The organism is Burkholderia sp. PU8-34, assembly GCF_053427725.1.
The window spans coordinates 791339-848709 of sequence record NZ_JBSAXC010000001.1 but is presented as its reverse complement, the minus strand read 5'-3'; the positions used below and the strand labels follow the sequence as shown (position 1 = coordinate 848709).

Below are 57371 nucleotides of genomic sequence, written 5' to 3'. Positions count from 1 at the left end.
GCGAGCGCGCCGGTGCTCGACGATCTGTCGACCGGCTTGCCGCTCGTGCCGCTGCTCGGCCATTACTGCGGCGTCGATGCGCACACGATCGCGCTCGGCGAGCCGTTCACGGTGCCGGCGGCGAGCGGGATCCGCTTCACCGCGATTCCCGTCGACAGCAAGGCGCCGCCTTATTCGCCGCGGCGCGCGTCGGCCGCGCCCGGCGACAACATCGCACTGTCGATCGAAGACGTCGCGAGCGGCCGGCGCGCGTTCTATGCGCCGGGGCTCGCGGCCGTCACCGACGACGTGCGCGCGGCGATGGACGGCGCGGATCTCGTGCTGGTGGACGGCACGTTCTGGACCGGCACCGAGATGATCGACCTCGGCCTGTCGAGCAAGCACGCGGCCGACATGGGGCATCTCGCGCAGTGCGCGGAACAGGGGCAGCCTGGCATGATCGACTGGCTCGACACGCTGCCCGCGCGCACGCGCAAGGTGCTCACGCACATCAACAATACGAACCCGATTCTCGACCCGCATTCCGCCGAGCACGCGCGCCTGCGCGCGCATGGCATCGACGTCGCGCACGACGGCATGCAATTCGAGGTATGACAATGAACGCACCGATTCCCGCTACGGCGTTGCACACGACGCCATGGACTCCTACCGAATTCGAGGCGCGCTTGCGCGCGCTCGAATCGCGCTATCACATCCATCACCCGTTCAACCGGCGGCTCAACAGCGGCGTATGTTCGCCCGAGCAGATTCGCGGCTGGGTCGCGAACCGCTTCTATTACCAGATCAACATCCCGCTCAAGGATGCGGCGATCCTGTCGAATTGCCCGGATCGCGACACGCGGCGGCTGTGGATCCAGCGGCTGATCGATCACGACGGGCAGGGCGACAACGAGGGCGGCATCGAGGCATGGGTGCGGCTCGGCGAGGCGGTCGGGATTGATCGCGTCGAGCTGTGGTCGCTCGAACACGTGCTGCCCGGCGTGCGCTTCGCCGTCGACGCGTACGTCAATTTCGCGCGGCGCGCGCCGTGGCAGGAAGCCGTGTGTTCGTCGCTGACGGAGATGTTCGCGCCGCAGATCCACCTCGACCGGCTCGCAGGCTGGCCGTCGCATTACCCGTGGATCGAGCCGGAGGGGCTGCATTACTTCCGCAGCCGCGTGCCGCTCGCGCAGCGCGACGTCGAGCACGGGCTCGCGGTGACGCTGCAGCATTTCACGACGCCGGATGCGCAGCAGCGCGCGCTCGGCATCCTGCAATTCAAGCTCGACATTCTGTGGTCGATGCTCGACGCCGTCGAAAAGGCCTACCCCGTATGAACGCGATCGATGCCGTCAGCGGCGTGCCGCTGCGCCCCTGTCTGAGGGGCATGTACCGCCTGCAGTGGGAGGCGGCCCAGGAAGCCTACGTGCTCCTCTATCCGGAAGGCATGGTCAAGCTCAACCCGAGCGCCGCCGAAATACTCGTGCGCTGCGACGGCACGCGCGAGCTAGACGACATCATCGGCGAACTCGAGTGTCTGTTCAGCACATCGGACCTTGCCTCCGACGTGTACCGTTTCCTCGATCATGCGCGACTGCGCGGCTGGCTCGACTGACATGGCACCCGACACTTCCCGACCGTCCGCGCCGCTGTGGCTGCTCGCGGAACTCACGTACCGCTGCCCGCTGCATTGCGCGTTCTGCTACAACCCCGTCGACTTCGCGACGCACGGCGCGGAGCTCGATACCGACGCGTGGCGCGCGGTCATCAGCGATGCGCGCGCGCTCGGCGCCGCGCAGATCGGCTTCTCGGGCGGCGAGCCGCTGCAGCGCGGCGACCTCGAGGTGCTCGTCGCGCATGCGCGCGGGCTCGGCTTCTACACGAACCTGATCACGTCGGGCATCGGGCTGAACGCGGCGCGCATCGAGCGGCTCAAGGCGGCCGGGCTCGACCACATCCAGCTGTCGCTGCAGGATTCGACGCGCGAGCTGAACGATTTCCTGACCAGCACGCGCACGTTCGAACTGAAGCGCAGCGTCGGGCGGCTCATCAAGGCACACGGCTACCCGATGGTGCTCAACTGCGTGCTGCATCGCTACAACCTGCCGCACGTGGGACAGATCATCGAGATGGCGCTCGATCTCGGCGCCGATTACCTGGAGCTGGCGAACACGCAGTACTACGGCTGGGCAATGCTGAACCGCGACCAGCTGATGCCGACCGTCGAGCAGGTGCGCGAGGCCGAGGAAACGGTCAACCGCTATCGCAAGCTGGTCGGCGAGCGCTGCCAGATCCTGTTCGTCGTGCCCGACTATTTCGAGCAGCGCCCGAAGGCGTGCATGAACGGCTGGGGCTCGGTGTTTCTCGGCGTCGCGCCGGACGGCACCGCGCTGCCGTGCCATGCCGCGCGTTCGCTGCCGGGGCTCGCGCTGCCGAACGTGCGCGACCGGTCGCTGAAGGAGATCTGGTACGACAGCGACGCGTTCAACGCGTTTCGCGGCGACGGCTGGATGCGCGAGCCGTGCCGCACGTGCGACGAGCGGCATGCGGATCACGGCGGCTGCCGGTGCCAGGCGTACCTGCTGGCTGGCGACCCGAAGGAAGCCGATCCGGTGTGTGCGAAGTCCGCGCATCACGGCCAGGTCGAACAGGCGGTGCAGTTCGCGCGGCGACCAGCGCCACGCGACGAACAGCCGCTGATCTTTCGCAGCAAGGAGAACTCGCTCGCGCAATGCGGGACGGCGTGCGACTGATGACGACAGACGGCGACGACGACGGCGGGAGCGAACGAGGCGAAGCGATGAACACCGGGACAATCGATACGCAGTCCTCGTCATGGTGGCGATGTTGTGCACGGGCGAGCGGGCTGGCGAACGCGGGGCGGGACGGGTGATGAGCACAGCTGCCTTCGATGCGCGTGAGGCGGCCGGAGCGAACGGTGTCGTCCGCGATCGCGCGGGTCATCGCGGCGTGTGCGTCGCGTCGATTGTCGCTGGTGTGTGCGTGCTGCATGTGGGTGTGTTTGTGCTGCTTGCACGCGAACAGATTGTGCGTAGCGTGCCCGTGCCTCGGCAGGTGATGGTGGCGACGCTGATTGCGCCGACGCCGACGCCGACGCCGACACCGACGCAGTCGCAGTCGCAGTCGGCTGCGGCTTCGACGGTGACGACGACGGCGGCGACGGAGTCGAAAGCCGCGTCGCACGCTGTGCATCGGGCGACGACCATGCCCCGACCGTCGGCGAGCAGCGAGACGTCAACGACAAAGGCTATCGCGCCGGTTCGAGCCCGGCCGCTGGTGCATGACGCGCCGGTGCCTTCGCCGTCGCAGCCCGTTCCTGCTGCCGCGACAGACGAGCGACACATTGCGCCGCGAAGCGATGTGACGTCGAATGCCGAGCAGACGCAGACGCAGACGCAGACGCAGACGCAGACGCAGACGCAGACGCAGACGCAAGCGAACCTCGCCCCCGCGACGCCACGTTTCGTCGCACATCCCGAATGCGCACTGGTCAAACCCGACTACCCGCCCCAGTCGCTGCGCATGGGCGAGCACGGCACCGTGCTCGTCGAACTGGAAACGGATACAGGCGGCAGCGTCGTAGCCGCGCGCGTGGTGACCGGCAGCGGTTACTCGCGCCTCGACGCGGCGGCGCGCGAAGCGGTGCTTGCGAGCCGTTGCGCGCCGCATCGGGAGAACGGTGTGCCGGTTCCGACACGAGCGCGCGCACCGATCACGTTCAATCTCGACGAGTAACAGGACACTTCATCATGACGGACTACGGAATTGGCCACTTGTGGGCGCAAGGCGACCCGATGACGCGCGCGGTCGCGCTAATACTCGTCGCGATGTCGGTCGCGTCATGGACGGTGATTGCGATCAAGGCGATCGAGCTCGGCGGCATCCGGCGCCGCGCGGCGCGCGCGGAAGCGCGGTTCTGGGATGCCGACGGCATCGGCAGCGGAATGCGCGCATTCGGCGGGCCGGGCATGCCGTTCTTCGACCTCGCGCGCGCCGGACAGGTGGCGATGGCCCATCACGAGGCGAGCCGGCACCGGCTCCACGACCGGATCGACCCGAGCGACTGGCTGTCGCGCAGCCTGAAGACGTCGGTCGACGAATCGGCCGCGCGGCTGCAGCGCGGGCTTGGCCTGCTCGCGTCGATCGGCAGTACCGCGCCGTTCGTCGGGCTGCTGGGCACCGTCTGGGGGATCTATCATGCGCTGCTGTCGCTCGGCGCGGTGGGCGATGCGAGCCTCGACCACGTGGCCGGGCCGGTCGGCGAGGCGCTCGTGATGACGGCGTTCGGGCTGTGCGTCGCGATACCCGCCGTGCTCGGCTACAACACGCTGGCGCGGCTGTCGCGCGATATCGTCGCGCGCCTGAACCGTTTCGCGCACGGCCTGCATCTGCTGTTGCTGACGGGCAGCGGTCCCGCGACGGCCGGGCGGCCGGACCGGATGAGCGATGCGTCGACCGATACGTCAACCGCCATGTCGACCGAAGCGCAGCCGGCCGTCGCAGGAGCGCGCGCATGAACGCCGCACCTGACGACCGCGACGACGGATTGGCGCTCGCGGCCGACATCAACATGACGCCGCTGATCGACGTGATGCTCGTGCTGCTGGTGGTGTTCATGGTGACGTTGCCGGTGCTGCATCACGCCGCGCGCATTGCATTGCCGCACGCGGCGAGCCAGCCGGAGGACTTGCGCGTGCCGCACGTGGACGTCGCGATCGACGCGAGCGGCGGCGTGAGCTGGGACGCGCATCCGGTATCCGATACCGAACTGCTGACGCGCCTTGCCGCCGCGGCCCGCGCCACGCCCCAACCGGAAGTGCGCCTGTCGGCCGATCGCGCGGCGCGCTACGACGGCGTCGCGAAGCTGCTGTCGGCCGCACAAGCCGCCGGTCTTGCGAAGATCGGTTTCGTCACGGATCCCGCATCCGCCCGGCAACCCGCTCGCCAGTAATCGGGCAATTCCCTCAGGGCCTGTTCACGCTGATAACGGGCTTGCGAATGTGCGTTGCCGGTCGTCCCCAAGAGGACTTCCTTCGGGCGCGTGCAAGGCGCAAGGAGCGCCGTTTAGCCGAGCCAAACATGTGACCGGGCGCTGACGCCGGCCGCCGCGCGCTCCCCGACGACGAACGCGCATTTCCCCCTCCCGATGCAACGCGGGCGGTGACGACATCGATCGTCACCGCCCGCGTGCCGTCGTTCTGCGCCTGCTTCCCGCCTGGCCAACTTCCCGCCGCCGGGCAAAGCAAGCCGACCCGCGAGATCAACCGTCGTCGGCCTTGCCTTGCAGATCCTTCAAACCCTGGATCACGACCAGCAGCGCGCGCCCGTGCTCGTCCGAGCCGTCCCACGCGTCGACGATCGCGTCACGCAGCAATTCGTTATAGCGGCGGCGCGACGGATGCATGTCGACGCCGTAGAAAGTGCATAGCTTATTGAATGGCGCGCTGCGTCGCAGACGGCGCCCGTTCGACTGCCGAAGACGCGACACGGTTGGCTGGCTGACCCCGGAAAGTCGCGCAATTTCGCTGGACGAGCGGGTATCCGCCGCCAATCTGCGCAACAGGTCTTCAACGGGAAAATCTTGGTCTGGGGCTTCCATGTCATGCATTATACCTATACAGTTACGGCTATTGAATGACTTGCTGAAGCTGGCAAGCTGCTGCGCCCCTGGAAAGTTGATGACGCTGAAACACCTCCCTCGCACGTTTTGCTGGACCAAGATCGGCACCGAGTCCGGCGAAGAGCTCGCCACCGTGGTGCTCCGCAAGGAATGGGAGCGCCGGCTGGGGGGCGGGCGGTTTCTGTGGGGGATCAACCAGCCGCTCGGCAGCAGCGCGCAGGTCGCCGCGCATCGCACGGGCTCGCTGCTCGCGCTGTTCTCGCCGGTCGCGGCCCGCGCGCGCATGGTCGGGCGCGGCAACGTGCTGCTGTGGAATGCATGGATCGACGCGGGCGGCCAGGTGCGGCAACTGCCGCCGCATACGTTCATCACGAGCCGCGCGAAACTGCCGTCCGGCCGTCCGCGCGAGCAGCACTACGCGCTGGTGTGCGCGTCATCCACCGCGCTGACGATCGGCACGCGTCTGCGCGTGCATCCGGAGCAATTGCGCAGCGTGAGCACGGGCAAGCGCCTCGGCGCCGCGCAAGGCGCGGTGGTGGTCGATTGCGCGGACCGGGCCGGCGCGCGCGGCGCGGAGCAGGCCGGCAAGAGCTATCCGCTCGCGCTGTCGGTCGAGCTCGAGGCGCCGTATTTCGTGCGGCTCGCGCAGCCGAGCGTGCTGAAGGCGCGCGATCTCGCGGACGTGAACAAGGCAACCCGCGACGGCGATTTCGACCGCTTCGTCGAACTGGTCGCGCGTCTGCGTGGCCGCTTGTCGACGGAAGACGTGCGCGGGTTCACGCGCGATCTGTTCGATGTTCCGCCGATCGAAACCGCGGCGGCGTACGTCGCGCCGTCGCATGCGACGCGCCTGCGCAACCGTCCCGCGGCCGAGCACGTGCGCAGCTTCACGCAGGATCTGTTCGACCTGTCGCCGGGCGAGCCGGAGACGTTCGGCGGCGTGACGCATCCGCACGTCGGCCGCGCATGACGGACATTGCGTGCGTGCTCAACGGCTGAAGGAAAGGGAAACAGGAAAAGCGGGGGGAGGGGAAGCGCGGATGACACGCGCATGCGCGACAGTCATTCCGGTCCGCGCAAGACATTGTTGCAATCTCGTCGTGGCGGATCGACGAGCGCAGAGAGACAATCGGCACGAAGCGCGCTCGCGCGGCGGCCGATAGGTCGACAGGCAGTTGGCAGTTGGTCATGCCGTCGCCATGCGCACCACGCACACTGAGCGTCGGCTTGCTTCACACAGCAACCTGAGGGAGAAGTGTCGATGTCGACCCACATCCGTTCGCGAGAAGCCTGGGCCGCACAACGCTTCGTCGAGGCGACGCGCAACGTCGATCAGGCGTTTCGCGCGGTGCGCGGCGAGGCCGACGATGAAACATCGTCGGTCGAGTATGCGATGGCGATGTCCCGGCTCGATCGTGCGCTCGACGAACTCGCGCGCGCGCAGGAGTTCTTCGATCGCGTGGTGAGCGCGGACGCGCAGCGGCGCAACTGATTCCCGTTCCACTTCCGCATCGCTTGCGAGCCACCTCGGCGACGATCGATGCGTCGATGTCATCGTGCCGGTCGAATCGGACCGGCCTCTTCACACGATCGACACGGTATGGCGACGTGACGTGTGACGCATTCGTTGCCGCAGCATGACGCGTCAGCCTGCGTGCGGCGTATCGGCGGCGTGGCTCGCGACGTCGGCGTGATGGCGGAACGCGTAACCGCTGCGCTCGAACGACGTCGCGAAGAACCGCACCTGATAGCGGATCGCGTTCGCCCAGTAATCCCACGTATGGCCGCCGGCCCGCTCTGCATAGTCGTGCGGCACGCCGAGCGCGATGAGCCGCTCGTGCAGCGTGCGGTTCGAGCCGACGAACGAATCGTCGCGGCCGCAATCGATCGTCAGGTCGATATGCGCGTGCATGAACGTGCGGGCGCTTTCGATGATCGCATTGCGATTCCAGAACGACGGGTGCCGGCCTGGATCGCCGAACACGTGGTCGATGTGCGGCTCGTCCTCGCAATTGCGCGGATCGACCGCGCCGCTGATGCTGCCGACCGCGCCGAACGTATCGGGCTCGTCGAGCGCGATGCGCAGCGCGCCGAAGCCGCCCATGCTGAGCCCCGTGATCGCCCGCGCATGTTTCGTCGCAATCGTGCGGAAATGCGCGTCGACGTACGACACGACTTCCTTGCCGACGAAGGTTTCATAGCGGCTGCCCGAATCGAACGGGCTGTCGATGTACCAGCTCTCGTGGCCGCCGTCGGGCATCACGAGGATCACGTGATAGCGGTCGGCCAGCTCGCCGATCCGCGTGTTCGATGTCCAGTCGGTATGGTCGCCGCCCGAGCCATGCAGCGCGTAGACGACCGGGAAGTGCTCGGTGTGGCTGCCGTGCACGTAGGCATCGGGCAACACGACCGTCGCCGCGAACGTTTCGCGCATCGTGTCGCTGGGAATCGCCACGACCCGCGACTGGAAGGCGCACGCGGGGCCCGCAACGGCAAGCAGCAGGATCAGCCAAAGGGCGCGCGCTATGGTCGTCGATCGTCGCATTCGTGTCCGCCTGACGGGCAGGCCTCCTCGGAAACCCCATGCGTACCGACTCTAGCAAGGGCGCCTTTCAGCCAAATTTCTGCGGACCCTACGGGTTGTCAGGCGGCGCGCGCGCCGAGAAAGCCGGCATCGCCCGTCCGTCCGCCCGTCCGTGCGAGTCGAGGTTCCCGGTGCCCCGCGGGGTGTCGGCGACGGCTGAACTGGCATCACCCGTCGGCTGACGATTCATCCTTTGTCGCACGGGAGATTCGCAGGTCAAATCCCCGCGTCGCGCCTCGGGAATCCCGACCGCGTGACAAAAGACATCAGATAAAAGGAGACATCGTGGAAGGAAGTGCCGGGTTGTTGTTCGTGTTGTTCGCGGCGATCGCGACGATCGTCGTGCTGATCGTCAAGGTTCGGGTGCATGCGTTTCTGGCGCTGCTGGCGGCGTGTTTCGTGGTCGGGATCGGTTCCGGCATGCCGCTGTCCGGCATCGTTGCGTCGTTCGACAAAGGGGTGGGCGGCACATTGGGCTTCCTCGCCGCGATCATCGGGCTCGGAAGCATACTCGGCAAGATGCTGGAAGAATCCGGCGGCGCCGAGCGGGTCGCGCAAACGCTGCTTGCAACTCTGGGCCAGCGACGCGCCGCATGGGTCATGATGCTGGTCGGATTCATCGCAGGCATCCCGGTGTTTTTTGAAGTGGGCTTCGTGCTACTTATTCCGCTGGTTTATGTCGTCGCGAGGGAAACGCGAATCAACCTCCTCTACCTGGGCGTGCCTCTGGCGATCTCGCTGATGACCGTGCATTGCATGTTGCCGCCGCACCCGGCCGCCATGGCGATCACCGGCATGCTTGGCGCGGATGTCGGGAAGGTCATTCTGTACGGGTTGATCGTTGGCGTGCCGACCGCGGTCATTGCCGGACCCGTATGGATCACGCTGGCGTGCAAGCGCGAAGCGCCGGCCGGGCAAACCACCTTTCTCGAAGAACGCGGCGAATCGCGCGGCCATTCCGATGCGCTTCCGGGCTTCGGCATCACGCTGTTCACGATCGCGCTGCCGTTGTTGCTGATGGTCGCGAAGACGCTGTCGGCCGGCTTGCCCGGCGCGTCCGCGGCGGCCAGGGCGATCGCGTTCGTCGGCAACCCGCTCACGGCGCTCGTGATTGCGGTCGCATTCGCGTACTGGTCGCTGGGCCTGCGCCGCGGCGCAACGATGACGGACCTGCTGCACCGCACGCAGCGGGGTTTTCCGCCGCTGGCCAGCATCCTGCTGATCATCGGCGCCGGCGGCGCATTCAACGGCATGCTGATCGACAGCGGCATCGGCAAGGTGCTGGCGTCGCAACTCGCGCAGTCCGACCTCAATCCGGTCGTGCTTGCGTGGCTGGTTGCCGGATTGATGCACTTTGCCGTCGGCTCGGCCACGGTCGCGATGATGAGCGCTGCCGGCATGGTGACGCCGCTGCTGGCCAGCCACCCCACGCTGCGGCCGGAAATCATGGTCATCGCGGTGGGCGCCGGTGCGATCGGCTGGACTCACGTGACGGATTCTGCCTTCTGGGTGGTGAAGGAATATCTCGGCGTTCCGTTGTCGGAGGCGCTCAAGCGGTTTACCGGCGGAACGACCCTGGCGTCCGTGATCGCGCTGGGCCTGACGCTGCTGTTGTCGAGCCTCGTGCACTGACGGGCCGTACGCATCGAAACAAGGAAACAGAAACATGATTTCAGGAAAATCCGTCGCACAGTGGCTGGAAAGCCATCCGCTCATTCAGGACCTCGTTGCGCTCGAGGAAACGACCTGGTTCAACCCGGCCGTGCTGCCGGCCGCCGAAGCGCTGCCCGACGTCGGCCTGACGAAGCGCGATGTGGACGACGCGAGCGCGAGGCTTGCGCGGTTCGCGCCTTGCATTGCCCGCGTCTTTCCTCAGACCGCAGCCGCGCAGGGCATCATCGAGTCGCCGATCCGCGCGGTACCGCGTCTGCAAGCGGCGCTCGCGAACCGGTACGACATCGCGTTGCCGGGCCGGCTGTGGCTCAAGCTCGACAGCGAATTGCCGATTTCCGGCTCGATCAAGGCGCGCGGCGGCATCTACGAGGTGCTCAAGCATGCGGAGGATCTCGCGCTGGCGAACGGGCTGCTGAACGACGGCGACGACTATTCGAAGCTCGACAGCGACACGTCGCGCGCCTTTTTCCGGAACTACCGGATCGCCGTCGGATCGACCGGCAACCTCGGACTCTCGATCGGCATCATGGGCGCGACGCTCGGCTTCCAGGTGACGGTTCACATGTCGTCGGACGCGCGCCGCTGGAAGAAGGACATGCTGCGCGCGCACGGCGTGACGGTGGTCGAGCATGCGTCGGACTACAGCGCGGCGGTAACCGAGGGCCGCAGGGAAGCGGAACAGGATCCGGCGTGTCATTTCATCGACGATGAAAACTCGACGAACCTGTTCCTCGGGTACGCGGTGGCCGCCGAGCGGCTCAAGCTGCAACTGGCCGCCGCCGGAGTGGTCGTGGATGGCCGGCATCCGTTGTTCGTCTACCTGCCGTGCGGTGTCGGCGGTGGTCCCGGCGGCGTGGCGTTCGGCCTGAAGCTCGCGTTCGGGGACGCAGTACACTGCCTGTTTGCCGAGCCGACGCATTCGCCGTGCATGCTGCTGGGCGTCTATACGGGGCTGCACGACGCCGTCTCGGTGCAGGATTTCGGCATCGACAACGTGACCGCGGCGGACGGGCTCGCCGTCGGGCGGCCGTCCGGATTTGTCGGCAAGGCGATGCAACGGCTCGTCGACGGGTACCTGACCGTCGGCGACGATGAGCTGTTCGCGTTGCTCGCGCTGCTCGAGCGCGAGGAAGGGATCCGGCTCGAGCCTTCGGCGCTGGCCGGCGTACCGGGTATCGCACGAGTTCTTGCGCGGGGCCGGGAAGCTTGCCATCCTCCGCATGCGCAAATGCCGCCGGACGTTCTGGCCAATGCGACGCACCTTGCGTGGGCCACCGGGGGCAGCATGGTGCCGGAAGCGGAAATGGCCGCGTACCTGTCCAAGGGGCGGGAGGCTTTGCAGGGCGGCTGACCGGCAAGGCCGCGGGCCGGCTGCTGCCGGCGTCGTTCCGCAGCCGTTCCCGCACCGCTCGTGCGCGGGCGATGCGGGAACGGCGTGACCAAAACGACAAAGGGGAGTGGGCTTCATGTACAACCTGCCGCCACGGCTTGCTCATCGGCTCGACAGCAGTCAGTTCGCGAACCTGCATACGTTTCTGGCCGTTGCGCGCTACATGAGCTTTCTGCGTGCGGCGGACGAGCTGTGCCTGACCGCGAGCGCGGTCAGCCATCGCATCCGGCGCCTCGAGCGCGCGCTCGACATGCGGCTGTTCGAACGATTGACGCGGAAGATTGCCCTGACGCCGGAAGGCGAGCGCCTGTTCCGGATCCTGCAGCGAACGATGAACGAACTCGCCGACGCGCTCGAGCCGACCGCTGACGAAAACGTCGAGGGGCGCCTTACCGTCTACGCGCGCCCGTCGGTCGCGCAGTGCTGGCTGGTGCCGCAGCTCGCCGAATTCGCGGCGAAGTACCCGGGCTTGTCGGTCGATCTGCGGGTGGGTAACGACAACATCGATTTCCGTACGCAGAACATCGACGTCGCGATCGACTACGCGAACGGCGAGTTTCCCGGCCTGGTCAGCCACAAGCTGATGGACGAGCGCATGGCCCCCGTCTGCAGCCCGGCGTACGCCGACCGCCACGCACTCTGGGATCACCCGGAAAACATCGTCGGCTGCACGCTGCTGCACGATTCGCTTGCGTGGAATCATGCGTCGCACGATGCGGAGTGGGCGCTCTGGGCCAGCCACAACCTGCCGGACATCGGATTGCCGGAGCGCAGCTTTACGTTCGACCAGTCGGACCTGTGCGTCAGTGCCGCCCTGAACCATGTCGGTATCGCCATCGGGCGGCAACGGCTGGTACAGCAGCGGATCGATCGCGGCGAGCTGGTTCTGCCGTTCGGCGCCTTTTCCCAGCGTAGCCCGTACAGCTACTACGTGGTTTGCCCCCCGATGCCGGCCATGCCGCTGCGCACATCCGTATTCGTCGCATGGTTGAACGACAAGCGAGGCGCGGCCGCCTGAAGCGGCGGGCCGGCCGGGCGGGGGATGGCCAGCTCCGGCGAATGACCGTTTCAGGGGTTCGTCCCAAGTTTACGAAGCCGGCCAGCGCCGCTCACAATGCATCAACGGCGGTACAGGCCGGATCGGCCGCGTGCGTGCGGGATCTATACCGGGCGCAACGGGCGGATCGGGCGAACCGGGTGAACCGGGTGAATCTGGAACAACGAGCGACGCCGGTCGGGGCAACGCACAGCCAGGGAGAAGCCATGTCTGCGCACGCTCACGTCGTTCTCGTTGCTGCGATCGGGTGGCTCGCCGGCGCCCCGGGCCCGGTGCTGGCCGGGGACAGCATCATGCGCTTCGAAGCCCATGTCGAGGCGCCGCAGAACACGCTGTCGGATCGTCCGATGGAAACGGACGAGCCGCAGCGCACGCTCGTCATTCACGGCCGCAAGGATCCGAAGGTCGAGCTGTGGCTCGGCATCGACTACGCGTCCACCAATCCGGCGTGCCGGTCGCAGACCTTGCTCGGCCGCATGATGGGCGCGCCGGAGACCACGCAGGTCATCGCGGACAATGTCCGGCTGCCGGCCGGTCAGGACCGCTTCGACATCCGCGTCATGCTCGATCGTTACGAGCCGGGCCGATGCGGATGGCAGCCGGTGCTGGTGCGCCATGCGGAGTTCGTTCCTGGCGTTGCCGATGGCCCCGCAGGATGGAGTGCGCTCGTCGGGTTCAGCGAGACGGGCAGAAGCGAGGCGACCATCGGCTGGTCGTGCCGGCTCGGCATGGACGCGGCGTCGCCGACCTTCCTCGGCTGCTTCGCGACGAGCCGCGGGGATGTCACGCGGATCTCCAGTCAAGGCGGGACGGTCAACGTGAGCTTCGCGCTCGTGCAGCAGTTGCCGCAGCCGTCGGCGCCAGGGCTGCAGGCGACGGTCGCCGCGAAGGCGAGCGGCGGGTGAGTGGCGGGTGAGTTGCGGGTGAGTTGCGGGTGAGTTGCGGGTGAGCGCGGGCGCGGCGAGCGGGTTTCGCGCCACGCGGCCATGGCGCGCCGCTGCCACATCGCGCCGCCGCGATCATTGCTCCGCGGTCATGGCTTCTTCTGCGCGGCCTCGATGTCGGCGCGCAGTCGCGCTTCCTGCTCCTGCAGCTCCGGCGTGAATTCCGCGCCGAAGTCTTCCGGGCTGAACACCTGCCGGATCTCGATCTCGGATTCGCTTTTCATCGGATTCGGACAGCGCTTCACCCATTCGACGGCTTCGTCCATCGATTTCACCTGCCACAACCAGAAGCCGGCGATCAGCTCCTTGGTCTCGGCGAACGGGCCGTCGATCACGGTCCGGCCCGGCCCCGAAAAGCGCACGCGCTTGCCGCGCGAACTCGGGTGCAGCCCTTCGCCCGCGAGCATCACGCCTGCTTTCACGAGTTCCTCGTTGTACTGGCCCATCGCGGCCAGCAGCTCGGTGTCCGGCATCTGGCCGGCTTCGGATTCCTTCGTCGCCTTGACGATCACCATCACGCGCATTGTCAACTCTCCTTGAACGGGGGAAAAGATCGAGCGTCCGCCGCGTGCATGTGCATGTGGCGGACGCTTCCGACACTACGACGAACCGCGACGGCGGAAATCGACATCGTGCCGGGAAGAAATTTCAGTACTTGCATCGGCGGACGGCCGTCACGTATCCGCAAGCCGTTGCGCAGACGGGCGCGACCGGCGCTCGCCGCCTGCTGCGCCCGGTGCGGGCGGACCGTTCAGCATGAAGCGGCGCTTGCCTGCGCAGGCCGCGCGGCGGCTTCGTCGCAATGACGGATCGCGCCTTCGAGCACGCGCGGGATGTCGCGCGTGATGGCCGGGCCGTGCATCGGCAGGATGATGTCGAGATCGAGCGACTGGATCCTGCGCAGCGAAGCCGCCAGATGCGCGAGCGACGGCAGGTAATCCGATTGCGAGATCGAGTCGAGAATCGCGGGCAGCGGGTCGTCCACGTCGTCGTCGCCGAAACGCATCAGGATATCCGACGACAGCAACGCCTTGTAGGCCGGCAGATAGACGACGAGCGAATCCCATTGGTGCACGTGCTTCGTGAAGATCGGCACGATGTCGACGCCGGAGAGGACGATCGGCTCGCCGTCCTTCAGCGGCACCGACCGTACGCCGAAGACGTCGGCCAGCCCGTACGTGCACATCGGGTGACCGTATGCGACGAGCGCGGGATTGGCCGCGAGGAATTCGGGGAGCGCGCCCATCTCGTCCGCTTCGAAATGCGGGACGACGATGCTCGTCACCATCGATGGCGTGATGCCGACCGTCGCGAGGCTCGCGCGCAATTGCTGAAAATTGGAACGGGTGCCGGTTTCGATGCACACGATGTCGCCGCCCGGCGACCGGACGAAGAACTGGCTGAATCCGAGCTTCAACGGCTCGACGTAGGTCGTCGCGCGGAACAGGCCGTCGCGGATCGCTTCGATTCGGGAGGAGCTCATCGGTGGGGGCCTCGCGCTGGTAGAGAGGGCAGTTGCCGCGCCGGCGTTGCCGTGTGTCGTGGCACTACGCGGCGCCCGCCGCTTCCGCGACAACCCGGGGTGACCGCAGGGCCGGGGGAAACCGGCCCCTCAGTCTAGCAGCGCCGACGCCGGCCCGTGCATCCGCTTCGCGAGCAGGCCCGCCTGGGACGAGCACCCGCCCGGCATGCAGGCGGGCCAGGGACGAGCACCTGCCCGGCTTGCAGGCCCGCCAAGGACGAGCACCCTCCCGGCACGCAGGCCCGCCGCTGTGTCACGACACCTTGTCCGCCGCCGCCGCATACCGCCCGCCGTCGCCCGCATCGTCCGCCGACGCCAGCGCTTCGAGCGCGATCCCCTTCGTCTCGATCCCGAGCGTCCATACCGCGACCGCGGCCGCCACGAACGACAGCGCGCCGAGCGTGAACACGCCGCCCTGCCCGAACAGCGGCAGCACGACGCCGACCACGTACGGTCCGATCAGCGACCCGACGCGCCCGATCGCCGAGGCGAAGCCGGACCCGGTCGCGCGCGCGCCGGTGCCGTACAGCTCCGGCGTGTACGTATACAGCGCGGCCCACATCCCGAACAGGAAGAACTGCATCGCGAGGCCCGTGCAGATCAGCAGCGTCGTGCTGCCGCCGTACAGCGCGCTCTGTCCGTACGCAAATGCCATCGCGCCGCCGCCGAGCAGCGACGCGATGCAGGTCGGCTTGCGCCCCCAGCGCTCGACGAGCCACGCGGCGCACAGGAAGCCGGGCACGCCGCCGAGCGAGATCAGCACCGTGTAGAACACCGATTTCGTGACTTCGAAGCCGGCCTGCTGCAGCAGCGCGCCGAGCCACGACGTGAGCCCGTAGAAGCCGAGCAGCGCGAAGAACCACAGCAGCCACACCATCGTCGTGCGGCGGCGGTACGCGCCGCTCCAGATCTCGCGCAGCGCGCTGCGGCCGCGCGGCGCGGGCGCCTCCATCATACGTGCGGGCGGCGGCAGCGTCGCGACGCCGGCCGAGCGCATCACTTTGGTCTCGATGTCGCGCATCACCGAATCGGCCTCGCCGAACCGGCCCGCGTGCTCGAGCCAGCGCGGCGATTCGGGCACGACGCGGCGCACGATCAGCACGAACACGGCCGGAATCGCGAGCAGCGCGAACACGGTGCGCCAGCCGAACTGCGGCAGCACGAAGTACGACACGATGCCCGCGGTGATGAAGCCGAGCGGCCAGAAACCGTCCATCAGCGCGATCAGGCGGCCGCGGTTCGCGGTCGGCACGAACTCGGACAACAGCGTCTGCGCGACCGGAAACTCCATGCCCATGCCGATCCCGAGCAGCACGCGATAGACGATCAGCGCGTCGACGCTCTGCGCGGTCGAGCACAGGTACGACGCGGTGCCCCACAGCACCATGCTCCACTGGAACACGGGCCGGCGGCCGAAGCGGTCGGCGAGCAGGCCCGCGACCGCGGCGCCGATCACCATCCCGAAGAAGCTCGCGCTCGCGACGAGGCCGGTCGTCGCGGTCGACAGCCCGAACTCCTTCTTGATCGAGCCGAGCACGAACGTCATCGTGCCGAGGTCGACCGAATCGAAGAAGAACGCGATCGCGATGATGAAGAAGATCAGCTTGTGATACCCGGAAAACGGCAGGCGTTCGAGCCGGGCGGCGGCGCTGGCGCGCGCGATGGAGGCGGGTGCGGTGGCGGCGGGCATGGCGTCCTCTGAAATGAACAGGGGCCTCGAAGCGATTCGTGCTTCAAGGCCCCGAAGTTTCAGTAGACGCGACCACAAAAGGCCACATCAGAGGAAAAGCGCCACGCGCTTGAACAAATGCGTCATCGCGCGCGCCGGACCGCCGTTGTTGCGTCAGTTCTTCAGCCGGTAGCCGGTCCGGAAGATCCACGCAACGATCGCGAGCAGGATCGCGAGGAACAGCGCGGTTGCGCCGAGGCTGATTCCGACATGCACGTCCGCGAGCCCGTAGAACGACCAGCGGAAGCCGCTGATCAGGTAGACGATCGGGTTGAACAGCGTGACGATGCGCCACGCGGGCGGCAGCATGTCGACCGAATAGAAGCTGCCGCCGAGGAACGTGAGCGGCGTGATGATCAGGAGCGGCACGAGCTGCAGCTTCTCGAAGCTGTCGGCCCAGATGCCGATCACGAAGCCGAACAGGCTGAACGTGATCGACGTCAGCACGAGAAACAGCACCATCCAGAACGGATGCAGGATGTGCAGCGGCACGAACAGCCCCGCGGTCGCGAGGATGATGAGCCCGAGCAGCATCGATTTCGACGCGGCCGCGCCGACGTACGCGACGACGATCTCCCAGTACGACACGGGCGCCGACAGGATCTCGTAGATCGTGCCGGTGAAGCGCGGGAAGTAGATGCCGAACGACGCGTTCGAGATGCTCTGCGACAGCAGCGACAGCATCACGAGGCCCGGCACGATGAACGACCCGTAGCCGATCCCGTTCACGTCGCTGATCCGCGAGCCGATCGCGGAGCCGAACACGACGAAGTAGAGCGACGTCGAGATCACTGGCGCGATGATGCTCTGCATCAGCGTGCGCCGCGTGCGGGCCATTTCTGCGCGGTAGATCGCGCGGATCGCCTGGAAATTCATATGCGTTACGCCTCTCGTACGCCGTTGCGCCGGTTGTCGATCAGACTGACGAAGATGTCCTCGAGCGAGCTCTGCGTCGTGTGCAGGTCGCGAAAGCCGATGTCGGCCGCGCCGAGCGCGTTGATCAGCGTCGCGATGCTCGAGTCGTCGCGCTGCGAGTCGTACGTATAGACGAGCGCGCAGCCGGCGTCGGCGAGTTCGAGGCCGAACGGCGCGAGCGCGGGCGGCACCGCCGCGAGCGACTGGTCGAGCTGCACGGTGAGCTGCTTCTTGCCGAGCTTGCGCATCAGTTCGTGCTTCTCCTCGACGAGCACCAGCTCGCCGCCGAGGATGATGCCGATCCGGTCGGCCATTTCCTCGGCTTCCTCGATGTAGTGCGTGGTCAGCACGATCGTCACGCCGCTTTCGCGCAGCTTGTCGACGAGCTGCCACATGTCGCGGCGCAGCTCGACGTCGACGCCGGCGGTCGGCTCGTCGAGGAACAGGATGCGCGGCTCGTGCGACAGTGCCTTCGCGATCATCACGCGGCGCTTCATGCCGCCCGACAGCGTCATCAGCTTGTTGTCGCGTTTGTCCCACAGCGACAGCGCCTTCAGCGTCTTCTCGATGTGCGCGGGATTCGGCGCCTTGCCGAACAGGCCGCGGCTGAACGACACGGTCGCCCACACGGTCTCGAACGCGTCGGTCGTCAGCTCCTGCGGCACGAGGCCGATCATCTCGCGAGCCGCGCGGTAGTCGTCGCGGATGTCGTGGCCGCCGACCGTCACGCGGCCTTCGGTCGGCGTGACGATCCCGCAGATCGAGCCGATCAGCGTCGTCTTGCCGGCGCCGTTCGGGCCGAGCAGCGCGAACAGCTCGCCGGGGCGGATGTCGAGGTTGACGTGTTTCAGCGCCTGGAAGCCGGACGCGTAAGTCTTGGACAGGTTGGAGACGGACAGGATCGGTTGCATGCTCGCGGGTGGCGCAAAAACGGCGGAATCGCGGGACCGCCATATTAGCAACCGTCAGATCGAAATGCATTTTGCTGGAGTGGTGGCGCGGTTAGTGTGCGCGATTTGGTGCGAATGTGAGTGGATTGACGCGATTTGCGGAGATTTGTTTTACCTGGGAGAACAATCCGCATGGTTTTCGGCGAAATGGCCGGCGCCGACGATCCCGCGCAACTGTGCTGCCGGAACGGCGCTTCGCCGTATCGGTACGGCACCCGCGCCGCTCGGGATAATGCGTGCTCTTTCATGGAGTGACACACGTGCCTCTGATCGATTTCAAATCGACCGCAGCGGATCTGCCCGCTGCATGGCGTTCCCGGATCGTCGGCGAAGTCGGCTCGACCCGGATCAAGGTGCTGCGCATGGACGCGCAGCCCTATGCGGAAGAAACGCACGACTACAACGAAGGGCTGCTGGTGCTCGACGGGAAGCTGATGCTGGACGTGGAAGGGGAAGCCGTCGTCGTCGAAGCCGGGCAGATGTACCTCGCGCTCGCCGGCACGCGTCACGCGGTACGGCCCGGCAGCCACGGCACGCTGGCGATCATCGACGTTTGAAACGCCGCGCTTGAGCGGCTGCGCGATGCGATGAGCTTCACGTCGCGCCGCGACCCGATCGTGCGCGCGAAGCGCGTGCAGCCTCGGGGCCCGATGCCTGCGCGGTTCGGCGGGGCGGAGACAAAGACGGGATGACGCGCGGCTGGGCGCGAGGACATTGACGCGCGCGTCATCCGTTCGAATCGCGATGGCCTTACCGGACCACAACCATCTTTCCGCCGGCTTCGTTGGCCTCCATGATCCGATGCGCGTCATGGATGTCGTCGAAGCCGAACACGCGAACGGGTTTCACGTCGAGCCGTCCGGCGGCGGCATCTGCCGCTATCGCCTGCAACGGCACATCCGACAGCGGAAAGCCCGGTGTCCCGAACACGAAACTGCCGAAGAGCGTCAGATAGACACCGCTTGCCATCTGCAGCAGCGGATTGAATTCCGGGATCGGGTCCAGGCCGCCGAGCCATCCGGCCAGGCATGCACGGCCGCCGCGGCGAAGCATCGCAAGCGAATCGAGCACAACCGAATTGCCGACGAGATCCAGCACCGCGTCGATGCGTTTCGCGTCGGCGAGATGCTTCGACAGGTCGCGCCGCTCGATTTCACAGCGCTCGGCGCCCAGCTTCTCCAACATGGCAAAGCGCTCGCGATTGCGGGTCGTCGCGATCACGCGTGCGCCTGCATTGACGGCCAGTTTCAACGCGGCCTGCCCAAGTGACGAGGTCGCCCCCCGGATGACGAGCAACTGACCTTTCCGGATCTCGAGATTGCGGAACAGGCAGGTCCACGCGGTGGCATACGTTTCGGGAATCGCTGCCAGATCGGCCCATCGCAGGTCCGATTCGATCAACGCAACGTTGGTGACCGGCGCGCGTGTGAATTCTGCATAGCTGCCGTTGATGGTGCGGCCCAGGCCACCCATCAGCGCGGCGACCGTCGCGCCCACCGGGAACTCGCCGCCCGGACACGACTTCACCACGCCCACGCATTCGATCCCGCTGACCGGCGCGGCTTCGGCCCATTCGCCCCGACGCATGTGCAACTCGGCGTGGTTGAGCCCGAACGCCTTGATCTCGATGACGACATGTCCGGGCTTCGGTTCAGGTTCGGGGATGTCCATGTAGACGAGGCTGTCGAGGCCGCCGAATTTCTCCAGGACGATTGCGCGCATGATGGTTTCTCCGTCATCAGATGAGGTCTCCCGCATCGGCGCGGGACGCTGTTTCCACCGAGTGTCGATCAGCGGGAAAGGAAATCCCGGATTACGTCGGCGATCTCCGCCGCGTGCGTTTCGAGCGCGAAATGCCCGGTGTCGAAGAAGCGCACCACGGCACCGGGCATGTCGCGTTTGAACGCTTCGGCTCCAGCCGGCAGGAAGAACGGGTCGTTCTTTCCCCACACGGCGAGAAACGGCGGTTGATGCACGCGGAAGTAGTTCTGGAACGCGGGATACAGCGCGACGTTGCTTCGATAGTCCCGGAACAGGTCGAGCTGGACTTCGTCCGCGCCTTGGCGGCCGAGGTAGAAATTGTCGAGCGAGTAACCGTCCGGCGACACGGATGCCGTGTCGGACACACCGTGCGTGTATTGCCAGACGGTGGTCTCGGGCGCCAGCAACGCACGCAGTGCGTCGCGATTGGCGGGCGACGCGTCCTGCCAGTAGCTGCGGATCGGGCTCCAGCTGTCGCTCAGCCCTTCGTCGTAGGCGTTTCCGTTCTGCGAAATGATCGAGGTGATCCGCTCGGGATGCTTCAATGCAAGCCGGAAACCGGTCGGTGCGCCGTAGTCGAACACGTAGACGGCGAAGCGGTCGAAGCCGACGATCTCCGTAAAGCGGTCGATGACGTTCGCGATGTTGTCGAACGTATAGGCAAAGTGTTCACGCGCAGGCATGTCAGACTGACCGAACCCCGGCAGATCGGGCGCGACGATATGGAAGCGGTCGGCCAGCTTCGGTATCAGATCGCGGAACATGTGGCTCGAACTCGGGAAACCGTGCAGCAGCAGCAGTTTCGGTGCGCGCTCATCGCCGGCTTCGCGATAGAACACCTTGAAACCGTCGACGTCGGCGTGATGATGGGTAACGGCGGTCATGATTGCTCTCCATGCGGAAGAAGGGGAAGGTCGTGCCGGCAAGCCAAGTGCATGCGCGGCATCGCGAATGCCCGGGCACGCTCGCTCGATCAGCCTGCAGGAACGGACCGGATCGCATCGACGAGGACCTCGGTCACGATGTCGGGCGCCGTGATGCTCGGCGTGTGGTCGACATCCGACAGCCGTATGTGCGCGTTCATCCGCTTTGCCATGAAGTGTTGCGTGTCGGGGGCGATCATCCGGTCCTGCCCGGCAACCAGGAACCAGCTCGGACGGTCTTTCCACAGCGGACGCGCGACCGCCGTGCCGATGCATGGCACCGCGATCGGCCGCTGGACCGCCGCGAGCACCGCCAACTCCTGCACCGTTGCGTGTTGCGCAAACGCGGCGGCAAACGCGTGCTGCGGGAGCCAGATCACGCCATTTCGGTCTGGCGCAAGCTGCGGTGCGTGCGGATGAGGTTCACCGCGGTAAAACACGTCGGCCACCGTTTCGCCTTCGTCGGGCGCCAGCGCGGCGATATAGACGAGGCCGGCAACGTTTCCGGCGCGTGTTGCGCCGATCACCGCACCCGCATACGCGTGCCCGGCCAACACGACCCGGCCTTCGATCCGTTCAAGCGTTCGATCGAGCGCGGCCACGTCGTCGCTCAGCGATGTCAGCGGCAGCGGAGCCGCGACCGCGTGAATGCCCTGGACGTTCAGCCGGTCGATCACCTTGCTCCAGCTCGATCCGTCCGCCCATGCGCCGTGCACCAACACGGCAGTTGCGTTGCCAACAGACATGTCCTGCTCCTTTGACGAACCAACAGGTGCTGCTCGTAACGTACGGCGGCTGACACTTGGTCGTGTAACCGTATAAATCGTGTTAACAAGGTTACATAGCGGTATTGTAACTTGTCAAGAGGTGTTTTGATGGTTACGATTTGCTGTGCCAATCACCCATTCGTCATCAGAAATGGACTACCGACTGTTACCCGCGATATTCGTGGCCGATGCGCCGGGCCTTGATTTCCTGAACTCGATCGCGACGCCGGTCAATGAGCCGGTCGACTGGATCGGCGATGGCGCCGGATTGCTGTCCTGGCTGGAGCAGGCGGGAATGGTCGAGCCCGCGGCGCTCGTGGCGTTGCAGACGCGGTTTTCGCCGGCCGACTTCGATGCCGTGGCGGCCGACACGCGCATGTTGCGCGAGTGGTTCAGGCAATTCGTGCAGGACAGGAAGGGCCGGCCGCTGGCTGCAGCGGACCTGCGCGAACTTGAACCGTTGAACCGGTTGCTCGAGCGGGACGAGCGATACGGTGAAATCGTTGGCGCTGCCGATGAAGGTGCGGCGCCGTTCGAATGGCGCGTGAATCGACGGTGGAACTCGCCGGAATCGTTACTGATGCCGATTGCCGAAGCGCTGGCGAAGCTGGTGTGCGACGAGGACTTCACGCACGTCAAGGCTTGCGAAGGGCCGCTTTGTACGCTGCTGTTTGCCGATCACACGCGGGGCCACGCGCGCCGGTGGTGCAGCATGGCGATCTGCGGCAATCGGGCAAAGGTCGCCGCGCACCGCAAGCGCCTCAAGGAACGGGGGGAATGACTGACTCGGCTTCTGCACGGGCAACGTGTTATGCCAAACTGGCATGCCGAGAGCGGAAGGGTGGCAAATGGACAACCACCGGTGCCATCCGGTCGACACGCATCTGCCGACACCTCGACGCAGCCGCGCGAAATCGCCGCTACCGAATCCGCATTCCGATCACCTTCATCGAAACGGTCGACCCGATGTCAAAGCAAGGCAAGAAAATTCTCCTTCTGAGCGTCAGTGCGGGCGCAGGCCACACCCGAGCCGCTGAAGCGATCCGTGCATTCGCAGACAGTCATCCCGCAGGCATCGACGCCACGCACCTGGACGTGATGGATTTCGTTTCCGCCGGCTTCCGCAAGCTGTACACCGATCTCTACATCAAGCTCGTCAGCAGCCAGCCGGCGCTTTGGGGCTACCTGTACCAGAAGACCGACGAGGTACAACCGAGCGCGCCGTCGCAGAGGATCCGGCGCGCGATCGAGCGGCTCAATTGCCGGTCGCTGATGGCGGAGATCGAACGGCAGCGTCCTGACGCGATCATCTGCACGCACTTCCTGCCGGCCGAGCTGCTGTCGCGCGAGATTCGCAAGGGGCGCGTCGACGCGCCGGTGTGGGTGCAGGTGACCGACTTCGATCTGCACAGCATGTGGGTCGTGCCCAACATGCGCGGCTACTTCGCCGCCAACGACGAGATCGCGTGGCGCATGCGCGCGCGTGGCATGGCGCCGGACGCCGTGCACGTCAGCGGCATCCCGATCATGCCGGCCTTCGGCCAGCCGCTCGATCGCAATGCCTGCGCTGCCGAGTTCGGCCTGGATCCCGCGCGCCCGACATTTCTGATGATGTCCGGCGGCGCCGGTCTCGGTGGGCTGGATGTACTGGCGGCGCGTCTGCTGGAGATGGACGCCGACTTCCAGCTGATCGCGCTGGCAGGCAAGAACCAGGCGATGCTTGCGTCGTTGCAGGCGCTCGCTGCGCAACATCCGGGGCGACTCTTTCCGCAGGGCTTTACGCACCACGTCGAGCGCCTGATGGCATGCGCCGATCTCGTCATCACGAAGCCGGGCGGCCTGACGACCTCCGAATGCCTGGCGATGCAATTGCCGATGATCGTCAATTCGCCGATTCCGGGCCAGGAAGAGCGCAATGCGGATTTTCTGCTCGAGCAGGGCGTGGCGCTCAAGGCCATCGACGACGATGCGCTCGTCTATCGGATCCGCGCATTGCTGCAGGCGCCCGAGCGCCTCGCCGACATGCGCCGCCGTCTGGTGCCGCTCGGGCGGCCGCATGCCGGACGCTTCGTGCTCGACCGCGTGCTGGGCCTGGAGCCTGCCGCATGAGCGTTTCCGGTTTTCTGCCGACGCGCCGTACGCTGTTTGTCGTCGCGTGGGTCGTGTTGCTGGCCTACTTCTTCGCCAACGTCGAGATTCAGATAGAAGGGAGCGCGGGCTGGGCCGCGAGCCTGCCGACCTGGCGCATCCAGAAACACTGGCTGCTCGATATTTTCTGGGGCGGGCGGCCGATGACTGGGTACCACGCGTGGGTCTTCCCGTTCGTGGCGCTGTTCTTCCACCTGCCGCCCGTGTTCAACGGACAGTGGTCGTGGCGCATCGAAGCGCGGATCATCGCTTGCATCATGGTGTTCTGGCTGACCGAGGATTTTCTGTGGTTCGTGCTGAACCCGGCCTATGGCCTTGCCCGCTTCAACCCGGCCAATGTGCCGTGGCATATCCACTGGCTGGGCGTTGCACCGACCGACTACTGGACCATGAGCGCTGCTGCGCTCGTTCTCTTCTTCCTTTCCCGCACGCGGGAGAACACCTCGACGTGAACTGCCATGAAAATCGCCGCCATTGCCGTGACTGCCGTCGTGCTTGCGGGGCTCGTGCAGCAGGTCAACGAGTAAGCCGGCGTGAATGCCCGAGGGACGCGATCAGGGCCGGCATCGCATGTGCTGAGCTTTCTCGTCCGGTTCATCCCGTCGCAATGCAAGCGACAAGGCCGCGCCACAAACGCAAATGCCGCTGACAGCGATTGTCAGCGGCGTTCCTCAAGGCCAAGGCCAAGGCCAAGGCCAAGGCCGGGCAGCGTGCCCGCGCCGGTCAGACCGTCTCGGGCGCACGCGCCGCCTTCGCGACATCCCGCGCTGCCGCGCCGTTCGCGACGAAATACGGCACGTTCGCACGCGCAAGCGCCTGACGACCGCGGATCTTGTCGGCGATCTTCTCGGCGATCATGATCGTCGGCGCGTTCAGGTTGCCGGTCGTGATGATCGGCATGATCGACGCGTCGACCACGCGCAGGCCGTCGAGCCCGTGCACGCGGCCTTCGTTGTCGACCACGGCCATGTCGTCATAGCCCATCTTGCACGAGCACGACGGATGGAACGCGGTCTCCGCGCGGGCGCGCACGAACGCGTCGAGCTCCTTGTCGGTCTTGCAGTCGGCGCCCGGGTTCAGCTCGCGGCCGCGATAGCGGTCGAGTGCGGGCTGGCGCATGATCTCGCGGGTCGCGCGGATCGCGTCGCGGAACTCGCGCCAGTCGAGCGCTTCGGCCATGTAGTTGAACAGGATGCTCGGATGCTGGTTCGGGTCGCGCGAGCGCAGCTTCACGCGGCCACGGCTCGGCGAGCGCATCGAGCCGACGTGCGCCTGGAAGCCGTGCATCTCGATCGCATTCGAGCCGTTGTAGTTGATCGCGACCGGCAGGAAGTGATACTGGATGTTCGGCCACAGGTCGTCGTCGCGCGTGCGGATGAAGCCGCCCGCCTCGAAGTGGTTGGTCGCGCCGAGGCCCGTGCCGTTCAGCATCCATTCGAGGCCGATCTTCGGCTGGTTCCACCACTTGAGCGCCGGGTACAACGATACGGGCTCCTTGCATTCGTACTGGATGTACATCTCCAGGTGGTCCTGCAGGTTCTGGCCGACGCCCGGCAGGTCGAGCACGACGGGGATGTCGAGTTCCTTCAGCCACGCGCCGGGGCCGACGCCCGAACGCTGCAGCAGCTGCGGCGACGCGATCGCACCGCTGCACACGAGCACTTCGCGGCGCGCATGCGCGGTCGCACGCTCGTTACCGCGCAGATACGTGACGCCCGACGCGCGTTTGCCGTCGAACAGGATGCGGTCGGCCAGCGCGTGCGTGACGATCTCGAGGTTCGGCCGCGCGCGTGCCTGGTCGAGGTAGCCGCGCGCGGTGCTCGCGCGGCGGCCGCGCGGCGTGACGGTGCGGTCCATCGGACCGAAGCCTTCCTGCTGGTAGCCGTTCAGGTCGTCGGTGCGCGGGTAGCCGGCCTGCACGCCGGCATCGACCATCGCCTCGAACAGCGGGTTCACGCCCGGCTTGCTGGTCGTGACCGACACGGGGCCGTCGCCGCCGTGATAGTCGTTCGGGCCGACGTCGCGCGTCTCGGCCTTCCTGAAGTACGGCAGGCAGTCGAGGTACGTCCAGTTGTCGAGGCCCTTGTGCGTCGCCCAGTTGTCGTAGTCGAGCGCATTGCCGCGGATGTAGCACATCCCGTTGATCAGCGACGAGCCGCCGAGCCCCTTGCCGCGCCCGCATTCCATCCGGCGGTTGTCCATGTGCGGCTCGGGGTCGGTCTCGTACGCCCAGTTGTAGCGGCGGCCCTGCAGCGGGTAGGCGAGGGCTGCCGGCATCTGCGTGCGGAAGTCGAAGCGGTAGTCGGGGCCGCCCGCCTCGAGCAGCAGCACCGTGACGTCCGGGTCTTCCGTCAGGCGCGTCGCGAGCACGTTGCCCGCGGAGCCTGCGCCGCAGATGATGTAGTCGTATTCGCGTGTCGTCATGACGGTCAGTCTCCTTTAAAACACCGGGTTGTAGCGGCCGAGCTCGACCTGCACCGACTTGATTCGAGTGTAGTGCTCGAGCGTCGTGATGCCGTTCTCCCGTCCGACACCGGATTGCTTGTATCCGCCAACCGGCATCTCGGCCGGCGATTCGCCCCACGTGTTGATCCAGCAGATGCCTGCTTCGAGGCGATGGATCGTGCGGTGCGCGCGCGACAGGTTCTCGGTGACGACGCCAGCCGCGAGCCCGTAGTGCGTGTCGTTCGCGCGCGCGATCACTTCGTTCTCCGATTCGAATTCGAGGATGCTCATCACGGGCCCGAAGATTTCCTCGCGGACGATCTTCATGTCGTCGCGGCAATCGCCGAACACGGTCGGCGCGACGTACTGGCCGTTCGCGAAGTGGCCGTCGGTCAGGCGTGTGCCGCCCGCGAGCAGCTTCGCGCCTTCGGCCTTGCCGCTGTCGATGAAGCCGAGCACCTTGTCGAGCTGCGCGGCCGACACGAGCGGGCCGAAGTTCGTGTCCGCATCGGTCGGCTTGCCGACGCGGATGCGCTTCACGCGCTCGAGCACGCGCTGCGTGAACGCGTCCTTGACCGAGCGGTGCACGAACACGCGCGTGCCATTCGTGCAGACCTGACCCGAACTGAAGAAGTTGGCGGTCACCGCGATGTCGGCCGCGCGATCGAGGTCGGCGTCGTCGAACACGATCAGCGGCGACTTGCCGCCGAGCTCCATCGTCACTTCCTTCAGCGACGACGCGCCCGCGAGCGACATCACCTTCTTGCCCGTCTCGACGCCGCCGGTGAACGACACCTTCGCGATGTCCGGATGGCCGGTGAGCAGCGCGCCGACCGAGCCGTCGCCCTGCACGACGTTGAACACGCCGGCCGGCACGCCGGCTTCCGTATAGATCTCCGCGAGCTTCAGCGCCGTCAGCGGCGTCACTTCGCTCGGCTTGAACACCATTGCGTTGCCGGCCGCGAGCGCGGGGGCCGTCTTCCAGCACGCGATCTGGATCGGGTAGTTCCACGCGCCGATGCCCGCGCACACGCCGAGCGGCTCGCGGCGCGTGTAGACGAACGACTCGGCGCGCAGCGGCACCTGCAGCCCTTCGATCGCGGTCGCGAGGCCCGCGTAGTACTCGATCACGTCCGCGCCGGTGACGATGTCGACCGCGAGCGTCTCGGCGATCGGCTTGCCGGTGTCGCGCGTCTCGAGCGCGGCGAGTTCGTCGTTGCGCTCGCGCAGCAGCTCGACCGCGCGGCGCAGGATGCGCGAGCGCTGCATCGCGGTCATCGCCGCCCATTCGCGCTGGCCTTCGCGCGCGGACGCGACCGCGCGGTCCACGTCGGCGGCGCTCGCCTGCTGCACCTGCGCGAGCAGTTCGCCGGTGGCCGGATCGAACGTGTCGAAAGTCTTGCCGCTGGTGGCATCGACGTAGCCGCCGCCGATATAGAGGCGCTGCAAACCGTATACGGACATGAGGATCTCCTGGGTGGGGCGACCGTGTGCCGCGTCACGCCGACGCGAGCAGCAGATCGATGTAATCGTGGGCGAGCCGCAGCGCGGCCCGGGTGTCGAACGGCCCGCCGGCGAGCGCACCGCGCAGCCACAGGCCGTCGATCAGCGCGGCGAGGCCGCTCGCTGCTTCGCGCGCTTTTGCGCGCGGCAGCGCCTTCGCGAACTCGGCGCACAGGTTCGAATTGAGGCGCCGCGTGTTCACGTGCTGCAGGCGTTTCAGCGTCGGCTCGTGCATGCTCTGCGACCAGAACGCGAGCCACGTCTTCATCACGGGCGCGCTGATCTGCGAATCGTCGAAATTCGCGGCGACGATCGCGCGCAGCCGGGCGCGCGGATCCTTGCGCGCGGCGACGCGGCGGCGCGTGGTGGCCGTCCACAGATCGCGCAGCACGTGCCGCATCGTCGCTTCGAGCAGGCCGTCCTTGTCGCCGAAGTAGTGGCTGACGATGCCCGTCGAAATGTTCGCGCGCTGCGCAACCGACGCGAGCGTCGTGCCGGGCAACCCGGCCTCGTCGATCGAGCGCAGCGTCGCGTCGATCAGCTGCGCACGGCGGATTTCCCGCATTCCGACTTTCGGCATCGCGACTCCCTTCGCACGAACGGCTGATGGATGGAAGTCGAAAGCTTAGCGGTTTTTTATTGATCGTTCAATCAAGAAAAAAGTGGGGTCTGACGATTGGTGTCGAGATCGGACGGGTGGGAAAGGGGGCGGAAACGGGGAGTCGCCGGATCGCCGGGCCGTCGCCGAACGCGTGCGGATGACGTCATGTGCGAATGCGGAAACACGATCGCAAGAAGGTTAAATAAATTGAAGTTTGTTTAAAACGGATTCAGTGATGACTCGCATGATCAACGGGTGATTGATGATTTTCAATTTCTTTCCGGATGAAAGAATGCGAGGGTGTTTGATTTTCGCTGCGTTGCGGAAGAGGGTAGATTGTTTGAATCGCTGGAATGATGTGGGAAATGCTGACGGATGGCGCGATTTAAACAACATAAGATATTGATTTTTAATGGTGTTGGCACGGTTTCCATCACTGGATGAAACGCTGGAGGAAGGAATTTCTGCGGTGCCCTGTACGCATTTTCCTACCATAAAAAGAACTTAAAAAATTTGAATCAGGTGTATTTCTAACTCGAGTAGAGGGGCTCGTTGGACTGACTTGAGTAATTAATGTTTGTCGTATTAGTATTGCGCCGCACTACGAGGAACGAATCGACGCCGCTGAATGTAGGCGGAGCGTCGGCGGGGGGGCGCGACCGGCGGTTGCGCCGCCGGCCGGCGCGTTGCCGTTGCGCGCGCCACGCGCGATGGAGCAGCGCTGAATGTGCCGAATGCGCCGATGCCGAAACGCCGCATCCACCGGGAGAACGACATGCCGACCGAAAAACACGTGGTCCCGCTGCCGAATGGTCTGAAGGTTTACGTCGAACGGAACGTGTTCGACCCGGCGTTCGACACGGCCGTGCTCGTCAACGGCGCGCTCGCGACGACGGCGTCGTTCGGGCAGACCGTACAGTATCTCGGCGAACGCCTGAACACGATTTGCTTCGACCTGCCGTACGCGGGGCAGTCGCGCCAGCACAACCCGCGCTGCGCAGTCCTGACGAAGGACGACGAGGTGGCGATCCTGCAGCATGTCGTCGAGCGGTTCGCGCCCGAGTACCTCGTGTCGGTGTCATGGGGCGGCGTCGCGTCGCTGTTCGCGCTCGCGCGCGGCTGCCCGAGCGTGCGGCGCGCGGCGATCTGCTCGTTCTCGCCGTTCCTCAACGACGCGATGGTCGACTACGTGACCCGCGCGCGCGACCACATCGCGTCGGGCGAGAACCTGAAAGCCGCGCAGTTGCTGAACGACACGGTCGGTCGCTATCTGCCGCGCATCATGAAGCTGTACAACTACCGCTACCTGACGCGGCTGCCGCGCGACGAGCAGGACCAGGTCGCGTTCCACGTCGACCAGATCCTGTCGCTGCAGCCCGAGCGCTACCTGAGCGAGTTCTCGAACATCCGCTGCGATCTGAAGTTCATCAACGGCGCGCTCGACGAATACACGACGCCGGCCGACGTGCGCAAGCTCGCCGCGCACGTGCCGCGCGCGCAGTTCGCGACGATTCCCGCGGCCGGGCATTTCCTCGACATCGAAGGCCGCGCGCAGCGCGACTGCACGCGCGCGGAACTGCTCGGCTTCTTCTGCGATCCCGCACCGGTCGCCGGCGGCGCGCCACTCGGCATCGCGCCGGCATGCCTGTCTGCGCCGATTTCCGCGCCTATCCCCGCGCCGATCCCCGCGCTGTCGACGTGACGTCGCGCGGCCGCCGCGCCGCGCATCCGATTTCCACCCCACTCGAGGCAGGCCAGCCGTGAATATCGTTCAGAGCGTCGCCATCGTCGTTCCATGGGCCGCGTGGCTTGCATACTGGATCGCCACGTCGCATCGCGCGAAGGCGACCGTGCGCAAGGAGAAGTCGCTGTCGCGCACGCTGCAGTCGATTCCGCTGATCGTCGGCGGCGCGCTGATCATCCTGCCCGATCCGGCGTGGCAGGCGCTCACCCCCGCATGGCACGCGTTCGGCCTGCAGACGCAGTGCGGGCTCGCGGTGCTGGTCGCGGGCCTGCTGTTCTCGGTGTGGGCGCGCCTGCATCTCGGCACGAACTGGAGCGTGTCGGTCACGCTGAAGCAAGACCACGAACTCGTCCGCAGCGGGCCGTATGCGCTCGTGCGGCACCCGATCTACACGGGCTGCCTGCTCGCGCTCGTCGGCGCCGCGCTGATCGGCGGTGAATGGCGCGGCGTGGTCGGCGTGCTGCTGGTGTTCGCGTCGCTTGCGTACAAGGTGCGCGTCGAGGAGACCTGGCTGACCGGCTATTTCGGTCCGGCGTACACGCAGTACCGCCGCGAGGTCGCGGCGCTGATCCCCGGCTTCTATTGATCCCGCGAGGCGCGCGATGGCGAAGGTGATCGTGACCGCGATCGGCTCGACGGGCGACGTGCATCCGCTGCTCGGCGTCGCGCGCGCGCTCGCCGCGCGCGGCCATCACGTCGTGTTCTGCACGCATCCGCCGTTCGAGGCGGCCGTGCGCCGCTGCGGCTTCGCGTTTGTGCCGGTCGGCACAGCGGCCGAATACGACGCGGCGATGGCGGATCCCGCGCTGTGGCATCCGCGCACGTCGTTCCGCACGCTGTGGCAGGTGATCGCGCCCGTGCTGCGGCCGCATTACGACATGCTGCGCGCGCTGACCGACCGCGACACGGTGCTGGTCGGCACGCTTTGGGCGTTTTCCGCGCGCTTCATGCAGGAGCTGCACGGCACGCCGTACGTGTCGGTGCAGGTGTCGCCGTCGACGCTGCTGTCCGCGCATGCGCCGCCGACGCACAAGCGGCTGACGATCCCCGCGCGCTGGCCGCTGCCGGTCAAGTCGGCGGTGATGACGCTGATCGAACGCCACGTGCTCGACCGCGTGTGCGGGCCCGCGCTGAACGCGGTGCGCGCGGATCTCGGGCTGCCGCCCGCGCAGCGCGTGCTCGGCCGCTGGCTGCATTCGACCGGCGGCGTGCTGTGCCTGTTTCCGGACTGGTTCGCGGCGCCGCAGCCGGACTGGTCCGCGCAGCATCTGCAAAGCGGCTTTCCGCTGTTCAACGACGTTGGCGAACACGCGGACGACGCGGCGCTCGACGTGTTCCTCGCGACGGGCGAGCCGCCGGTCGTGTTCACGGCCGGCTCGACGCTCGTCGATCATGCCGCATATGCGCGCGCGGTTGCGCAAGCGCTGCGCGCGACCGGCGCGCGCGGCATCCTGCTGACGCCGGGTGACGTGCCGGCGGACCCTGGCCGCCTGCTCGTGCGCCGCTTCGTGCCGATGCGCACGCTGCTGCCGCGCTGCCGCGCGCTCGTGCATCACGGCGGCATCGGCACCGCGGCACTTGCGTGCGAGGCCGGCATCCCGCAAGTCGTGACGCCGTTCGCGCACGACCAGTTCGACAATGCGCAGCGCGTCGTCGCGAGCGGCTGCGGCGTGCGCATCGACAGTCCGGTGGACGGCCCGGTCGACGGTGCACGGCTCGGCGCGGCGCTGATGCGCGTGCTCGACGACCCGGCGTTCGCCGTGTTCGCGAAGCGCGCGCGGGCATTGATCGCCGCCGCGCCGGACGGCTGCGAACGCGCGGCGGATTTCATCGAGCGGTTCGTGCCGGCATCGGGGCGTACGGGACGTACGGCGCCGCCGGACGCGCGTGCCGCCGTCGCTGCGGCGAGCGCATGAGCACCGTCGCTCGGGCCCGCGCGGCACAGGGACAGGCACCGGCGCAGCCGCCCGCGGCCGAGGCGGCCGCACGGCCCGTGCGCGGTGCGCGGCTCGCGCTGTTGACGTTCGCGCTGTCGCTCGCGACCTTCATCGAGGTGCTCGACTCGACGGTGACGAACGTCGCGGTACCGGCGATCTCCGGCAGCCTCGGCGTATCGAACAGCCAGGGCACGTGGGTGATCAGCTCGTACTCGGTCGCGGCCGCGATCGCGGTGCCGCTGACCGGCTGGCTCGCGCGGCGCGTCGGCGAGCTGCGGTTGTTCGTCGGCGCGGTGCTGCTGTTCACGCTGACGTCGCTGCTATGCGGGCTCGCGCGCGACCTGCACGTGCTGGTCGTGTGCCGCGCGCTGCAGGGCCTGTTCTCGGGGCCGATGGTGCCGCTGTCGCAGACGATCCTGCTGCGCACGTTCCCGCAGGAGAAGCGCACGGTCGCGCTCGCGCTGTGGGCGATGACGGTGCTGCTCGCGCCGATCTTCGGGCCCGTGGTCGGCGGCTGGGTCATCGACAGCTTCTCGTGGCCGTGGATCTTCCTGATCAACCTGCCGATCGGAATCTTCTCGTTCGCGGTCTGCACCGCGATGCTGCGGCCCGACGCGCAGCGCGGCGCGGCCGGCCCGATCGACGTGCCGGGCATCGTGCTGCTCGTGATCGGCGTCGGCGCGCTGCAGGCGATGCTCGACCTCGGCCACGACGAAGGCTGGTTCGGCTCGCCGCTGATCGTCACGCTCGCGATCGTCGCGGGTCTCGCGATCGTGTCGCTGCTGATCTGGGAAGCGGGCGAAGCGCATCCGGTTGTCGAGCTGAGCCTGTTCCGAGACCGCACGTTTTCCTTCTGCGTCCTGATCATCTCGCTTGGCATGATGAGCTTCTCGGTGGTCGGCGTCGTGTTTCCGCTGTGGCTGCAGGCCGTGATGGGCTACAACGCGTTCCACGCGGGGCTCGCGACCGCGCCGCTCGGCATTCTCGCGCTCGTGTTCTCGATCCTCGTCGGGCTGCACGCGCACCGCTTCGATGCGCGCGTGCTCGCGACGTTCGGGTTTCTCGTGTTCGCCGGCGTGCTCGCATGGGACGCGCACTTCACGCTGAAGATGACGTTCGCGCAGATCGTGACGCCGGGGCTGATCCAGGGGATCGGGCTGCCGTGCTTCTTCATTCCGCTGACCGCGGCGACGCTGTCGCGCATTCCCGACGACAGGCTCGCCGCCGCATCGAGCCTGTCGAATTTCCTGCGCACGCTGTCGGCCGCGTTCGGTACCGCAATGAGCGTGACGCTGTGGGACAACCGCGCGACCTATCACTACGACGTCGTATCGCAAGCGGTCGCGCATGCGTCGGCGAACACGCAGCGTTTCGTGCACACGCTGAACGCGATGGGCATCGACGGCACGCGTGAACTGACGACGCTGCACCAGATCGTGATGCAGCAGGCGTACATGATGGCCACCGGCGACATGTTCTGGATGGCGAGCATCACGTGTCTGGTGCTCGCCGCGATGATGTGGCTCACGCGGCCGAAGCGGGGCGCTGCGGCGTCCTTCGGACATTAAGGTATGGCTCTCTGGATGGAGGCGGCATGGCGGCACTCGGCGCGCTCGTGATTCTCTACCACCCGACCGACGCGCAGCTCGCGGCGCTCGGCGCGTTGCGGCACGCATGCGACGTGTTGCTCGTCGTCGACAACACGCCGCAGCCGGATCTGCATGCGCGCGATGTGTGCGCGCGCGACGGCATCGCGCTGCTGCATCACGGCAATCGCGGCGGCATTGCCGGGGCATACAACGCGGGGCTCGAGGTGCTGTTTCGCGAGCGCATCGACGCGGTGGCGCTGTTCGACCAGGATTCGGCGGTGCCGGCCGCGTTCTTTCCGACGATGCGCGACGTCTGCGCGGGTCTCGCGCCGCGCGCGTTCCTCGCGGGCCCGCGCATTTTCGACGAGAACGCGCGCAGCTTCCTGCCGGAACTGTCGACCAACGGCATCACGCTGCGCCGGCTGACGATCGAGCCAGGCGCCGCGATGCAGCGCTGCGCGTTCCTGATCTCGTCGGGTTGCGTCGTGTCGCGCGACGCGTACGACGTGCTCGGCCCGTTCGACGAAACGCTGTTCATCGATCACGTGGACACCGAATACAGCTTCCGCGCGCTCGCGCGCAACGTGCCGCTCTATGTCGTGCCGTCGCTGGTGCTGGCGCACCGGATCGGCGTGAAGCAACGCCATGCGTTCGGCCCTTTCGAAATGACGTCGACGAATCATCCGTGGCAACGGCGCTATTACAGCGCGCGCAATGCGGTGCAGCTCGGGATCCGGTACGGGCTGCGCTTTCCGGTCGCGATCGTGCCGAACCTGCTGACGCTGTGGCAGATCGTGCAGATCGCGCTCGTCGAGCGGGACAAGCGCGCGAAGCTCGGCGGCATCCTGCTCGGCATCGCCGACGGGCTGTTCGGCCGGCTCGGCCCGCTCGAACGTGTGCGGCCACGGCTGGCCGCGCGGACGCAACGCGTGCGGCAAGGGTGAGGGCGGCGATGCGACGTTCGATGGTGAAGGCCTCAGTGTTGACGCATCTGATGTTGAAGGCGCGTTGGGTAATCGATCGGGTAATCGGTTGGGTAATCGGTCGGGTAATCGGTCGGGTAATTGGTCGGGTAATTGGTCGGGCAATTGGTCGGGTAATTGGTCGGGCAATTGGTCGGGCAATTGATCAGGTAATCAATCGGGCAATCGGTCGGGCAATCGATCGGGTAATTGTCCGGGCAATCGGCCGGGCGATCAGATCGGCGGCCGGCGGGACGGCTGCCGCGCTGGCCGGGCCGGTCGCGTTGCTCGCGCTCGGCGGCTGCGTGCCGTCGGGCTTCCCGCCGTCGCTGTCGCTGCATGCGCCGGCCGACGACGCGCTCGTGCAGACGGCCGGGCACGGGGCGAACGGCACGTGGCCCGCGCCGGACTGGGTCAAGCAGTTGCAGGACCCGCAGCTCGATCAACTGATCGCGGAGGCGCTGCAGAACAATCCGGACCTGCAGGTCGCGCAGGCGCGGCTGCGGATCGCGCAGGCGCAGCTCCAGCAGTTCGACGCGCTGACCGGATTGACCGGCACGGCCGGCGCGACGGTCAGCCGCGCGCGCATGCCGAGGCCGGGCGACATCGCCGACGTGTCGGTCGGCGGTTACCGGGTGCCGGTGCAGATCTTCGGCGATCCGGTCGTGTCGCCGTCGTCGCTGTTCGTCGGGCTGAACTACCAGCTCGACCTGTGGGGCAAGGACAAGGCCGCGACGAAGAGCCTGCTGTCGCTGCGCGACGCGGCCCGCGTCGAGGCCGAGCAGGTGCGGCTCACGCTGTCGGTCGCGATCGTCACCGTCTATTGCCAGCTCGACCAGGCGTATGCCGCGCACGACCTGCTGCAGCAGAAGCTGAAGATCAGCCAGCGGATCACGACTGTATTGCGCGAGCGCACCGCTCGCGGCCTCGACAACGCGTACGACGCGAGCGACGCGTCGATCAAGCGCAGCCGCCTGCTCAAGCAGATCGCGCTGAACGACGAGCAGATCAAGCTCGCGCAGCTCCAGCTTGGCGTGCTGTCGGGGCGCGGCCCCGAACGCGGCCTCGCGCTGCAGCGTCCGCGTGTCGGCAAGATCGGCGATGCCGCGTTGCCCGCGCGGCTGCCGGCCGACCTGCTCGGCCGCCGGCCCGACATCGTCGCTGCGCGGCTACGCGTCGAAGCCGCATATGCGAACGCCGACGCGACGCGCGCGCAGTTCTATCCGGACGTGAACCTCGTCGCGCTCGGCGGCGTGTTCGCGCTGACGCCCGCGTCGCTGTTCTCGCGCGACGCGCTGGCCGGTTCGGTCGGCCCCGCGATCTCGCTGCCGATCTTCGATCGAGGGCGGCTGAAGGCGAAGCTGGGCGCGGACGTCGCGCAGGCGGACGTTGCGATCGGCCTGTACAACAAGACCGTCGACGATGCGCTCGGGCAGGTCGCGCAGCTCGTCACATCGCTGCAGACCGCGCAGACGCTCGTCGCGCAGCAGCAGGACGCCGCGAATGCCGCGCAGAAGATCGTGCAGATCGCGGCCGACCGGCACCGGCGCGGGGTGCTGATGCAGAAGGACGTCGATGTTGCGGAGCTGACGCTGATCGACGAGCGCGCGCAGCTGATCGACTTGCTCGGCCGGCAGCGTACGCTGCGCGTCGGGCTGATTGGCGCGCTCGGCGGCGGGTTCGATGTCGGATCGGCATCCGGGCCGACATCCGTATCGACATCCATGTCGGCGACGCGCGCGACGCCGGGCGCGCCGGCGAAACGTGGCGCCGCGGCGGCCGCGAACGCGAACCGGATCGCGTCCGCGCGAGCGTCGGCCGCCGGCGATGCGCGCGTCACCGATGCCCCGGCGATACCGCTGTTCCAGCACGACCGTCTGATCGTCACGCAAAGCAACTGAATGCACCACGACAATCTTCGCACCGCTACGAAGCCTGCTGCGCAGGCCGAACCCACGCTCGACGCGCGCCGCGCGACACGCCGCACACGCTTCCTGCTCCTCTTCGCGGCCGTGCTGCTGGCCGCGCTCGTGTGGCTCGGGTTCTGGCTGCTCAGCGACCGCTACTACGAGGACACCGACGACGCGTACGTCGCCGGCAGCATCGTGCAGGTTGCCGCGCAGGTTCCGGGCACCGTCACCGACGTGCTGGTCGGCGACACGAATCGGGTGCGCGTGGGGCAGACGCTCGTGCGGCTCGACGATGCGGAAGCCGCCGTCGCGTTCGCGCAGGCGAAGGCGCAGCTCGCGCAGGCGGTGCGGCAGGTCGCGAACGCGAAGATTTCGACCACGATGTACGTCGAGGCCGTGAACGCGCGGCGGGCCGACCTGTCGCTCGCGCAGCGCGCGCTCGCGGCGCGCGAGGGCGCGTCGGTCGAGATCGTCGCGCCCGAGGAACTCGCGCGCGCGCGCGCGGCGGCGGCTGGCGCGCAGGCGAATCTCGCGGCGGCGCAAGCGCAGCTCGACGCGGCGCGCGCGCTCGGCAGCAAGCTGCCGGTCGACGAGAACCCGGCCGTCGTGCAGGCCGCCGCGCAGTTCAAGCTCGCGTACCGCAACCTGAAGCGCACGACGATCGTCGCGCCGGTCGACGGCACCGTTGGCCAGCGTGCGGTGCAGGTCGGGCAGCAGGTCGGGCCCGGCGTGCCGCTGCTGTCGATCGTGCAGCTCAAGCGGCTGTGGGTCGAGGCGAACTTCAAGGAGGGGCAGATCCGGCACATGCGCGTCGGGCAGCCGGTCGAGATCGTGTCGGACCTCTACGGCTCGCGCGTTGCCTATCGCGGCCACGTTCAGGGTTTTTCAGCGGGGACGGGCAGTGCGTTCTCGATGCTGCCGTCGCAGAACGCGGCGGGCAACTGGATCAAGGTCGTGCAGCGCGTGCCCGTCGTGATCTCGATCGAGCCGGACGACCTCGCCGCGCATCCGCTGCGCGTCGGGCTGTCGATGCGGGTGACGGTCGATACGCATGAGCGTGGCGGGCACGTGCTCGACAGCGATTCGCCGGGCAAGGCACGGGCGGAGAGCACGCGCGTGCACGACGGGGTGGCGAGCGAGGCGGAGGCAGCGGCTCAGACTGTCATTCGGGAGAACAAGGGCGGGTGAGCGCTTTGGCGCTCGACTGGCTGCAGGCAATTGGACAAAGTGTCAGCCGACAATCCCTAACGCAGGTATTGCATACGTTGCGCGATGAAACATCACGACGAACAAGGTAGTGCCGCCGAACACGATTCCCCGCTTGCGTGCAGACCATCGCCGATATGCGATGGCATTGAGTATGGCGAAAACGATCGACGGCAATAAGGCCGTAGCGAGCATGCCGGATACGACAACAGCATGCGATGCGCAATGCTCCATGTCGTTAAAGTCGGTCGCGTGCGATGGCGTTACAGGCCAATTGATGCGGCCGAACGTATAGAGCGATGCCCATGTGACGAGCAACCCGAACAGCAATCCGCATAGCGATATCACGGGTCGTTTCACTTGACTTATTACGGGAAATCGCACGTGTGCGAACGTGCGTGGCATCGCTCAGTTCACGATATGTAGAACCCGGACACTCAGGAACGCCAAAAGCCAATGCGCAGCGACGGCACTAACAAGAAATCCGGCGATGACGAGCGGCGGGCGGCGTCGTGAAATTAGGTAGAAGCCTAGCGCCGCAAACAGAATCGGCGGGGCGAAGATGTATGCGAACAGTTCGATTGTGCTCTGCGCAGTCACAGCGCAGGCATCCACGCCGCCGCCGCATTCACCGGCGCGCGGGGTGCAGAGTTGAGACAAGGCGGAACACAGATGACTGTCAAGCAACGTCCACATGACTACACTCGCTAGCCCGGCAAGCGCGGAACCTGCGGTTCCAAAGAAGCGGCGCATTATTTGATTCCCCAAAAGAGAATTTGCTTCGAATGCCGAAGGTCAGACCATCCGATTGACGTACCGGGCAAAAGCGCTCGCAGGCCAAACACGCGGCCATACGTTGCAAAGGCGCCGGGCGCGTAAGACTCCATCCGCACCAAGACGGACGGAATGCACGCGACTGTCTGCCGTTTTGATGTAGTAGGGCAAGCCTTTCACCTGATGTTCGGTTGCCTTCACTTCGGGACGCTTGCATGCGGTACAGAACGCCTGGCCGCCGATCAGGGCCACTTGATGGCTGCCCATCTTGAAAGCCGGCCCGCTATATGTGCTTATCTGACCGCCACTCGACAGCGTGTCACGCCTACTACTGCGATTCGTCGCATCATGCTTTGAGTCTCCCTCGGAAAGCCATAATCCTAGCTTCACGATGCTCGAGGCTATCTCAATTTTGTTTGCAGTCCGATTCGATGCAGGAAATCTAACTGCGTGTCTGATTCGCGTCGGGCAGTCGAGGCGGGTGGCGGTCGACAGGCACGATCGTACGGAGCACGCGACCGACAGCGAGCCACCGACGCCAACGGAGAGCCGCGCGCGCAAGGCAGTATCGCGAGCGATGGCTCGCGTTGTCCGATGCGGCTAATGGTGAGGCAGGAATGGTGATCATCGGGGCGAAAACCGGTGCGACGACCTCGGCTGCCTGCCGGACGACCTGCCCCGAAGCCGCGCTCGAAGCCTGCCACGCGCTTTAGCTTTATAGCCGCACTGCGAAGATCTTCCGCTGGCGGAGCCTACTGCGCGGACCGCTCGAGTTCACGTGACAGACCGTGTATCTGGCGTGGCTCGGCCGGAAATGACGAGCACGAGCGCATAGCGCGCCCGGCGTCCGCCATGTCGGCACGGATCAAACCTATGTCGCGTTTGAGACATCTGCGCCCCCATGTCCCGGTCTACTCTCGAACAGCACGTTGCCGAGCGCGGCAGCGCCATCCAACGAGACATGGAGACAATACGATGAGCAGCAATCGAGGTGTCGTATATCTTGGGCCGGGCCAGGTCGAAGTACAGAAGATCGATTATCCGAAGATGGTCGATCCGAGCGGCCGCGCAATCGGCCACGGCGTGATCCTGAAGGTCGTCAGCACGAACATCTGCGGCTCCGACCAGCACATGGTGCGCGGCCGAACGACGGCGCCCGTCGGTCTCGTGCTCGGTCACGAGATCACCGGCGAGGTGATCGAGGTCGGCCGCGATGTCGAGACGCTGAAGATCGGCGATGTCGTGTCGGTGCCGTTCAACGTCGCGTGCGGCCGCTGCCCGATGTGCAAGGAGCAGCAGACGGGCGTGTGCCTGAACGTGAACCCGTCGCGTGCAGGCGGCGCGTACGGCTATGTCGACATGGGCGGCTGGATCGGCGGGCAGGCCGAGTACGTGCTGGTGCCGTACGCGGATTTCAACCTGCTGAAGTTCCCCGACCGTGACCAGGCGCTCGCGAAGATCCGCGATCTGACGTGCTTGTCCGACATCCTGCCGACGGGTTACCACGGCGCGGTCAGCGCGGGCGTGAAACCCGGCTCGACCGTCTACATCGCCGGCGCGGGCCCGGTCGGGATGGCGGCGGCCGCATCCGCGCGCCTGCTCGGCGCGGCGGTCACGATCGTCGGCGACATGAATGCGGAGCGTCTCGCGCACGCGAAGGCGATGGGCTTCGAGACGGTCGACCTGTCGAAGGACGCGACGCTCGGCGAGCAGATCGCCGCGATCCTCGGCACGCCGGAAATCGACTGTGCGGTCGACTGCGTCGGCTTCGAGGCGCACGGCCACGGTTCGTCGGGCCACTCGGAAGAGGCGCCCGCGACGGTGCTGAACTCGCTGATGGAAATCACGCGGCCGGCGGGTGCGATCGGCATTCCGGGCCTGTACGTGACCGACGATCCGGGCGCGAAGGACAAGGCTGCGCAGCACGGCAGCCTGAGCATCCGCTTCGGCCTCGGCTGGGCGAAGTCACATTCGTTCTTCACGGGCCAGACGCCGGTGCTGAAGTACAACCGCAACCTGATGCAGGCGATCCTGCACGGTCGCATGCCGATCGCGGATATCGTCAATGTGACGGTGATCTCGCTCGATCAGGCGCCGGAAGGCTACAAGAAGTTCGACGGCGGCGCGCCGCGCAAATTCGTCATCGATCCGCACGGCATGCTGGCGGCGTGATGCGCGGGTGAGGTGAGGTAAGCAGGCGGGCGGTCCGGCGACGGGCCGCCCGTTTTTGTTTGCCGTGGCGAATTGGATAAAGAGGTAGAGAGGCGCCAGCGCTGGGCGACCGGGGCGGATCGATGGTCGACTGCATCCCGGCGAAGTCAGAGATTCGATGTGCTGCATAGGTGTGGAGATGACTCATCGGATCTCCCAATATGATCCGCTGACTTGAGCGATGAATACCGCCCGCGTTTTGATCGCGCAATGTGGCCATGACAATTGCTAACAGTGTTCCCGAGTCAACGCGAATTCGCGAACGTTCCCTGTTCTCCGCCGCGCTTCTGTTTCCCGCATCCTGTCGGTGATCCGGGCGAGGCTCGCAGGTTGGTGATCATCGATGTCATGGATGTCTGTGTCTAAGATGCGTCCTTCGACGGAGCAACGGTAAGGCGTGGCCTGGAGCCTCAAATGTCGCCGGCCGTTCTGCGACTGGAGGCCACATGTCCTTTGATCTTGCAGTGGGCGTCGGTCAGCGTTGCACGCTGTACTCGCGCAGTGAATATCGTTCGCGCTTTCCTGTCGGCGCGCCGGGGGAAAGCGCGGGAAAGACGCTCATCGGATCGGCTGTCGCGGGAGATCTGGCGCGCGATACCGCGCAACGGGCGCGCCTCTGCGATTTTCTTCGAGATTGCCGCGTCGGGCACTACGGTCAGAGCACGGAGCCGCTGCAACTGTTGCACGCAGTGCAGCGTGCCGTAAGCGGGGGCGACGTCGTTGCGGTCGTCGAGCCGTTACGTTCATCCGTGGTGCCCAGTCGAATAGCCGATGAGCAACCGCGTTCGCGATCGATCACGTTCACACCGTCTCAGGTGTTCAGGCGTGCGGTGGCCAACCCAGTGGTGGGTCGGCAATTGCCGAGCAGCGGGTGGAAAAGGCTCCGGGCCCAAGATGGAATTGCGATATGGTTTGCGAATCCCGGGGACGTACTGCCTGACGGCACGATCGCCAGGCGCACTCGGAAGTGCGCAACCGCTTGAGTATCGGCCCGAATTGTCGGCTGTCGGTGACGGGTTTCAATTGGCCGGCAGCACAGGAACTCCTGGCAACAATCAAGCGCAAAACAGACAATTCGAAGCCGTCGTCAGGATAATGGGGCTAAGTCAGCATCAAGCGCGCCTGCTTCACGAGGAAATAAGCGGCGAAGGCCTTGGTTATCATGAAATTCTGGAGCGCGCGCGAGATATGTTTGGGGGAAGCGATGGTGGACGTTAAGGAACTGATCACACGGCGTCTTGCCGTTCTTGTTGGGCTGGATGTGAGTGGCATCAATCACGCCGCCGACATGCTGACGATGCAGTTCGGCCCACTGAGGCAGATCACGACACGAAGAGGCACGGTAAAGCAGGTTGGAGCGTGGGCGCTTCACGTTCAATGCAACTGGCGGATCGAGCGGGCAGGTGAGACCGTTGGGACACGCGACGATCTTTCAGGGCCGGACGACAAGGCGCGCAGCGCTGCGGAGCGGCTCGACGAATTGTTGGTAAAGCACGGTCCGACGACCGTCGAGGGCGTACTGGGCAGCGATTCGGGCGGGTTATGGATTGCAATGTCCGCCGGCGTGCGTATTGTCGTCACGCCGAATAGAGAGGAGGACGAAGAGGACTGGCGGTTCTTTGCGCCAGGCGCTGATGCAGCGCATTTCGTGATAGAGGGCGGCCGGATCGGTCCGGGTTGACCCCATTGCGCGAATCTCTCTGATCTCCGATGCGATCGACTCGCAAGCCTCAGGTAGACAACAACGCTCTACTGCATTTTTCGCCGAGGATTCGTGCCAATCGCTCGGTCGGTTGTGGACCCAGTCAGGTCCAAGCACGCATGTCAACGTGATTCGACGGAGTACAAGCAAAAACGCGGCCGGAAAGGCCGCTTTGCACATCAGGCGATGCAGGCGTCACGCATGCATCATCGCATGCGTCGGGAACGCCCCGCCGCCCGGCCCCTGCGCCAGCGGCGCAACCTGCTTGCGGCGCTCGCGTGTCGGCGCGACACCGAACGCATCGCGGTAGCTCTTGCTGAAGTGGCACGCGGACTGGAACCCGCACGCCATCGTGATGTGCATGATCGACATGTCGGTCTGCAGCAGCAGCTCGCGCGCGCGGCGCAGCCGAAGCGTCAGGTAGTAATGCGTCGGCGTCATCCCGAGATGCTCGCGGAACAGCCGCTGCAGCTGCCGCTGCGACATGTTCGCAAGCCGCGCAAGCTCCTCGCGCGACAGCGGCTCCTCGATGTTGTTCTCCATCAGCGAGATCACTTCGAACAGCGACTTGTTCGCGGAACCGAGCCGTGCGACGAGCGGCATCCGTTGTTGCGCGCTGGTGTCGCGCACGTGTTCGACGATGAACTGCTCGGCGATCTGCGTGACGCGCGCGGTGCCCACGCGCGCAGCGATCAGGTTCAGCATCATGTCGAGCGGCGCGACGCCGCCCGTGCACGTGATGCGGTCGCGATCGATCACGAACAGTTCCTTCAGGAAGCGCGTGTCGGGAAACTCTTCCTTCAGCGCGGACATGTTCTCCCAGTGGATCGCGCATGCATAGCCTGCGAGCAGGCCCGATTTCGCGAGCGCATAGGTGCCCGTGCACAGGCTGCCGAGCGGGATGCCCGCGCGCGCGAAGCGGCGCAGCGTCGACAGGTGTTCGGCCGTCGTCGCGCGCTGCACGTCGACGCCGCCGCACACGAACACGATGTCCGGCTGCCCCGCGCATTCGGCGGGGCCCGTGTCGACCGTCAGACCGTTGCTCGCCGTGACCGGGCCGCCGTCCGGGCTGATCACCGACCAGCGGTAGAGCGGCTGGCCGCTCAGGTAGTTCGCCATCCGAAGCACCTCGATCGCATTCGTGAACGCGATCATCGTGAAGTTGGGCAACGGCATGAACGCGAAGTGGGACAGCGACGCTGTGCGGTCGGGCGACATGGGGAGCGTTCCTTGAATCTCTACTAATAGCTATAGGCCCGAGGCACGGATCGGGCTGCGGTATTGTGTGAGCGAGCGCAACAAGCGTGCCATACGGCTAAACCCTAGATACATTCGTTGATCAGGCTCAAAAGCGATGCTGCGCTGCACCGTAACCGTGACGGGTTGCACCCCCGCCGGGCGGCGGCGGCACCGTCGGAGTGCCTGTTCATAGGTGAACGCGCATTGCGCATTTCCTTGGTCATCCGAAAAAGCACGATCGGTCACTTGTGTAAAACGGACGCGTATGGCGGAAAAGGCAAAGAACGCGTCTAAATTCATCAATCGACCGAAAATCCGAACGACAAGAATAGAGCCGTCGGCAGCCATGTGCTGGACATGCCGGAAACCCAGGCGTGGCGGGCCTCAAGCGTTGATTGCCGCCCCTAATTCTTCGTCACGGATGCTCTATGTCGAACACCCAGCCTTTCTTCTCGCAGCCCCTAGCCGAGCGCGACGCGCCGGTCCGCAGCGCCATCCTGAAGGAACTCGAGCGACAACAGTCGCAGGTCGAGCTGATTGCGTCGGAAAACATCGTGTCGCGCGCGGTGCTCGAAGCGCAGGGCTCGGTGCTGACCAACAAGTACGCGGAAGGGTATCCGGGCAAGCGCTATTACGGCGGCTGCGAATTCGCGGATGAAGTCGAGGCGCTGGCGATCGACCGCGTGAAGCAGATCTTCAACGCCGGCTACGCGAACGTTCAGCCGCACTCGGGTGCGCAGGCGAACGGCTCGGTGATGCTCGCGCTCGCGAAGCCGGGCGACACGGTGCTCGGCATGTCGCTCGACGCGGGCGGCCACCTGACGCACGGCGCGAAGCCGGCGCTGTCGGGCAAGTGGTTCAACGCGGTGCAGTACGGCGTGAACCGCGACACGATGCTGATCGACTACGACCAGGTCGAGGCACTCGCACAGGAGCACAAGCCGAACCTGATCATCGCCGGCTTCTCGGCGTACCCGCGCGCGCTCGACTTCGCGCGCTTCCGCGCGATCGCCGACAGCGTCGGCGCGAAGCTGATGGTCGACATGGCGCACATCGCGGGCGTAATCGCCGCGGGCCGCCATGCGAACCCGGTCGAGCACGCGCACGTCGTCACGTCGACCACGCACAAGACGCTGCGCGGCCCGCGCGGCGGCTTCGTGCTGACCAACGACGAGGAGATCGCGAAGAAGATCAACTCGGCCGTGTTCCCCGGCCTGCAGGGCGGCCCGCTGATGCACGTGATCGCCGGCAAGGCCGTCGCGTTCGGCGAAGTGCTGCACGCGGACTTCAAGACCTACATCGACAACGTGCTCGCGAACGCGCAGGCGCTCGGGGAAGTGCTGAAGGCGGGCGGCGTCGATCTCGTCACCGGCGGCACCGACAACCACCTGCTGCTCGTCGATCTGCGGCCGAAGGGCCTGAAGGGTGCGCCGGTCGAACAGGCGCTCGAACGCGCGGGCATCACCTGCAACAAGAACGGCATCCCGTTCGACACCGAGAAGCCGACCGTCACGTCGGGCATCCGCCTCGGCACGCCGGCCGGCACGACGCGCGGCTTCGGCGTTGCGGAATTCCGCGAGATCGGCCGCCTGATCCTCGAGGTGTTCGACGCGCTGCGCGCGAACCCGGAAGGCGACCACGCGACCGAACAGCGCGTGCGCCGCGAGATCTTCGCGCTTTGCGAGCGCTTCCCGATTTACTGATCGACACCGACAAGACTGGAACGAGAGGCAGATATGAGCACGTTGCATCAGGACAGCATCATCATCGACGGGCTGAACATCTCGAAGTTCGAGAAGCCGGTGTTCGAAGACATGCGCAAGGGCGGCATCACCGCCGCAAACTGCACGGTGTCGGTGTGGGAGAACTTCACGAAGACCGTCGACAACATCGGCGTGATGAAGAAGAAGATCCGCGACAACAGCGAGCTGCTGACGCTGGTGCGCACGACGGAAGACATCTTCCGCGCGAAGAAGGAAGACAAGACCGGCGTGATCCTCGGCTTCCAGAACGCGCATGCGTTCGAGGACAACATCGGTTACATCGAAGCGTTCGCCGACATGGGCGTGCGCGTCGTGCAGCTTTGCTACAACACGCAGAACCTGGTCGGCACCGGTTGCTACGAGCGCGACGGCGGGCTGTCGGACTTCGGCCGCGAAGTGATCACCGAGATGAACCGCGTCGGCATCATGGTCGACCTGTCGCATGTAGGCGGCAACACGTCGTCGGAAGCGATCGCGTTCTCGAAGAAGCCGGTGTGCTACTCGCACTGCCTGCCGTCGGGCCTGAAGGAGCATCCGCGCAACAAGAGCGACGAGCAGCTGAAGGAAATCGCCGATGCGGGCGGCTTCGTCGGCGTGACGATGTTCGCACCGTTCCTGAAGCGCGGGATCGAAGCGACGATCGACGACTACATCGAGGCAATCGATTACGTCGTGAACCTGATCGGCGAGGACGCGGTCGGCATAGGCACGGACTTCACGCAGGATTACGCGAAGGAATTCTTCGACATGCTGACGCACGACAAGGGCCGCTATCGCCAGCTGACCAACTTCGGCAAGGTGATCAACCCGGACGGCATCCGCACGATCGGCGAATTCCCGAACCTGACCGCGGCGATGGAACGCGCCGGCTGGAAGGAGTCGCGCATCCGCAAGATCATGGGCGAGAACTGGGTGCGCGTGTTCAAGGACGTCTGGGGCGCGTAAGCGTCGCAGCGGCCGAACCGCCAGCGATCCAACACCAATAAAAATCGGGACGTGCCCGCGCAAGCTGCGCCGGCACGCGGACGATGCCGCGCCTGCCAGACCTTGGAAACGGCGGGCGGCGCGCGGCGAATTTTCCTCACGGAGTCACCACGATGCAACCGCAACTGCCGATCAACGTCGATCCCGATACCGGCGTCTGGACTACCGACGCGCTGCCGATGCTGTACGTGCCGCGCCACTTCTTCACGAACAACCACGTCGCCGTCGAGGAAGCGCTCGGCGTCGAAGCGTATGCCGAGATCCTCTACAAGGCCGGCTACAAGTCCGCGTACCACTGGTGCGACAAGGAAGCGAAGCAGCACGGCCTGACCGGCATGGCGGTGTTCGAGCACTACCTGAAGCGCCTGTCGCAGCGCGGCTGGGGCCTGTTCTCGATCGTCGAGGCCGACCCGGCGACGGCGCGCGCGAAGATCGAGCTGCGCCATTCGTCGTTCGTGCTCCAGCAGCCCGGCAAGGAAGGCAAGCTCTGCTACATGTTCGCCGGCTGGTTCGCCGGCGCGATGGACTGGGTGAACGACACGACGCCGGAAGGCAAGGGCGCGCCGCGCTCGCAATCGAAGGAAGTGCAGTGCGCGGCCGAGGGCCACGAGCACTGCCTCTTCGAAGTGTCGCCGATCGCTCACTGACACAGCAGACACAGAACAACACCCGCAACACGAGACACACGAACGCCAGAGGTCGCCTGCGATGCGTTATCCCCACCTGTTCAAACCCATGCAGCTGAACCAGCTGACGCTGCGCAACCGGATCGTCAGCACCGCGCATGCGGAGGTGTATGCGGAGCCGGGCGGCCTGCCGGGCGACCGCTACATCCGTTATTACGAGGAAAAGGCGAAGGGCGGCGTCGGCCTCGCGATTTGCGGCGGGTCGAGCCCCGTGTCGATCGACAGCCCGCAGGGCTGGTGGAAATCGGTGAACCTGTCGAATGACAAGATCATCGATCCGCTCACGCGCCTGGCCGACACGATGCACAAGCACGGCGCGAAGATCATGATCCAGGCGACGCACATGGGCCGCCGCTCGTCGTTCCATGGCGAACACTGGCCGCACCTGATGTCGCCGTCGGGCGTGCGCGAACCGGTGCACCGCGGCAACGCGAAGATCATCGAGATCGAGGAAATCCGCCGCATCATCGGCGATTTCGCGGCGGCCGCGAAGCGCGTGAAGGCCGCCGGCATGGACGGCATCGAAATCTCGGCTGCCCACCAGCACCTGATCGACCAGTTCTGGAGCAAGCGCTCGAACCATCGCACCGACGAATGGGGCGGCAGCCTCGAGAACCGCCTGCGCTTCGGTATCGAAGTGCTGACGGCGGTGCGCGAGGCGGTCGGCAAGGATTTCTGCGTCGGCCTGCGCATGTGCGGCGACGAATTCCACGAGGACGGCCTCGATCACGAAGCGCTGAAGGAAATCGCGCAGGCGATGTCGGAGACGGGCCTGATCGACTACCTGAGCGTGGTCGGTTCGGGCGGGGATACGCACAACACGATCGCGAACTGCATGCCGCCGATGGCGCTGCCGCCGGAGCCGTTCGTGCACCTCGCGGCCGGCATCAAGTCGGTGGTGAAGATTCCCGTGATGCACGCGCAGAGCATCCGCGATGCGGGCCAGGCCGAGCGCCTGCTCGCCAACGGCATGATCGACCTGGTCGGCATGACGCGTGCGCAGATTGCCGATCCGCACATGGTGATCAAGATCCGCGACGGCCGCGAAGACGAGATCAAGCAGTGCGTCGGCGCGAACTACTGCATCGACCGCCAGTACAACGGCCTCGACGTGCTGTGCATTCAAAACGCGGCAACTTCGCGCGAATCGACGATGCCGCACATCATCGAGAAGTCGCGCGGCCCGAAGCGCAAGGTGGTGGTGGTGGGCGCCGGCCCGGCGGGCCTCGAGGCGGCACGCGTCGCGAAGCTGCGCGGCCACGACGTCGTGCTGTTCGAGAAGAACACGGAAGTGGGCGGGCAGGTGATGATCGCGGCGAAGGCGCCGCAACGCGAACAGATGTCGGGGATCATCCGCTGGTTCGACATGGAAACCAAGCGCCTGGGCGTCGACCGCCGCCTCGGCGTGGCCGCCGACGAGAAGATGATCATGGCCGAGAAGCCGGACATCGTCGTGCTCGCGACGGGCGGCTCGAGCTTCACGTGGCAGGTGCCGGGCTGGGGCGTGGCCGAGGGCATGGCCGTCAGCTCGTGGGACATCCTGACCGGCAAGGTCGAGCCGAAGCAGAACGTGCTGCTGTTCGACGGCGTGAGCACCCATGCGGGCGCGGGCGTGGCCGATTTCATGGCGAGCCGCGGCTCGAAGGTCGAGGTCGTCACGCCTGACGTGAAGGTGGCCGACGATTGCGGCGGCACGACGTTCCCGATCTTCTATCGTCGCCTGTACGCGCTTGGCGTGATCCCGACGCCGAACTACATGCTCGACCGCGTGTATGAGGAAGACGGCAAGAAGATCGCCGTGCTGCGCAATGAGTACACGGAGGAACTGGAAGAGCGCGCCGTCGACCAGGTGGTGATCGAGAACGGTTCGTCGCCGAACGACGAGCTGTACTGGAAACTCAAGCCGGAATCGCTGAACCGCGGCCAGATCGATCCGCACACGCTGTTCGCGGCCGAGCCGCAGCCGTGCCTGTCGGAAGAGCTCGGCAACGGCCGTTTCCTGCTGTTCCGTGTCGGCGACTGCATCTCGATGCACAACGTCCACGGCGCAATCTACGACTCGCTGCGTCTCGTGAAGGATTTCTGACGCCATGAATCCGTCCTTCCTCATTACCGCACTGCTGTGGCTGTCGGTGGCCGGACTCGCGTTCGCGGTCGCGAAGCGCTCGTCCTACTGGCGTCTCGGTCGAGCCACCGCGCCCGGCGCGTTCGGCGTCGCGAACCTGTTCGCGATTCCGAAGCGCTACTTCGTCGACCTGCACCACGTGGTCGCGCGTGACCCGTACATCGCGAAGACGCACGTCGCGACCGCGGGTGGCGCAATTGCCGCGCTGGCGCTGGTGTTCGTCAACTACGGCCTCGCGATCTACTCGCCGTGGCTCGACAAGCTGATCTTCCTCGCGGCACTAGCGATGCTGGTCGGCGCGGTGTTCGTGTGGCGCCGCCGTCACGCGAAGAATGTGCCGGCGCGACTGTCCAAAGGTCCGTGGAATACGCTGCCCTGGCTGCTCGGCTCGTTCGCACTCGGCCTGACGCTGTACATGCTCGTGCCGGCCGGCGCGATGTCGGGCGCGTTCGCGGTGCTCTGCGCAGTGCTGATCGGCATCGGCGCGTTCGCGATGACGTTCGGCGCCGCGAAGGGCGGCCCGATGAAGCATGCGATCGCGGGCCTGCTGCATCTCGCGTTCCACCCGCGCCAGGAGCGTTTCGCGGCGACGCGTGAATCGTTCACCGGCAACGGCACGGCCACGCCTCCGACCGCGCTGAAGCTGCCCGACATCGAGCAGCAGGAATACGGCGTCGCGAAGCCGGTCGAGTTCCGCTGGAACCAGCTGCTGAGCTTCGATGCGTGCGTGCAGTGCGGCAAGTGCGAAGCCGCGTGCCCCGCGTTCGCGTCGGGCCAGCCGCTGAACCCGAAGAAGCTGATCCAGGATCTCGTCGTCGGGATGGCGGGCGGCAGCGACGCCGCGTACGCGGGCAGCCCGACGCCGGGCATCGCGGTCGGCCAGCATCGCGGCGAGCCGAACGGCCCGATCGTGTCGGGGCTGATCGAGGAGCAGACGCTGTGGTCGTGCACGACCTGCCGTGCCTGCGTGCAGGAATGCCCGATGCTGATCGAGCACGTCGATGCGATCGTCGACATGCGCCGCAACCGGACGCTCGTGCACGGCACGGTGCCCGGCAAGGGCGCGGAAGTGCTCGCGAACCTGCGCGAGACGGGCACGATGGGCGGCTACGACACGTCCGCGCGCTACGACTGGTCGGTCGATCTGAACGCACCGGTCGCGCAGCCGGGCCGGCCGGTCGACGTGCTGTTCGTCGCGGGCGAGGGCGCGTTCGACATGCGCTACCAGCGCACGCTGCGCGCGCTCGTCAAGGTGTTGAACAAGGCGGGCGTCGACTACGCAGTGCTCGGCGGCGGCGAAACGGATACCGGCGACGTCGCGCGCCGTCTCGGCGACGAGGCGACGTTCCAGCAGCTCGCGAAGCGCCTGATCGGCACGCTGTCGACGCTGTCGTACAAGCAGATCGTCACCGCCGATCCGCACGTGATGCACAGCCTGCGCAACGAATACCGCGCGCTCGGCCTGCGCGTGACGGTCAAGCACCACACGACGTATCTGGCCGAACTCGCCGACAGCGGCAAGATCGCGCCGAAGGCCGTCGAAGCGCTGCAGGAGAAGCGCACCACGTATCACGATCCGTGCTACCTCGGCCGCTACAACGGCGAGACGGAATCGCCGCGCAAGCTGCTGAAGACGATCGGCATCCAGGTCGTCGAGATGGAGCGCAACGGCATGCGTGGCCGCTGCTGCGGCGGTGGCGGCGGCGCGCCGCTGACCGACATCCCCGGCAAGCAGCGCATCCCGGACATCCGCATCGCCGACGCGCGCACGATCGGCGCGGACGTGGTCGCGGTGGCCTGCCCGAACTGCACGGCGATGCTCGAAGGCGTCGTGGGCCCGCGCCCCGACGTGCTCGACGTGGCCGAACTCGTTGCTGCGTCGCTGGAGTGAATCGATGAATACGATCAAACGAATCGATCCGCGCCGGCCGTTCGTCATCACGGCGGCAGGCCTGAAACGCATCACGCTTGGCGAGACCGGCAGCGCGGATGCCAGCGCTGCGCAATGGGCCGCGCACGCACATGGCGCTGCGGCCGCCAAGCCGCGCCGCGCGGTGCAGGACCCGAAGCACGTGCTGCTGGTCGCCGCGCACAGCGAACGCGGCGCGCTCGACGACCATGCGCGGCAGGCGATTGCCGCCGCCGCGTTGCTCGCCGATGCGCAGACCGAAGTCGCGCTGCTGGTGTTCGGCGAACTGAAGGACGACGCGGCCGAGCTCGGCGTCGACAAGCTGGTCGAGCTGACCGGCTTCGACCGCCGCACGTTCGCGCCGGAAAGCGAATTGCAGGCATTGCAGGCATGCGTGGCGGCGCTCGCGCCGAAGCATGTGTTCGTGGCCGACAACGCGACCGGCGACGGCGATCTCGGCCGGCGCTATGCGGCGGCGGCCGGCGCGAGCGTCGCGACCCACGTGGTCGAGCTCGATGCGCGGCACGTCGGCACGTATGCGCACGCAAAACGCGCGTTCGCCACGCGCGCGCTGCCGGACGTGATCCTGCTCGCACCGAATGCGGTCGAGGCAAAGCTGCCGTTCATCGGCGCGGGCGAGCGCCTGGCCGGCGAGTTCATTCGCCCGGCCGGCGACGCCGGAGCGCCGTATCGCGATCTCGGCCTCGAGGAGCTCGACGCCGCGCAGGTCGCGCTCGAGGAAGCCGATTTCATCGTGTCGGCCGGCAACGGCGTGACCGACATCGGCGCGTTCGAGCGGCTGGCCGGCGCGTTCGGCGCGGCGATCGGCGCGAGCCGCGTCGCGGTCGACAACGGCCACTTCACGCGCGACAAGCAGGTGGGCGCGACCGGCAAGACGGTCGAGGCGAGCATCTACATCGCGTTCGGGATTTCGGGCGCAGTACAACACCTGCAGGGCATCAAGGACTGCCGCCACGTGATCGCGGTGAATCTCGACGGCAGTGCGCCGATCGCGAAGCGCGCGAACCTGACGGTGGTCGGCGACGCGCAAGGCACGATCGCCGCGCTGATCGAACAGGTGCAGGCCGCGCGTGCTGCGCGCGGCGCGTCGCCGGCTGCGGTCGGCAAACGTGAACCGGAAGGAGTCGCGGCATGAACGCCCCCCGACTGTTGAAACGCATCGCGGTGCTGGTCTCCGTCGGCCGGCACCCGGTCAGCGGTGCAGCACGCTACAGCCGCAACGACGCGGCCGCGCTCGAGCTCGGCCGCACGCTGGCCGAACGCCATCACTCGCAGCTCGACGTGATCCACGCGGGCGACCCGATCACGCCGGCGCTTGCCGAATACCTGGCGCTCGGCGCGCGCGAGGTCGAGGTGCTGACCTGCCGCGACGGCGACGATGCCGCACGCGCACTCGCCGCGCGCGTCGAAGGGTACGACCTCGTGCTGACCGGCACGCGCGCCGAGGGCGCGTACGACACCGGGATGCTGCCGTACCAGGTCGCCGCAGCACTCGGCTATCCGCTCGTCGGCTCGGCCGTCGACGTGACGATCGACGCGGGCCGCGCGGCGGTCCGGCAATTCTTGCCGAAAGGCTTGCGCAGGCGCGTCGATGCGGCGTTGCCGGCTGTCGTCGCCGTGCATCCGCTCGCGAACGCGCAGCCACGCTACGCGTATGCGCGGCTGAAGGCCGGCACGGTCCGGCCGGTGCGCGTATCGCCCGGCCGGGATGCCGACGCGCTCGCGTGGACGGTCGGTGGGATCGAGCGCAAGCCGGTCAAGCTGGCCGCCGCCGAGAAGCGCTCCGGGCATGCCCGGATGCTGTCGGCGACGACCACCGAAAGCCGCGGCGGCAACGTCGTAAATGAAGGGAGTTCGGTCGAAAAAGCACAAGTGATCCTCGCGTATTTGCGCGAGCATCAGCTCATCGACTACTGATTTTGATGCCTGTCGGCAAGAACCCAGGGATGCAAGGAATCCGGAGCGAAAGATGAAAGTATCGGCAGACATTCGTGCATTGATCGAGCGGCGCAAGGAAGGTTACAGCCTGGAAGCCCCGTTCTATACGAGCGACGAAATCTTCGCGCTCGATATGGAGGCAATTTTCCGCCAGCACTGGATCCAGGTGGCCGTCGAACCCGACGTGCCCGAACCGGGCGACTACGTGACGGTGGAACTGGGGAACGACTCGATCCTGATCGTGCGCGACGACGACATGCAGGTTCGTGCGTTCCACAACGTGTGCCGCCACCGCGGCGCGCGGCTGTGCAACGAGGACAAGGGTACGGTGGGCAACATCGTGTGCCCGTACCACAGCTGGACCTACAACCTGACCGGCGAGCTGATGTTCGCCGAGCACATGGGCGAGCAATTCGACCGCTGCAAGCACAGCCTGAAATCGGTGCACGTCGAGAATCTCGCGGGCCTGATCTTCGTCTGCCTCGCGGAAAAGCCGCCCGTCGACTTTGCCAACCTGCGCGCAGCGATGGAGCCGTACATGCTGCCGCACGATCTGCCGAACACGAAGATCGCCGCGCAGATCGACATCATCGAGGAAGGCAACTGGAAGCTGACGATGGAGAACAATCGCGAGTGCTATCACTGCGTCGCGAACCATCCGGAGCTGACGATCTCGCTGTACGAATACGGCTTCGGCTATCAGCGCTCCGATGTCAATGCCGAGGGCATGGACGCGTTTGCGGAGACGTGCGTCAGGCGAGGGAAGGAATGGGCCGAGATGGGGCTGCCGTCGGTCGAGATCGAGAAGCTGCTCGACGTAACGGGCTTCCGCACGCAGCGCCTGCCGCTCGACCGCAGCGGCGAATCGCAGACGCTCGATGCGAAGGTCGCGTCGAAGAAGCTGCTCGGCGAATTCCGTCAGGCCGATCTCGGCGGGCTGTCGTTCTGGACGCAGCCGAACTCGTGGCACCACTTCATGAGCGACCACATCGTCACGTTCTCGGTGATCCCGCTGTCGGCCGGCAAGACGCTCGTGCGCACCAAGTGGCTCGTGCACAAGGATGCGAAGGAAGGCATCGACTACGACGTGAAGAACCTCACGGCCGTGTGGAACGCGACCAACGACCAGGATCGCGCGCTCGTCGAATACTCGCAGCGCGGCGCGACCAGCAGCGCGTACGAGCCGGGCCCGTACTCGCCGTACACCGAAGGTCTCGTCGAAAAGTTCTCGGCCTGGTACATCGGCCGGCTCGCCGAGAAGATCGGCGAATAGCGAAAAGCACAGAAGCATAGAAGCGGAGCAAAACATGATGCGAGATGCGGCGAATTTCGAGCCGGCCGACAGCCGGGTGACGCGCCCGGCGTTCTGGAACGCGCTTCCCGAGCGCTGGACGAGCGACGTCGAGGAAACGCTGGTGTGCTGCCAGGTGCGGCAGGAAACGCACGACGTGAAGAGCTTCTTCTTCCGTTCGCCGCAGGGCCGTGCGTTCTCGTTCGAGCCGGGGCAGTTCATCACGCTCGAGCTCGACATCGACGGCGAGACGATCAACCGGTGCTACACGATCTCGTCGTCGCCCGCGCGTCCGCACACGATCTCGATCACGGTCAAGCGCGTGCCGGGCGGCAAGGTGTCGAACTGGCTGCACGACAACCTGCAGCCGGGCGCGTCGATCCGCGTGCTCGGCCCGGCGGGCGAGTTCACCTGCGCACGGCACCCTGCGCGCAAGTACCTGTTCCTGTCCGCCGGCTCCGGCATCACGCCGCTGATGTCGATGAGCCGCGCGCACCACGATCTCGCGGAGGATCGCGACATCGTGTTCGTGCACAGCGCGCGCACGCCGGACGACATCATCTTCGCGCGCGAGCTCGACCTTATCGCGTCGAACCACACGAACTTCCGCACGTCGTTCGTCGTCGAGCGGGTCGGCGCGCGCACCAACTGGCCGGGGGTGACGGGCTTCCTGTCGCTGTCGCTGCTGAAGCTGATCGCGCCGGACTTCATGGAGCGCGAGATCTTCACGTGCGGCCCGGCGCCGTACATGAAGGCCGTGCGCGACCTGCTCGACGAAGCCGGTTTCGACCGCAAGCAGTATCACGAGGAAAGCTTCTCGTTCGAGACGCTCGCGCAGACCGCGAGCGACGAACTGCTCGCCGACCTCGAGCCCGCTGCGGACGGCGTGGACGGTGACGCGGCGGCCCAGTTCACGGTCAGCTTCGCGAAGAGCAACCGCGAGATCGTCTGCGGATCGGCGCAGCACGTGCTCGATGCGGCGCGCCAGTCGGGCGTGCGGCTGCCGGCGTCGTGCACGCAGGGCATGTGCGGCACCTGCAAGGTGAAGCTCGTTTCGGGTCAGGTCGAAATGAAGCACAACGGCGGAATCCGCCAGCGCGAGATCGACCAGGGGATGGTGCTGCTCTGCTGCAGCAAGCCGCTGACGGATCTCGTGATCGACAAGTAGCTGCCGGCGTCGTGGAAGTACAAACACGCGTCGGAAAACAACGATACCGTGGAATTGTGGTTGAAGAACCTAGAGAGGCATAGGGGCATTCGCGCCCGATTCAAAGGAGATCGACCATGAAGTTGTTCGGAAAACTGTTGTGGACCGGCGCACTGTCGGCGATGGTGGCGTTGAGCGCATCGGCGCTTGCCGACACGAAACCCACGTTGAAAATCGGCTACGTGGAGGGCTGGGACGACAGCGTCGCAACGACGAACGTCGCCGCACGCATCATCGAGAAGAAGCTCGGCTACCAGGTGCAGCTCGTGCCGGTCGCGGCCGGCGTGATGTGGCAGGGCGTCGCGCGCGGCGACCTCGACGCGACGCTGTCCGCATGGCTGCCGGTCACGCACGGTTCGTACTGGGACCAGTACAAGACCAAGGTGGTCGATCTCGGTGCGAACTTCAACGACGCGAAGATCGGACTGATCGTGCCCGCGTACGTGAAGGCGAAGAGCATCGACGACCTGAACGCCGAGAAGGCCGACTTCGGCGGACGCATCGTCGGTATCGATGCGGGCGCCGGCGTGATGCGCAAGACCGACGAGGCGATCAAGAACTACGGCCTCAGCTATTCGCTGATGCCGAGTTCGGGCAGCGCGATGACGGCCGAACTCGCTCGCTCGGTCAATGCGAACAAACCGGTGATCGTGACGGGCTGGGCGCCGCACTGGATGTTCGCGAAGTGGAAGCTGCGCTTCCTCGAGGATCCGAAGAAGGTCTTCGGCGGGGCGGAGCACGTCGACAGCGTCGCGAATCCGGCCCTCGAAACGAAGGCGAAACCGGTGGCCGCATTCCTGAAGAAATTCCAGTGGAAGCCGGGTGAAATCGACAGCGTGATGCTGGCGATCCAGAACGGCTCGAAGCCGGAAGCCGCCGCCGACGCATGGATTGCAGCCCACGCTGACCGCGTAAATTCGTGGACGGAAGGCGCGCAGTAACTCGTCGCAATAATCCCTAAAACAAGCAGTCCGGGAATGGTCGGCAGGATTCCGAATGAAATAGGAAACGATGCCGCCATATCCCGGAATTTTTTTGATGATTGTGCAAGAAAGCGCAAAAGTTGTTACACTGCGTCTCTTGTGCGGAGTCATCACAGGAGGATTTGGATGAATCAGGCAGGACTGCGTGCGAATGGCACCAGTGGTGTTGAGGCAACCATCTCACATGATTCGACGGGCCACACGCTGCATCGTGGCCTGACTTGGAAAGACGCATTCTGGGTAACGAGCGGCGTGCCGGCAGGCGTGCTGTTCACGATCGGCGGCGTATGCGCGACGATCGGCCAGCCCGCGTGGGCGATCTGGATCGCCGCGATCACGATGGGGCTGATTCAAAGCGCGACTTATGCGGAAATCTCGGGGCTATTTCCCCATAAATCGGGCGGCGCGTCGGTGTACGGCGCGATTGGCTGGGTGCGTTACAGCAAGCTGATAGCCCCGGTATCCGTGTGGTGCAACTGGCTCGCGTGGTCGCCGATGCTCGCGCTCGGCTGCGGCCTCGCGGCGAGCTATGCGCTCACGAGCCTCTTTCCCGCCGATGCGGCGGTGCTGCACTGGCAGCTCAAGATCGCGGATCTCGGCTTCATCAAGCCGGGTCTTTCCCTGCGGATCAACGCGACGTTCATCATCGCGACGATC

The 57371-nt window shown here is 66.1% G+C and carries 53 protein-coding genes (2 of these 53 running past the window's edge); 37 read left to right on the top strand and 16 right to left on the bottom strand.

The genetic code is table 11. The annotated features are described in order from the left end of the window. From pqqB to ACV22Z_RS03880, 7 genes are all read left to right on the top strand, one after another. On the top strand, positions 1–594 hold the 3' portion of the coding sequence (pqqB, locus tag ACV22Z_RS03910) for a pyrroloquinoline quinone biosynthesis protein PqqB (RefSeq protein WP_448074981.1). It extends 330 nt beyond the left edge of the window; only the last 594 of its 924 coding nucleotides appear in the window; its start codon lies off the left edge, out of view; its stop codon occupies positions 592–594. 2 nt (positions 595–596) lie between these two features. Further along, positions 597–1316 (top strand): pyrroloquinoline-quinone synthase PqqC, encoded by a 720-nt coding sequence (pqqC, locus tag ACV22Z_RS03905; protein WP_448074980.1) that lies wholly within the window; start codon positions 597–599, stop codon positions 1314–1316. Continuing rightward, on the top strand, positions 1313–1594 hold the full coding sequence (pqqD, locus tag ACV22Z_RS03900; protein WP_448074979.1) for a pyrroloquinoline quinone biosynthesis peptide chaperone PqqD: 282 nt from the start codon (positions 1313–1315) through the stop codon (positions 1592–1594). The genes pqqC and pqqD overlap by 4 nt, the downstream gene beginning before the upstream one ends. Before the next feature lies 1 nt (position 1595). Continuing rightward, the gene (gene pqqE, locus ACV22Z_RS03895; RefSeq protein ID WP_448074978.1) at positions 1596–2732 is read left to right on the top strand and encodes a pyrroloquinoline quinone biosynthesis protein PqqE; all 1137 of its coding nucleotides are present in this window, start codon (positions 1596–1598) and stop codon (positions 2730–2732) included. A gap of 628 nt (positions 2733–3360) precedes the next feature. Beyond that, positions 3361–3735 (top strand): energy transducer TonB, encoded by a 375-nt coding sequence (locus tag ACV22Z_RS03890; RefSeq protein ID WP_448074977.1) that lies wholly within the window; start codon positions 3361–3363, stop codon positions 3733–3735. 14 nt (positions 3736–3749) lie between these two features. Beyond that, entirely contained in the window at positions 3750–4517 is a 768-nt protein-coding gene (locus ACV22Z_RS03885) for a MotA/TolQ/ExbB proton channel family protein (RefSeq protein WP_448074976.1), read from the top strand. Continuing rightward, on the top strand, positions 4514–4951 hold the full coding sequence (locus tag ACV22Z_RS03880) for an ExbD/TolR family protein (protein ID WP_448074975.1): 438 nt from the start codon (positions 4514–4516) through the stop codon (positions 4949–4951). Before ACV22Z_RS03885 ends, ACV22Z_RS03880 begins: the two co-directional genes overlap by 4 nt. A 309-nt stretch (positions 4952–5260) precedes the next feature. Here ACV22Z_RS03880 and ACV22Z_RS03875 read toward each other — a convergent pair whose 3' ends face one another. Next, complete coding sequence (locus ACV22Z_RS03875) at positions 5261–5599, bottom strand: XRE family transcriptional regulator (protein ID WP_448074974.1); 339 nt, start codon at positions 5597–5599, stop codon at positions 5261–5263. A 79-nt stretch (positions 5600–5678) separates the two neighbouring features. Between ACV22Z_RS03875 and ACV22Z_RS03870 the strand changes: the two genes are divergently transcribed. Beyond that, complete coding sequence (locus tag ACV22Z_RS03870; protein ID WP_448074973.1) at positions 5679–6590, top strand: hypothetical protein; 912 nt, start codon at positions 5679–5681, stop codon at positions 6588–6590. A gap of 291 nt (positions 6591–6881) precedes the next feature. Next, a complete protein-coding gene (locus tag ACV22Z_RS03865) occupies positions 6882–7112 on the top strand; it encodes a hypothetical protein (RefSeq protein ID WP_448074972.1) in 231 nt (76 codons plus the stop codon). 153 nt (positions 7113–7265) lie between these two features. Here ACV22Z_RS03865 and ACV22Z_RS03860 read toward each other — a convergent pair whose 3' ends face one another. Then, a complete protein-coding gene (locus ACV22Z_RS03860) occupies positions 7266–8165 on the bottom strand; it encodes an alpha/beta hydrolase (protein WP_448074971.1) in 900 nt (299 codons plus the stop codon). 351 nt (positions 8166–8516) lie between these two features. Here ACV22Z_RS03860 and ACV22Z_RS03855 point away from each other — a divergent pair, with 351 nt between their 5' ends. The 4 genes from ACV22Z_RS03855 (at position 8517) to ACV22Z_RS03840 (ending at position 13230) form a co-directional block, all read left to right on the top strand. Next, entirely contained in the window at positions 8517–9836 is a 1320-nt protein-coding gene (locus ACV22Z_RS03855; protein WP_448075163.1) for a GntT/GntP/DsdX family permease, read from the top strand. Positions 9837–9870: 34 nt separating this feature from the next. Beyond that, positions 9871–11229 carry a D-serine ammonia-lyase gene (gene dsdA / locus ACV22Z_RS03850; protein ID WP_448074970.1) on the top strand — a complete coding sequence of 453 codons (1359 nt, stop codon included), beginning with the start codon at positions 9871–9873 and terminating at the stop codon, positions 11227–11229. A gap of 115 nt (positions 11230–11344) precedes the next feature. Beyond that, positions 11345–12286, top strand: coding sequence for a DNA-binding transcriptional regulator DsdC (gene dsdC / locus ACV22Z_RS03845; protein WP_448074969.1), 942 nt, complete (start codon positions 11345–11347; stop codon positions 12284–12286). A gap of 245 nt (positions 12287–12531) precedes the next feature. Then, complete coding sequence (locus ACV22Z_RS03840) at positions 12532–13230, top strand: hypothetical protein (protein ID WP_448074968.1); 699 nt, start codon at positions 12532–12534, stop codon at positions 13228–13230. A 128-nt stretch (positions 13231–13358) separates the two neighbouring features. On the opposite strand, the gene ACV22Z_RS03835 is transcribed toward ACV22Z_RS03840, so the two are convergent. The 5 genes from ACV22Z_RS03835 to ACV22Z_RS03815 form a co-directional block, all read right to left on the bottom strand. Then, entirely contained in the window at positions 13359–13793 is a 435-nt protein-coding gene (locus ACV22Z_RS03835) for a YciI family protein (RefSeq protein ID WP_448074967.1), read from the bottom strand. Between the two features lie 227 nt (positions 13794–14020). Beyond that, positions 14021–14752, bottom strand: a complete 732-nt coding sequence (locus ACV22Z_RS03830) for an MBL fold metallo-hydrolase (RefSeq protein WP_448074966.1) — start codon at positions 14750–14752, stop codon at positions 14021–14023. Between the two features lie 292 nt (positions 14753–15044). Then, positions 15045–16481 (bottom strand): MFS transporter, encoded by a 1437-nt coding sequence (locus ACV22Z_RS03825; RefSeq protein WP_448074965.1) that lies wholly within the window; start codon positions 16479–16481, stop codon positions 15045–15047. Positions 16482–16634: 153 nt separating this feature from the next. Further along, entirely contained in the window at positions 16635–17396 is a 762-nt protein-coding gene (locus ACV22Z_RS03820) for an ABC transporter permease (protein WP_448074964.1), read from the bottom strand. A 5-nt stretch (positions 17397–17401) separates the two neighbouring features. After that, positions 17402–18346, bottom strand: coding sequence for an ABC transporter ATP-binding protein (locus ACV22Z_RS03815; protein WP_448074963.1), 945 nt, complete (start codon positions 18344–18346; stop codon positions 17402–17404). A 299-nt stretch (positions 18347–18645) separates the two neighbouring features. On the opposite strand from ACV22Z_RS03815, the gene ACV22Z_RS03810 reads away from it, so the two are divergent. Beyond that, the gene (locus tag ACV22Z_RS03810) at positions 18646–18942 is read left to right on the top strand and encodes a cupin domain-containing protein (protein WP_448074962.1); all 297 of its coding nucleotides are present in this window, start codon (positions 18646–18648) and stop codon (positions 18940–18942) included. 193 nt (positions 18943–19135) lie between these two features. Here the strand turns inward: ACV22Z_RS03810 and ACV22Z_RS03805 are convergent, their stop codons facing one another. From ACV22Z_RS03805 to ACV22Z_RS03795, 3 genes are all read right to left on the bottom strand, one after another. Beyond that, a complete protein-coding gene (locus tag ACV22Z_RS03805) occupies positions 19136–20107 on the bottom strand; it encodes a zinc-binding alcohol dehydrogenase family protein (protein ID WP_448075162.1) in 972 nt (323 codons plus the stop codon). A gap of 68 nt (positions 20108–20175) precedes the next feature. After that, positions 20176–21030, bottom strand: a complete 855-nt coding sequence (locus ACV22Z_RS03800; RefSeq protein ID WP_448074961.1) for an alpha/beta fold hydrolase — start codon at positions 21028–21030, stop codon at positions 20176–20178. A gap of 89 nt (positions 21031–21119) precedes the next feature. Next, complete coding sequence (locus ACV22Z_RS03795) at positions 21120–21815, bottom strand: alpha/beta fold hydrolase (protein WP_448074960.1); 696 nt, start codon at positions 21813–21815, stop codon at positions 21120–21122. Between the two features lie 172 nt (positions 21816–21987). Between ACV22Z_RS03795 and ACV22Z_RS03790 the strand changes: the two genes are divergently transcribed. From ACV22Z_RS03790 to ACV22Z_RS03780, 3 genes are all read left to right on the top strand, one after another. Continuing rightward, entirely contained in the window at positions 21988–22617 is a 630-nt protein-coding gene (locus ACV22Z_RS03790; RefSeq protein WP_448075161.1) for a CGNR zinc finger domain-containing protein, read from the top strand. Between the two features lie 185 nt (positions 22618–22802). Further along, positions 22803–23945 carry an MGDG synthase family glycosyltransferase gene (locus tag ACV22Z_RS03785; protein WP_448075160.1) on the top strand — a complete coding sequence of 381 codons (1143 nt, stop codon included), beginning with the start codon at positions 22803–22805 and terminating at the stop codon, positions 23943–23945. Further along, positions 23942–24436 carry a hypothetical protein gene (locus tag ACV22Z_RS03780; protein ID WP_448074959.1) on the top strand — a complete coding sequence of 165 codons (495 nt, stop codon included), beginning with the start codon at positions 23942–23944 and terminating at the stop codon, positions 24434–24436. Before ACV22Z_RS03785 ends, ACV22Z_RS03780 begins: the two co-directional genes overlap by 4 nt. 271 nt (positions 24437–24707) lie before the next feature. On the opposite strand, the gene betA is transcribed toward ACV22Z_RS03780, so the two are convergent. The 3 genes from betA to betI are packed head-to-tail and all read right to left on the bottom strand — an operon-like array spanning position 24708 to position 28512. Further along, positions 24708–26408 carry a choline dehydrogenase gene (gene betA, locus ACV22Z_RS03775; RefSeq protein WP_448074958.1) on the bottom strand — a complete coding sequence of 567 codons (1701 nt, stop codon included), beginning with the start codon at positions 26406–26408 and terminating at the stop codon, positions 24708–24710. A gap of 15 nt (positions 26409–26423) precedes the next feature. After that, the gene (betB, locus tag ACV22Z_RS03770; protein ID WP_448074957.1) at positions 26424–27893 is read right to left on the bottom strand and encodes a betaine-aldehyde dehydrogenase; all 1470 of its coding nucleotides are present in this window, start codon (positions 27891–27893) and stop codon (positions 26424–26426) included. 34 nt (positions 27894–27927) lie between these two features. Next, the gene (betI, locus tag ACV22Z_RS03765; RefSeq protein WP_448074956.1) at positions 27928–28512 is read right to left on the bottom strand and encodes a transcriptional regulator BetI; all 585 of its coding nucleotides are present in this window, start codon (positions 28510–28512) and stop codon (positions 27928–27930) included. Between the two features lie 796 nt (positions 28513–29308). Here betI and ACV22Z_RS03760 point away from each other — a divergent pair. From ACV22Z_RS03760 to ACV22Z_RS03730, 7 genes are all read left to right on the top strand, one after another. Then, complete coding sequence (locus ACV22Z_RS03760; RefSeq protein WP_448074955.1) at positions 29309–30235, top strand: alpha/beta fold hydrolase; 927 nt, start codon at positions 29309–29311, stop codon at positions 30233–30235. Between the two features lie 58 nt (positions 30236–30293). Further along, the gene (locus ACV22Z_RS03755) at positions 30294–30863 is read left to right on the top strand and encodes a methyltransferase family protein (RefSeq protein ID WP_448074954.1); all 570 of its coding nucleotides are present in this window, start codon (positions 30294–30296) and stop codon (positions 30861–30863) included. 16 nt (positions 30864–30879) lie between these two features. Then, the gene (locus ACV22Z_RS03750; protein WP_448074953.1) at positions 30880–32193 is read left to right on the top strand and encodes a glycosyltransferase; all 1314 of its coding nucleotides are present in this window, start codon (positions 30880–30882) and stop codon (positions 32191–32193) included. Continuing rightward, a complete protein-coding gene (locus ACV22Z_RS03745) occupies positions 32190–33782 on the top strand; it encodes a DHA2 family efflux MFS transporter permease subunit (RefSeq protein ID WP_448074952.1) in 1593 nt (530 codons plus the stop codon). Before ACV22Z_RS03750 ends, ACV22Z_RS03745 begins: the two co-directional genes overlap by 4 nt. A 26-nt stretch (positions 33783–33808) precedes the next feature. Continuing rightward, a complete protein-coding gene (locus tag ACV22Z_RS03740; RefSeq protein WP_448074951.1) occupies positions 33809–34747 on the top strand; it encodes a glycosyltransferase family 2 protein in 939 nt (312 codons plus the stop codon). Positions 34748–34998: 251 nt separating this feature from the next. After that, on the top strand, positions 34999–36666 hold the full coding sequence (locus tag ACV22Z_RS03735; protein ID WP_448075159.1) for an efflux transporter outer membrane subunit: 1668 nt from the start codon (positions 34999–35001) through the stop codon (positions 36664–36666). Continuing rightward, positions 36667–37863: an HlyD family secretion protein gene (locus ACV22Z_RS03730; RefSeq protein ID WP_448074950.1), complete on the top strand. Its 1197-nt coding sequence runs from the start codon at positions 36667–36669 to the stop codon at positions 37861–37863. It abuts the gene before it with no gap. A gap of 42 nt (positions 37864–37905) precedes the next feature. Here ACV22Z_RS03730 and ACV22Z_RS03725 read toward each other — a convergent pair whose 3' ends face one another. Together ACV22Z_RS03725 and ACV22Z_RS03720 are read right to left on the bottom strand one after the other, a co-directional pair. Next, the gene (locus ACV22Z_RS03725) at positions 37906–38211 is read right to left on the bottom strand and encodes a hypothetical protein (protein WP_448074949.1); all 306 of its coding nucleotides are present in this window, start codon (positions 38209–38211) and stop codon (positions 37906–37908) included. A 78-nt stretch (positions 38212–38289) separates the two neighbouring features. Next, positions 38290–38577 carry a hypothetical protein gene (locus ACV22Z_RS03720; RefSeq protein ID WP_448074948.1) on the bottom strand — a complete coding sequence of 96 codons (288 nt, stop codon included), beginning with the start codon at positions 38575–38577 and terminating at the stop codon, positions 38290–38292. 1053 nt (positions 38578–39630) lie between these two features. Here ACV22Z_RS03720 and fdhA point away from each other — a divergent pair. Next, a complete protein-coding gene (gene fdhA, locus ACV22Z_RS03715) occupies positions 39631–40827 on the top strand; it encodes a formaldehyde dehydrogenase, glutathione-independent (RefSeq protein WP_448074947.1) in 1197 nt (398 codons plus the stop codon). 1201 nt (positions 40828–42028) lie between these two features. Further along, positions 42029–42547: a hypothetical protein gene (locus ACV22Z_RS03710; RefSeq protein WP_448074946.1), complete on the top strand. Its 519-nt coding sequence runs from the start codon at positions 42029–42031 to the stop codon at positions 42545–42547. 216 nt (positions 42548–42763) lie between these two features. Here ACV22Z_RS03710 and ACV22Z_RS03705 read toward each other — a convergent pair whose 3' ends face one another. Continuing rightward, positions 42764–43786, bottom strand: a complete 1023-nt coding sequence (locus ACV22Z_RS03705; protein ID WP_448074945.1) for a GlxA family transcriptional regulator — start codon at positions 43784–43786, stop codon at positions 42764–42766. Positions 43787–44235: 449 nt separating this feature from the next. Here ACV22Z_RS03705 and ACV22Z_RS03700 point away from each other — a divergent pair, with 449 nt between their 5' ends. From ACV22Z_RS03700 to ACV22Z_RS03650, 11 genes are all read left to right on the top strand, one after another. Then, the gene (locus tag ACV22Z_RS03700) at positions 44236–45510 is read left to right on the top strand and encodes a serine hydroxymethyltransferase (protein WP_448074944.1); all 1275 of its coding nucleotides are present in this window, start codon (positions 44236–44238) and stop codon (positions 45508–45510) included. A 33-nt stretch (positions 45511–45543) separates the two neighbouring features. Then, positions 45544–46515 carry a dipeptidase gene (locus ACV22Z_RS03695; RefSeq protein WP_448074943.1) on the top strand — a complete coding sequence of 324 codons (972 nt, stop codon included), beginning with the start codon at positions 45544–45546 and terminating at the stop codon, positions 46513–46515. A 152-nt stretch (positions 46516–46667) separates the two neighbouring features. Further along, positions 46668–47201, top strand: coding sequence for a DUF5943 domain-containing protein (locus ACV22Z_RS03690; protein WP_448074942.1), 534 nt, complete (start codon positions 46668–46670; stop codon positions 47199–47201). 61 nt (positions 47202–47262) lie between these two features. Next, the gene (locus ACV22Z_RS03685) at positions 47263–49326 is read left to right on the top strand and encodes an oxidoreductase (RefSeq protein WP_448074941.1); all 2064 of its coding nucleotides are present in this window, start codon (positions 47263–47265) and stop codon (positions 49324–49326) included. Between the two features lie 4 nt (positions 49327–49330). Beyond that, complete coding sequence (locus ACV22Z_RS03680; RefSeq protein WP_448074940.1) at positions 49331–51256, top strand: (Fe-S)-binding protein; 1926 nt, start codon at positions 49331–49333, stop codon at positions 51254–51256. 4 nt (positions 51257–51260) lie between these two features. Next, positions 51261–52430 carry an electron transfer flavoprotein subunit alpha/FixB family protein gene (locus ACV22Z_RS03675; RefSeq protein WP_448074939.1) on the top strand — a complete coding sequence of 390 codons (1170 nt, stop codon included), beginning with the start codon at positions 51261–51263 and terminating at the stop codon, positions 52428–52430. Continuing rightward, the gene (locus ACV22Z_RS03670) at positions 52427–53212 is read left to right on the top strand and encodes an electron transfer flavoprotein subunit beta/FixA family protein (protein WP_448074938.1); all 786 of its coding nucleotides are present in this window, start codon (positions 52427–52429) and stop codon (positions 53210–53212) included. Before ACV22Z_RS03675 ends, ACV22Z_RS03670 begins: the two co-directional genes overlap by 4 nt. Before the next feature lie 52 nt (positions 53213–53264). Next, the gene (locus ACV22Z_RS03665) at positions 53265–54506 is read left to right on the top strand and encodes an aromatic ring-hydroxylating oxygenase subunit alpha (protein ID WP_448074937.1); all 1242 of its coding nucleotides are present in this window, start codon (positions 53265–53267) and stop codon (positions 54504–54506) included. 34 nt (positions 54507–54540) lie between these two features. Next, positions 54541–55692 (top strand): FAD-binding oxidoreductase, encoded by a 1152-nt coding sequence (locus ACV22Z_RS03660; protein ID WP_448074936.1) that lies wholly within the window; start codon positions 54541–54543, stop codon positions 55690–55692. Between the two features lie 116 nt (positions 55693–55808). Continuing rightward, positions 55809–56672 (top strand): glycine betaine ABC transporter substrate-binding protein, encoded by an 864-nt coding sequence (locus tag ACV22Z_RS03655; RefSeq protein ID WP_448074935.1) that lies wholly within the window; start codon positions 55809–55811, stop codon positions 56670–56672. A gap of 168 nt (positions 56673–56840) precedes the next feature. Beyond that, positions 56841–57371 carry the start of an APC family permease gene (locus ACV22Z_RS03650; RefSeq protein ID WP_448074934.1) on the top strand. Its footprint extends 1125 nt past the window's final position, so only the first 531 of its 1656 coding nucleotides appear in the window; the start codon lies at positions 56841–56843; its stop codon lies off the right edge, out of view.

Coding starts and splice junctions, on each gene's coding strand:
- pqqC (WP_448074980.1), top strand. CDS start 597: ATGAACGCACCGATTCCCGCTACGGCGTTGCACACGACGCCATGGACT.
- pqqD (WP_448074979.1), top strand. CDS start 1,313: ATGAACGCGATCGATGCCGTCAGCGGCGTGCCGCTGCGCCCCTGTCTG.
- pqqE (WP_448074978.1), top strand. CDS start 1,596: ATGGCACCCGACACTTCCCGACCGTCCGCGCCGCTGTGGCTGCTCGCG.
- ACV22Z_RS03885 (WP_448074976.1), top strand. CDS start 3,750: ATGACGGACTACGGAATTGGCCACTTGTGGGCGCAAGGCGACCCGATG.
- ACV22Z_RS03880 (WP_448074975.1), top strand. CDS start 4,514: ATGAACGCCGCACCTGACGACCGCGACGACGGATTGGCGCTCGCGGCC.
- ACV22Z_RS03875 (WP_448074974.1), bottom strand. CDS start 5,599: ATGGAAGCCCCAGACCAAGATTTTCCCGTTGAAGACCTGTTGCGCAGA.
- ACV22Z_RS03870 (WP_448074973.1), top strand. CDS start 5,679: ATGACGCTGAAACACCTCCCTCGCACGTTTTGCTGGACCAAGATCGGC.
- ACV22Z_RS03865 (WP_448074972.1), top strand. CDS start 6,882: ATGTCGACCCACATCCGTTCGCGAGAAGCCTGGGCCGCACAACGCTTC.
- ACV22Z_RS03860 (WP_448074971.1), bottom strand. CDS start 8,165: ATGCGACGATCGACGACCATAGCGCGCGCCCTTTGGCTGATCCTGCTG.
- dsdA (WP_448074970.1), top strand. CDS start 9,871: ATGATTTCAGGAAAATCCGTCGCACAGTGGCTGGAAAGCCATCCGCTC.
- dsdC (WP_448074969.1), top strand. CDS start 11,345: ATGTACAACCTGCCGCCACGGCTTGCTCATCGGCTCGACAGCAGTCAG.
- ACV22Z_RS03840 (WP_448074968.1), top strand. CDS start 12,532: ATGTCTGCGCACGCTCACGTCGTTCTCGTTGCTGCGATCGGGTGGCTC.
- ACV22Z_RS03835 (WP_448074967.1), bottom strand. CDS start 13,793: ATGCGCGTGATGGTGATCGTCAAGGCGACGAAGGAATCCGAAGCCGGC.
- ACV22Z_RS03830 (WP_448074966.1), bottom strand. CDS start 14,752: ATGAGCTCCTCCCGAATCGAAGCGATCCGCGACGGCCTGTTCCGCGCG.
- ACV22Z_RS03825 (WP_448074965.1), bottom strand. CDS start 16,481: ATGCCCGCCGCCACCGCACCCGCCTCCATCGCGCGCGCCAGCGCCGCC.
- ACV22Z_RS03820 (WP_448074964.1), bottom strand. CDS start 17,396: ATGAATTTCCAGGCGATCCGCGCGATCTACCGCGCAGAAATGGCCCGC.
- ACV22Z_RS03815 (WP_448074963.1), bottom strand. CDS start 18,346: ATGCAACCGATCCTGTCCGTCTCCAACCTGTCCAAGACTTACGCGTCC.
- ACV22Z_RS03805 (WP_448075162.1), bottom strand. CDS start 20,107: ATGCGCGCAATCGTCCTGGAGAAATTCGGCGGCCTCGACAGCCTCGTC.
- ACV22Z_RS03800 (WP_448074961.1), bottom strand. CDS start 21,030: ATGACCGCCGTTACCCATCATCACGCCGACGTCGACGGTTTCAAGGTG.
- ACV22Z_RS03795 (WP_448074960.1), bottom strand. CDS start 21,815: ATGTCTGTTGGCAACGCAACTGCCGTGTTGGTGCACGGCGCATGGGCG.
- ACV22Z_RS03790 (WP_448075161.1), top strand. CDS start 21,988: ATGGACTACCGACTGTTACCCGCGATATTCGTGGCCGATGCGCCGGGC.
- ACV22Z_RS03785 (WP_448075160.1), top strand. CDS start 22,803: ATGTCAAAGCAAGGCAAGAAAATTCTCCTTCTGAGCGTCAGTGCGGGC.
- ACV22Z_RS03780 (WP_448074959.1), top strand. CDS start 23,942: ATGAGCGTTTCCGGTTTTCTGCCGACGCGCCGTACGCTGTTTGTCGTC.
- betA (WP_448074958.1), bottom strand. CDS start 26,408: ATGACGACACGCGAATACGACTACATCATCTGCGGCGCAGGCTCCGCG.
- betB (WP_448074957.1), bottom strand. CDS start 27,893: ATGTCCGTATACGGTTTGCAGCGCCTCTATATCGGCGGCGGCTACGTC.
- betI (WP_448074956.1), bottom strand. CDS start 28,512: ATGCCGAAAGTCGGAATGCGGGAAATCCGCCGTGCGCAGCTGATCGAC.
- ACV22Z_RS03760 (WP_448074955.1), top strand. CDS start 29,309: ATGCCGACCGAAAAACACGTGGTCCCGCTGCCGAATGGTCTGAAGGTT.
- ACV22Z_RS03750 (WP_448074953.1), top strand. CDS start 30,880: ATGGCGAAGGTGATCGTGACCGCGATCGGCTCGACGGGCGACGTGCAT.
- ACV22Z_RS03745 (WP_448074952.1), top strand. CDS start 32,190: ATGAGCACCGTCGCTCGGGCCCGCGCGGCACAGGGACAGGCACCGGCG.
- ACV22Z_RS03740 (WP_448074951.1), top strand. CDS start 33,809: ATGGCGGCACTCGGCGCGCTCGTGATTCTCTACCACCCGACCGACGCG.
- ACV22Z_RS03730 (WP_448074950.1), top strand. CDS start 36,667: ATGCACCACGACAATCTTCGCACCGCTACGAAGCCTGCTGCGCAGGCC.
- ACV22Z_RS03720 (WP_448074948.1), bottom strand. CDS start 38,577: ATGTGGACGTTGCTTGACAGTCATCTGTGTTCCGCCTTGTCTCAACTC.
- fdhA (WP_448074947.1), top strand. CDS start 39,631: ATGAGCAGCAATCGAGGTGTCGTATATCTTGGGCCGGGCCAGGTCGAA.
- ACV22Z_RS03710 (WP_448074946.1), top strand. CDS start 42,029: ATGAAATTCTGGAGCGCGCGCGAGATATGTTTGGGGGAAGCGATGGTG.
- ACV22Z_RS03705 (WP_448074945.1), bottom strand. CDS start 43,786: ATGTCGCCCGACCGCACAGCGTCGCTGTCCCACTTCGCGTTCATGCCG.
- ACV22Z_RS03700 (WP_448074944.1), top strand. CDS start 44,236: ATGTCGAACACCCAGCCTTTCTTCTCGCAGCCCCTAGCCGAGCGCGAC.
- ACV22Z_RS03695 (WP_448074943.1), top strand. CDS start 45,544: ATGAGCACGTTGCATCAGGACAGCATCATCATCGACGGGCTGAACATC.
- ACV22Z_RS03690 (WP_448074942.1), top strand. CDS start 46,668: ATGCAACCGCAACTGCCGATCAACGTCGATCCCGATACCGGCGTCTGG.
- ACV22Z_RS03685 (WP_448074941.1), top strand. CDS start 47,263: ATGCGTTATCCCCACCTGTTCAAACCCATGCAGCTGAACCAGCTGACG.
- ACV22Z_RS03680 (WP_448074940.1), top strand. CDS start 49,331: ATGAATCCGTCCTTCCTCATTACCGCACTGCTGTGGCTGTCGGTGGCC.
- ACV22Z_RS03675 (WP_448074939.1), top strand. CDS start 51,261: ATGAATACGATCAAACGAATCGATCCGCGCCGGCCGTTCGTCATCACG.
- ACV22Z_RS03670 (WP_448074938.1), top strand. CDS start 52,427: ATGAACGCCCCCCGACTGTTGAAACGCATCGCGGTGCTGGTCTCCGTC.
- ACV22Z_RS03665 (WP_448074937.1), top strand. CDS start 53,265: ATGAAAGTATCGGCAGACATTCGTGCATTGATCGAGCGGCGCAAGGAA.
- ACV22Z_RS03660 (WP_448074936.1), top strand. CDS start 54,541: ATGATGCGAGATGCGGCGAATTTCGAGCCGGCCGACAGCCGGGTGACG.
- ACV22Z_RS03655 (WP_448074935.1), top strand. CDS start 55,809: ATGAAGTTGTTCGGAAAACTGTTGTGGACCGGCGCACTGTCGGCGATG.